Raw genomic sequence first — 56,649 nt, forward strand, 5'->3', positions numbered from 1 at the left:
GCTGCCCGGACGGGATCCCGTCCGGGCAGCGCGCGTGCCGCTTCTGCGGGGGTTGTGCAAAACGTTTTGGGTCCTTAGCGTCCGGTTCGGACGGAAGGACCCGCATCATGCGCCGACTGATCGTGACCTCCTGCTCGGTGCTCGTCGTGCCCGAGCGGGGACCCTGCCGAGTGGAGCCCGGCCAGGACATCCTGGTCGAGGACGGAGCGATCGCCTGGCTGGGCCCGGCGGGCACCGGGCCGGACGCCACCGGCGCGGAGAGCGTGGACGGTACGGGACTGGTCGCCGTACCCGGGCTGGTGAACGCCCACACGCACGGCCCGATGACGTTGATGCGCGGCGCCGCCGAGGACGTGAGCGTCGAGGACTGGTTCAACGTGCGGGTCTGGCCCATGGAGGTCAACCTCACCCCCGAAGACATCGGCCTCGGCGCCGCGCTGGCCTGCGCGGAGATGCTGCTCAGCGGAGTGACCACGTTCGCCGACCACTACTTCCACGCCGAGCGGATCGCCGACGCCGTCGTACGCACCGGCATCCGGGCCGACATCGCGCCGACCTACTTCAGCAGCCGAGGCCGGGCCGCGCTGGAGGAGAGCGCCGAGACCGCCGCGGCCCTGCACGGCACCGGCGACGGCCGGGTCACCGCGTCGCTCGGCCCGCACGCGCCCTACACCGTCGACGACAAGGACCTCGTCCGGCTCGCGGAGCTGGCCCGGGAGACGGGCCTGCGGATCCACATCCACGCCGCCGAGCACCTGGAGCAGACCGAGTCGAGCCTGGCCCGGCGCGGGATCACCCCGATCACGGTCCTGGAGCGGACCGGTGTACTGGACGCGGGCGCGCTGATCGCGCACGGCTGCGGCATCGTGCCGGACGACCTGCCGACGCTGGCGGCACACCGGGACCGTACCGGCGTGGCCTGCTGCCCGAAGGTCTACCTGAAGCACGCACTCTCCCCGCTCACCCCCGTAAAAGGCCTGCTGGGCGCGGGAGTTGCCGTCGGGGCCGGTACGGACGGGGCCGCCGGGCACAACACGCTGGACGTGTGGGAGGCGATGCGGCTGGTCGCGATGACGCAGAAGCAGGCGGAGCGGGACGCGACCTGGATGACGGTGTCCGACACGGTCCGGCTGGCCACGCGCGGCGGGGCCCGGGCACTCGGACTCGGGGAGCGGATCGGCGCGTTGGAGCCGGGCCGGGCCGGCGACATCGTGCTGGTCGACCTGGGCGGAGCGCACTGCCGGCCGGTGCACGACCCGGTGGCGGCCCTGGTCTACAGCGCCCGGGCGAGCGATGTGCGCACGGTCGTGGTGGACGGTCGGGTCGTGGTGCGGGACGGTCGCCTGCTCACCCTGGACCTGCCAGGACTGCTGGCCGAGATCGACGCCCGCGTGCCCGCGCTCCTCGACACCTCGCACGGCCGGGCGGTGCAGCACTATGACCCGTGACCCGGACGAGGACGCGGGCCGCCGACGGGTGCGGCGCCCCGCCTCGATCAAGGACGTGGCCGCCGCCGCCCGGGTCAGCCCGACCACGGTCTCGCACGTGCTGAGCGGCAACCGGCCGGTCGCCGAGGAGACGGCCGAGCGGGTACGTACCGTCGTCGCCCGGCTCGGCTACGTACCGGCGTCAACTGCCCGCAATCTCCAGGCCGGTTCGACGAACGTCATAGGGCTGCTGGTGCCCGACATCACCAACCAGTTCTTCGCCGAACTCGCCAAGGGCGTCGACGACGCCGCCCACGACCTGGGCTACGGCGTCATCCTCTGCAACACCGAGTTCGACCCCGACCGCGAGGACCGCTATCTGGAGATGCTCCGCGGCCGGTTCATCGACGGCATGGTGTACGCCTCCGGCTCGCCGCCCTCGCGCGGCCGACTGGCGTCTCTGCTCGGGCGGTTCCCCATCGCGCTGGCCGACGAGGTCGTGCCCGGGCTGCTGGAGCAGACCATCCTGGTCACCGCCGACCACCGCGCGGGCGGCCGGCTGATCGGGCAGCACCTGCGGGAGCTGGGCCACCGCCGGGTGCTGGCGATCAGCGGTCCGGTGGACCTGGTCAGCAGCCTGGAGCGGATCGCCGGTTTCCGCGAGGCCTTCGGTGACACCGGCGTCACCGAGGTCGAGGGCGCCTTCGTCGAACGGTCCGGCTACGACCTGGTCGCCACCGCCCTGGAGAACGGCGGCCGACGCCGCTTCACCGCCGTGTTCGCCGCCAACGACCTGATGGCGCTCGGCGCGATCGCCGCCCTGGAGGACGCGGGACTGCGCGTCCCCGAGGACGTCTCGGTGGCGGGCTTCGACGACATCATGCTCGCCTCCCGCGTCCACCCCCGCCTCACCACCGTCCACCAGCCCGCCTACGACGTCGGCCGCACGGCCGGCGCCCAACTCCTCAGCTATGTCCACCGGGACGAGGTGCCCCCCGCCTCCCGGCACATCCTGCCGGTCCGGCTGAAGGTCCGCGCCAGCACGGCTCCGGTGCGCGCGGCCCGCTGACCAACACCCCCCCCGCACATCGCACACATCAACAGGAAGGCCGTACCGCGATGCCCCATGTCCTCGTCGTGGGTGAGTCATGGTTCACCCACTCCGTCCACCAGAAGGGGTTCGACTCCTTCTTCACCTCCGAGTACGTCGAGGGCGCCCAGGTCTTCCTCGACGGGCTCCGCGACCGCGGCCACACGGTGACGTACGTCCCGGCGCACGAGATACCGAGCAGAGTGCCCACCACGGCCGAGGGCCTTGAGCCGTACGACGCCGTCGTGATCAGCGATGTCGGGGCCAACAGCTTCCAGCTCACGCCGGAGACCTTCGCCCGCTCGGTGCCCGCGCCGGACCGGACCGAACTGCTGCGCGCCTACGTCGAGTCGGGCGGCGGCCTGCTGATGGTGGGCGGCTACCTCTCCTTCACCGGCATCGACGGCAAAGCCCGTTGGGGTCGTACGCCGCTGGCCGCCGCGCTGCCGGTCGGCCTGCACGACCGGGACGACCGGGTGGAGCTGCCGGCGGGGGCCGCCCCGACGGTGGTCGCCGGACACCCGGTGGTCGACGGCCTGGACGGGACCTGGCCCGATCTGCTCGGGCTGAACGAGGTGACGGTGCGGGACGGGGCTGACCTGCTCGTCGAGTGCGCGGGGCATCCGCTGCTGGTCGTGGGCGGGTACGGCGCCGGGAGATCGGCGGCCTTCACCTCCGACCTGGCGCCGCACTGGGCCCCGCCCGCGTTCCTGGACTGGAAGGGCTATCCCGAACTGTGGGACCGGCTGGTCCGCTGGCTGGCCCGGACCCCGGCGGGGGAGGACGTCTGATGGCCACCGCCCATATCGCGGCCGCCCCGGGCGACTTCGCGCCGGACGTGCTCATGCCCGGCGACCCGCGCAGGGCCCGTCGCATCGCCGAAACGCTCCTCCAGGACGCCCGGTTGGTCACCGACGTGCGCGGCATCGAGGGATACACCGGAACGTACAAAGGCGCGCCGCTGTCCGTGCTGGCCTCCGGCATGGGGATGCCGTCCGTCACGATCTACGCCACCGAACTCTTCCGCCACTACGGCGTCCGCCGCATCGTGCGGGTGGGCACCGCGGGCGCCCTTCCCGCCTCGGTGGGTCTGCGTGACGTCGTCGTGGCCACCGCCGCGCACACCGACTCGGCGATGAGCAGCCGTCGTATCGACGGAGTGCAGCTGAGCCATGCCGCCTCCTTCGGGCTGGCCGCTGCCGCCGTGCGGGCCGCCGGGACCGGACCGCACGTCCACGTCGGGTCCGTGTTCACCACCGACCACTTCTATCTCGAACGGCCCGCGCTGTTCGAGCAGTTGGAGGCGCACGGCACCCTCGCCGTGGAGATGGAGGCCGCCGGGCTCTACGCCACGGCCGCCGCCGAGGGCGGGCAGGCGCTCGCCGTGCTGACGGTCAGCGATCACGTGCGGCACACGGAGGCGCTCACCTCGGCCGAGCGCGAGACGGACTTCGACCGTGCCGTGACCATCGCGGCCGGTGCACTGATCACGGAAACAATCTCCTAACACGAGCGACCAAAAAGACCCGTAGCCAAAACGTTTTGCCTTGCATACCTTTCGACCAATGGCGAAGGACTGCCCCCGCTGGAACCCGCTTGAGAACCCGTTAGAGAACCCGCTAGAGAAAGAGAATCCAGGCGATGAACAAGATCAGAATTCTGGGGGCCGTCGCGGCGCTCGCCCTCACTCTCGCCGCATGCGGTGCCTCGACGGACGCGGACTCCACCGATTCCGGGAACTCCGGAAAGCTGCGCATCAAGTTCGTCGTCAACGGAAACCTCGGCGACCGTTCCTTCTTCGACTCGGCGTACGCGGGCCTGCAGGAGACCGAGAAGGACCTCGGGTACAGCCTGAAGGTCGTCGAGCTGGGCAGCGACCGCACCAAGTGGTCCTCCGGCTTCGAGGACGCGGCGGCCGGTGACGACTACGACGTGCTCGCGGCCGGCACCGTGGACACCGTCGGATTCATCTCCAAACTGGCCTCCGAATACCCGGACAAGAAGTTCTGGATCTTCGACGGATCCGTCGACTACACGGGCAAGAGCGGCTGTTCCAACAAGTGCGCCAACGTCTACTCCGTCACCTTCAAGCAGAACGAGGCCGCCTATCTGGCCGGATTCCTCGCCGACAAACTCGTCGCCGCCAAGACGCTTCCCGGAAGTTCCGGAAACGGAAAGGTCGGAGTGATCGGCGGAGTGCAGATACCGGTGATCGAGGACTTCGTCATCGGCTTCAAGGCCGGGTTCGAGGCGGCGGGCGGTAATCCGTCCTCCGGTGTCCTCGTGCAGTACGTCGGCGGCGACAACCCGTTCGGCGACCCGGCCAAGGGCAAGCAGATCGCCTCGGCGATGTACGGGCAGGGAGCCGAACTGGTCTGGCCCGTCGCGGGATCCTCAGGCCTCGGCGCCTTCGAGTCGGCCGTCGCCGCCAAGCGGTACACCTTCGGCGTCGACTCGGACCAGTACAAGACGCTCACCGACGCGGCCCAGCGGGAAACCGTCGTCACCTCCATCCTCAAGAACGCCGGCAACGCGCTTTATCTGGCGGCCAAGGCCAACAAGGCCGGCACGCTCGCCTACGGGAAGCCCGCCGCCGTGGGCCTGGCCGAGAACGGCGTCGGCTACGTCGACAACGCCAACTTCGACAAGCTCGTCCCCGCCGCCCTGCGCACCGAACTGGAAGCGCAGGCCGCCAAGGTCAAGTCCGGTGCCGTCAAGGTCCCTTCGGCCTTCTGACCTCCGAGGAACCCGGTGCAGACCATGGACGAAACCCTCGCTGGAGCCCCTCCCGCCCTGGAGGCCGTCGGCCTCGGCAAGACCTACCCCAACGGCACCCGCGCCGTCAGCGACGTGGACCTGTCCGTGCCCCGCGGCGAGATCAGAGCGATCGTCGGCCAGAACGGCGCAGGCAAGTCCACCCTGATGAAGCTGCTGTACGGCCTCGAACAGCCCTCGGCCGGGCAGTTGAGCGTGCACGGGCGGCGGGTCGGGTTCGCCGGACCGCAGGACGCCATCGCGCTCGGCGTGGGCATGGTCCACCAGAACCTCATGCTGGTCCCGTCGTTCACCGTCGCCGAGAACGTCGTGCTGGGCGTCGAGCCCGGCCGGGCGGGCCGCGTGGACCGTGCGGCGGCCGTCGAACGTACCGCCGCACTGGCCGAGGAGTCCGGGCTCGCCGTCGACCCGACGGCCAGGGTCGACGCGGTGTCCGTGGGAATGCGCCAGCGCACCGAGATCCTCAAGGCGCTGCACCGGGGCGCCCGCATCCTGATCCTCGACGAGCCCACCGCCGTGCTCACCCCGCAGGAGACCACCGACCTCTTCACCGCGATCCGCAGGCTCCGGGACTCGGGCATGACCGTGCTGTTCATCTCGCACAAGCTCAAGGAGGTACGGGAGATCAGCGACCGGGTCACCGTCATGCGGGCCGGCTCGGTGATCGGCACCGTCCGCACCGAGGAGGCGACGCCCGCGCAGCTGGCGTCCATGATGGTCGGCCGCGAGATGTCCCTCGACGTGCCGAAGCACCCGGCCCGTCCCGGCGCCAACACCCTCCGGGTGCGCGGACTTTCGGGCCCCGCCGTGCACGGCGTCTCCCTCGACATCGCCGCCGGGGAGATCGTCGGCCTCGCCGGCGTCGAGGGCAACGGCCAGACCGAACTCGTCGAGCTCCTCGCCGGACTGCTCCGCCCCACCGCCGGGACGGTCACCGTGGACGACACCGACGTCACCCACCTCGACGCGGCGGGCCACCGCCGGGCCGGTATCGCCCACGTCCCCGAGGACCGGCTGACCAACGGGGCCGCCCTGGACCGCTCCATCGCCGACAACCTCATCGTCGACCGCCACGACCGGCCCCCCGTCGCCCGCCACGGCATCCTGCGTACCCGGCGCATACGCGAACTCGCCGAGGACCTCATCAGCCGGTACGAGATCCGCGCCCCGCACCCCGACGCGGCGGCCGGAGCACTGTCCGGCGGCAACCTCCAGAAGGTCGTCGTCGCCCGCGAACTGTCCGCCGAACCCCGCCTGCTGCTCGCCGCGCAGCTGACCCGGGGCGTCGACATCGGCGCCATGCACTTCATGTACGAGCGGCTCCTGGAAGCCCGTGACGCGGGCGCCGCGGTGCTGCTCGTCTCCGCCGACCTCGGTGAACTCCTCGCCCTCTCCGACCGGTTGCTCGTCATCAAGGACGGCCGACTGGTCGCCCGCTTCGACGACCCGGCCGAACTCACCGAGGAGACAACCGGCTTGTACATGCTCGGGGTGGAACGGCACCCGGACGAGCGGATCACGGCAGGTGTCCGATGACCTCGACCCTGGAACCGGCCGCGGAACAGCAGGGGCGACCCGAGACGCAGGGCCGCCGCGACTTCCTGGCCACCCGACGCCGCACGGTGGTCGTCGAGTTGACGATGACGGTACTGACCGTCGCGGTGGCGATCCTCATCGCCTTCCTGGTGGTCCTCGCCACCGGCAAGGACGCCGGCGGCGCACTGGACGCCCTGCTCACCGGCCCGTTGGAGCGCACCCCGCGGATCGGCCGCTGGCTCGCCGACGCCACCACCCTCGCGCTGCTCGGCGTGTCCGTCGCGATCCCCTTCCGGGCCCGCCAGATCAGCCTCGGCGCCGAGGGCCAGGTCTACGCCGGTGCGCTGGCCAGCGCGCTGGTGGCGATCAACCTCCATCTCCCGCCCGTCGCCGCCGTGTTGGTGCCGCTCGGCGCCGCCGCCCTCGCCGGGGGCGCGCTCGGTGCCGTACCCGGAGTGATGAAGGCCCGGCTCGGCGCCAACGAGATCGTCGCCACGCTGATGCTGAACGCGGTCGTGGTGCGCGTCTTCGACTACCTCCTCACCGACCATCTCAAGGCTCCCGGCAGCAGCGCCGTACAGTCCGCCCAGGTCCGCCCCGACTCGGCGCTCCCGCTCCTCTCGACCTACTTCGGCGTCCCCCTGGACCAGGCGAACATCGGCCTGTTCGGCATGCTCGGGGTGGCGGCGGCCGTCTGGTTCCTGCTCGCCAGGACACCGCTCGGCTACCGCATCCGCGTGACCGGCTCCAACCCGGACTTCGCCCGGTACGGCGGTCTCGACGTGCCGCGCACCATCGAGTGGAGCTTCGTCATCGGCGGCGCGCTGGCCGGCCTGGCCGGGGCGCACCTCGTGCTCGGGATCTACGGCGGACTCCAGCCCGACATGGCCGGCGGCCTGGCGTTCGAGGGCATCGTGGTCGCCCTGTTGGGCCGCAACAACCCGGTCGGTGTGGTCGCCGCCGCGCTCCTGTACTCGTATCTGCGGGTCGGCGGCGACGTGATGGAGCAGCAGACCGACGTCGGCTCCGACGCCGTGACCATCATCCAGGCGGTCATCGTGCTGCTGGTGACCGCGCGGGCGCTGCCCGAACTCGTCAAGCGGTACCTCGCCCGAAGGGAGGCCCGCTGATGGGCTCCGTCCTCGACGTCGTGCTCAGCACGGCATTCCTCGCGGCGATCCTCGGGGTGTCCACGCCGTACGTACTCGCCGCGCTGGGTGGGCTGTTGGCCGAGCGGGCCGGGGTGCCCAACATCGCCCTGGAGGGCTCGATGCTGAGCGCCGCCTGCACGGGCGCGCTGGTCGCCGGGTACAGCGGCTCGGTCTGGGCCGGAGCCGTCTGCGGGATCGCGGCCGGTTCGCTGCTCGCGCTGCTGCTCGGCGTGCTGCACCTCTACCTCGGCGCGGACGCCATCATCGCGGGCATCGGCCTCAACCTCCTTGCGGCGGGCGCGACTTCGTACACCGTGTTCGCGCTCCTCGGCGACAAGGGCGGCACCAGCAGGCTGCACAGCGGAGCCCTGCCCTCCGTCCGCCTGCCCCTGGTCGAGGACATCCCGGGCGTCGGCGCGGTGCTCAGCGGACAGAACGTGCTGACCTGGGCCGCCCTCGCCGCCACCCCGGTGGTCGCCTGGCTGCTGTACCGAACCCGGTTCGGCTTCCACCTCCGCGCGGTCGGGGAGCACCCCGAAGCGGCACGATCGGTCGGCATCCACGTCCACCGGGTCCAGTTCCGCGCCCTCGCGCTGAGCGGCGCGCTGGCCGGGGCGGGCGGCGTGTTCCTGAGCATGGGCGCTGTTTCCTTCTTCGTCACCGGCATGACCGCCGGCCGGGGTTACATCGCCCTGGCCGCCGTCTTCCTCGGCGCGCTGCGCCCCTGGGGCGTCCTCCTCGCCGCCCTTGGTTTCGGCACCGCCGAGGCCCTCGCCGTCCAGCTCGGCAACCTCGACGTCCCGTCCCAACTCGTCTCCGCGATCCCGTACGTCTTCACCTTGCTGGCCCTGGCGTTCTTCGCCTGGCGCCGCCGCCGCGCCTCTCGTACCGCCGCTGTTCCGGCGTCCCTTCCTGGCCTGCACCCCCTGGAGTCCCCATGAGCATCCGCGCCACCCGCGCCCGGATCATCGCCGCCGCCGCGGTCCTCGCCTCCCTCCCCGCCCTGCTCGGCACCCCGGCCGCCGCCCACGACAGCCGCGTACGGCTGGACTTCCTCGGTGAGCGGGAGCTGCCCGACGCCCTGGCCTTCCAGGGCACCACCGTCGGCGGCCTGTCGGGCATCAGCTACGACGCGAAGACCGGCACGTACTACGTGATCAGCGACGACCGGTCGGCGACCAACCCCGCCCGCTTCTACACCGCCGACATCGACTTCGCCCACGGTGCGCTCAAGAGCGTCCAACTCACCGGCACCCACCCGTGGTTGCGCCCGGACGGCACCACCTTCCCGCCCACCTCGACCACCACCGCCACCGTCGCGCCCGACCCGGAGGGCATCGCCGTGGACCCGCGCAGGGGCGGCCTGGTGTGGACGAGCGAGGGCGAGCGGATCGTCCCGTCGGGAGGGCAGGCACTGCTCGGCGACCCCTGGATCCGCCGCGCCACCACGACCGGCACCTACACCGCGCAGCTCCCGCTGCCCCCTCAACTGCACATGAACTCCCAGGAGTTCGGCCCCCGCCAGAACCAGACCCTGGAGGGACTCGCCGTCACCCCGGACGGCCGGCGGATCGTCACCGCCATGGAGGACCCCCTCTACCAGGACGGCACCGACCCCACCCCCGAGCACGGCGCCCTCACCCGCATCACCGTCCACGACGCGGACACCGGGCTGCCGCTGGCCCAGTACGCCTACCCCCTGGAACCGCTGTTCGCCACCCCGCCGGCGGGCAGCACCGACACCAACGGCGTCAGCGACATCGTGGCCCTCGGCCGTGACCGCTTCCTGGTCCTGGAGCGCGCCTCGATCTACGCCGACAACAACTGGAAGTCCCGCGTCTACCTGGTCGACCTCCACGGCGCGACGAACGTCCTGGACCGCGACTCCCTCACCCCCGTGCCGGGGCACAAGGTCAAGCCGGTCCGCAAGACCCTCGTCACCGACCTGTCCGACGTCCCCGCCCTGTCCCGCGTCGACAACGTCGAGGGCATCACCCTCGGCCCCCGCCTCCCCGACGGCCGCCGCACGGTCGTCCTGGTCTCCGACGACAACTTCGCCGCCCGCCAGGTGACCCAGGTGATCGCCTTCGCCGCGCACGGAATCTGACGTTCGGCAGGCACATCGTCCGGTCGGCCCGGTCCCCGGTGCGGGGAATCAAACGTGGCCGCCGGACGCTCTCGCCTGCGTGAAGAAGATTGGTTTCCTCTCGTTCGGTCACTGGTCGCCGAGTCCGCACTCCAAGACCCGGTCGGCCGCCGACTTCCTGCACCAGTCCATCGACCTGGCGGTCGCCGCCGAGGAGCTGGGCGTGGACGGCGCGTACTTCCGCGTGCACCACTTCGCGCAGCAGGCGGGCAGCCCGTTCCCGCTGCTCTCGGCCATCGGCGCACGGACCTCGAAGATCGAGATCGGCACCGGCGTGATCGACATGCGCTACGAGAACCCGCTGTACATGGCGGAGAACGCGGGCGCGGCCGACCTCATCTCCGGCGGACGGCTGCAGCTCGGCATCAGCCGTGGCTCACCGGAGCAGGTGATCGACGGCTGGCGCTACTTCGGCTACGCCCCCGAGGAGGGGGAGACCGGCGCGGACATGGCCCGCCGGCACGCCGAGACGTTCCTCAAGGTGATCGAGGGCGAGGGCTTCGCGAAGCCGAACCCGCGGCCGATGTTCCCCAACCCGCCGGGACTCCTGCGCGTCGAACCGCACTCCGAGGGGCTGCGCGACCGGATCTGGTGGGGCTCCAGCTCGAACGCGACCGCCGTCTGGGCTGCGACGCTGGGGATGAACCTGCAGAGCTCCACCCTGAAGGACGACGAGACGGGCGAGCCGCTGCACGTCCAGCAGCGCAAGCAGATCGAGGCGTACCGCGAGGCGTACAAGGAGGCGGGCCACACGCGCGAGCCGCGGGTGTCCGTCAGCCGCAGCATCTTCGCCCTGACCGACGACGTGGACCGGGCCTACTTCGGCCGCGACCGCAACTCGCGCGACCAGGTCGGCATGATCGACGACACGACCAGGGCGATCTTCGGCCGTTCGTACGCCGCCGAGCCGGACGTCCTGGTGAAGCAACTCCAGGAGGACGAGGCCATCCAGGCCGCCGACACCCTCCTCCTCACCGTCCCGAACCAGCTCGGGGTCGACTACAACGCCCACGTGCTGGAGAGCATCCTGACCCAGGTGGCACCGGAGCTGGGCTGGCGCTGAAGGTGCGGCCGCCCTGTGCGCGGGGCGGCTCGGCACCGTACCGGTACCTCCGTACCGTCAGCACTCGATGATGTTCACCGCGAGCCCACCCCGAGCCGTCTCCTTGTACTTGACGCTCATGTCGGCCCCCGTCTCCTTCATCGTCTTGATGACCTTGTCCAGGGACACCTTGTGCGTGCCGTCCCCGCGCATCGCCATCCGGGCCGCCGTGACCGCCTTCACCGCGGCCATGCCGTTGCGTTCGATGCAGGGGATCTGGACGAGGCCTCCGACGGGGTCGCAGGTGAGGCCGAGGTTGTGTTCCATGCCGATCTCGGCCGCGTTCTCGACCTGTTCGGGGGAGCAGCCGAGGACCTCGGCCAGGGCGCCCGCCGCCATCGAGCAGGCGGAGCCGACCTCGCCCTGGCAGCCGACCTCGGCGCCGGAGATGGAGGCGTTCTCCTTGAAGAGCATGCCGATCGCGCCGGCCGCGAGGAGGAAGCGGACCACGCCGTCCTCGTCGGCTCCGGGCACGAAGTTGATGTAGTAGTGCAGGACGGCCGGGATGATGCCGGCGGCGCCGTTCGTCGGGGCGGTCACGACCCGGCCGCCCGCCGCGTTCTCCTCGTTCACGGCCATCGCGTAGAGCGTGATCCACTCCATCGCGTGCGCCAACGGGTCGCCCTCGGCCCGGAGTTGGCGAGCCGAGACGGCGGCGCGGCGGCGCACCTTCAGGCCGCCCGGCAGGATGCCCTCGCGGGCCATGCCGCGCGAGACGCACGCCTGCATCACCCGCCAGATGTCGAGCAGCCCCTCGCGGATCTCCTCCTCGGTCCGCCAGGCGCGCTCGTTCTCCAGCATCAGGGCGGAGATCGACAGACCCGTCTCCTTCGTCAGGCGCAGCAGCTCGTCGCCCGTGCGGAAGGGGTACTTGAGGACCGTGTCGTCCAGCTTGATCCGGTCCGCGCCGACCGCGTCCTCGTCGACGACGAAGCCGCCGCCCACCGAGTAGTACGTCTTCGACAGCAGCTCGGCGCCCTCGGCGTCGAACGCCCACAGGGTCATGCCGTTGGCGTGGTAGGGGAGGGTCTTGCGACGGTGCAGGATCAGTTCGTCGGCGAAGGAGAACGGGATCTCGTGCTCGTCGAGGAGCCGGAGCCGGCCCGCCGCCTTGATCGCCTCGACCCGCTCGTCCGCCCCCTCCACGTCCACCGTCCGCGGCGAGGCGCCCTCCAGTCCGAGCAGCACCGCCTTGGGCGTGCCGTGCCCGTGCCCGGTGGCGCCGAGCGAGCCGTACAGCTCGGCGCGGATCGACGCGACGGACTCCAGCAGCCCTTCGTTGCGCAGCCGGCGCGCGAACATGCGGGCCGCGCGCATCGGGCCCACCGTGTGGGAGCTGGACGGGCCGATGCCGATCGAGAACAGGTCGAAGACCGAGATGGCCACGGGAACTCCTCAGAACGCGGGGTGGTGCGAGGGGTGGGCACCGCGCGCACCTTCCGTTTCCAGTGTGCGCGGTGCCCGAGGGGCCGACCTACAGCCCGGGGTACAGCGGGTGTTTCGTGGCGAGCGCGGTCACGCGCGCCTTCAGGGCGTCCGCGTCGTACGCGGGCTTGAGCGCCTGCGCGATCACGTCCGCGACCTCGGCGAAGTCCTCGGCCGTGAAGCCGCGGGTGGCCAGGGCGGGCGTACCGATCCGCAGGCCCGAGGTCACCATGGGCGGACGCGGGTCGTTCGGGACGGCGTTGCGGTTGACCGTGATGCCGACTTCGTGAAGTCGGTCCTCGGCCTGCTGCCCGTCCAGCTCGGACTCCCGCAGGTCGACCAGGACCAGGTGCACGTCGGTGCCGCCGGACAGGACGTTCACGCCGGCCTCGCGCGCGTCGGCCGCGGTGAGGCGCTCGGCGAGCAGCCGGGCACCCTCCACCGTACGCCGCTGGCGCTCCGTGAACTCCTCGCCCGCCGCGACCTTGAAGGAGACCGCCTTGGCCGCGATCACGTGCTCCAGGGGACCGCCCTGGAAGCCCGGGAACACGGAGGAGTTCAGCTTCTTCGCGAACTCCTTCTTCGCCAGGATGATCCCGCCGCGCGGACCGCCGAGGGTCTTGTGCGTGGTGGAGGTGACGACGTCCGCGTACGGGACCGGGTTCGGGTGCAGCCCCGCGGCCACCAGGCCCGCGAAGTGCGCCATGTCGACCCACAGATACGCCTCGACCTCGTCGGCGATCCGGCGGAACTCCGCGAAGTCCAGCTCCCGCGGGTACGCCGACCAGCCCGCGATGATCACCTTGGGCCGGTGCTCCTTGGCGAGCTTCTCCAGCTCGGCCATGTCGACCAGACCGGTCGCGGAGTCCACGTGGTAGGCGACCACGTCGAACTGCTTGCCGGAGAAGTTCAGCCGCATCCCGTGGGTGAGGTGGCCGCCGTGCGCCAGGTCGAGCCCGAGGATGGTGTCGCCGGGCTTGGCCAGCGCGAACAGGGCGGCCTGGTTGGCGGAGGCGCCCGAGTGCGGCTGCACATTGGCGTACTCGGCGCCGAAGAGCTCCTTGACCCGGTCGATCGCGATCTGCTCGACCACGTCGACGTGCTCGCAGCCGCCGTAGTAGCGGCGGCCCGGGTAGCCCTCGGCGTACTTGTTGGTGAGGACCGAGCCCTGGGCCTCCATGACCGCGACGGGCGCGAAGTTCTCGGAGGCGATCATCTCCAGCGTGGACTGCTGGCGGCGCAGCTCGGCGTCGACCGCGGCGGCGACGTCCGGGTCCAGCTCGTGCAGGGGCGTGTTCAGTGCGGACATGCGTCTGTGACCCCTCAGCCGGCCGTCTCGGCGGCGTACTCGTCGGCCGACAGCAGGTCGGCGGGCTCCTCGGTGTAGCGCACCTTGAAGAGCCAACCGCCCTCGAAGGGGGCCGAGTTCACCAGCGACGGGTCGTTCACCACGTCCTCGTTGATCTCGGTGACCTCGCCGCTGACCGGCGAGTACAGGTCGCTGACCGACTTGGTCGACTCCAGCTCGCCGCAGGTCTCGCCCGCGGTCACCTCGGAGCCGACATCGGGGAGCTGGGCGTAGACGACGTCACCGAGCGCGTTGGCCGCGAACTCCGTGATGCCGACCGTCGCGACGCCGTCCACGGCGGCCGACAGCCACTCGTGCTCCTTGCTGTAGCGCAGCTGCTGGGGATTGCTCATGGCCTGAATTCTCCTGTACGCGGGGGAGTGGTGAGGAAGGGGGAACTGCGGAGGACATCGGCGACCAGGGGCGATCCGCCCCGGGTCACGGACGAGACGCTACGACGACTGTCACTTCTCGCGCTTGTAGAACGGCAGCGCCACGACCTCGTACGGCTCGTGGCTGCCCCGGATGTCCACGCCGACACCGGCCGTGCCCGGCGCCGCGTGGGCCGCGTCGACGTAGGCCATCGCGATCGGCTTCCCCAGCGTGGGGGAGGGGGCGCCGGAGGTGACCTCGCCGATCACCTCGCCGGCGGCGACGACCGGGTACCCGGCGCGCGGCACCCGTCGCCCCTCGGCGACCAGGCCGACCAGGACGCGCGGCGGCTGCGAGGCGGCGCGCTCGGCGGCCGCCGCCAGGGCCGTACGCCCGACGAAGTCGCCGTCCTTCTCGAACTTGACCACCCGGCCGAGCCCGGCGTCGAAGGGGGTGAGCCCGGTGCTCAGCTCGTGGCCGTACAGCGGCATGCCCGCTTCCAGGCGCAGGGTGTCGCGGCAGGACAGCCCGCAGGGGACCAGGCCGACGCCCGCGCCGGCCTTGGTCAGCGCCTGCCACAGCTCGACGGCGTGCTCGGGCTTCACGAACAGCTCGAAGCCGTCCTCGCCGGTGTAGCCGGTGCGGGCGATGAGGGCGGGGGCACCGGCGACCGTGCCGGGCAGACCGGCGTAGTACTTCAGGCCGTCGAGGTCGGCGTCGGTGAGGGACTTGAGGATGCCGGGGGACTCGGGACCCTGGACGGCGATCAGGGCGTAGGCGTCCCGGTCGTCGCGCACCTCGGCGTCGAATCCGGCCGAACGTTCCGTCAGCGCGTCAAGCACGACCTGGGCGTTGGAGGCGTTGGCGACGACCATGAACTCGGTCTCCGCGAGGCGGTAGACGATCAGGTCGTCCAGGATGCCGCCGTCGGCCCGGCAGATCATGGTGTAGCGGGCGCGGCCGACGCCGACGGAGGCGATGTTGCCGACGAGGGCGAAGTTCAGGAGCTGGGCGGCCTCAGGGCCGGTGACGGTGATCTCGCCCATGTGGGAGAGGTCGAAGAGCCCGGCCTTCGTGCGGACGGCGAGGTGCTCGTCGCGCTCGGAGCCGTAGCGCAGCGGCATGTCCCAGCCGGCGAAGTCGGTCATGGTCGCGCCCAGCGAGCGATGCAGGGCATCGAGCGCGGTGTGACGGGGTTCGGTGCTGCTCATCGGACGTGAGTCTCCCAAGGCATGACGGCGAGGTCGTTCCTCCCCATCTGTCATCGGAACCTGAGAGGTTCGTCATGACCACGGGGGCCACGACTTGCACCTTGGGTGGGGCCACCGGACGAACCGGGGACCCGCTTTTCAGATGTGCCTCGCCCGCGCGGTAACGGGGCCTGAGAGATTCAAGGGAGGGACTTGCTCCTTCGGCGCCCCAGACCTCGTACGACGTATGACTGACGACGTACGACTGGGGACTCTCCCGCGCGGATTCAAACGGCCGGTATGCAGTTGGCGCGCACATCATCGCACAGGCTCTGTAACAGCCTTGTGGCCGGAACCGAACGGAACCGGGAGACACCGTGGATTACCTTCTCTTTACATTCGGTGGGGAGAAGCTTTCCTGACCCGGCAGGGAGGACGATCACGGTGACAAGGACCACGGCGTACGCGGCGACCTCGGCCGTCGCACTGCCCCAGCAGGCCACGGCACCCGCCCGCGAGCGCTGCGCCGAGCGGCCGGCCCCGGTCGTCCGCGACCTGCGCGAGCGCTCGGGCCGCAGCCCGCACGCCCTGCTCTTCGGCCCCCGCGACCTGGTCGTGATCACCGGCCTGCCCGGCAGCGGCAAGTCCACGCTGATGCGGCGCGCGGTCAAGGGCATCCGCATCGACTCCCAGGACGCCCGCGACCGCTGGGACACCCGGGCCCCCCGCTTCCTGCCGTACGCCGTCTACCGCCCCCTGGTCCGCCTCGCCCACTACGCCGGACTCGGCCGCGCCCTGCGGGGCGGCGCGGGCGTCGTCGTGCACGACTGCGGCACCCAGGCCTGGGTGCGCGGCTGGCTGGCCCGCGAGGCCCGGCGCCGGGGCGGCATCCTGCACCTGGTCCTGCTCGACGTGCCCCCGCGCACCGCCCTGGCGGGCCAGCGCGACCGCGGCCGGGGCGTCTCCCGCTACGCCTTCCTGCGCCACCGCACGGCCGCCGGCCGCCTGATCCGCTCCGTGGAACGCGGCGACCTGCCCGAGGGCGTCGGCTCGGCGGTCCTCCTGGACCGGGACGCGGCGGACGTACTCCGCCGGATCGGCTTCACGGGCTGACCGTGGGGCGGCCGGGGGCGGTGTGCCCGAGCGGGCCGGTGGGTCGGGACGTGGCGGTGGTGTCCGCCGAGCCCACCGCCAGGGCCCCCGTACCCGTTAGCCTTTGCTGCCACAGCGGTACTTCACAGCAGGCGGTCGGACAGATGGACTTCCCAGCGGATCTCCCCGCGGACTTTCCCATGCAGGCGCACCCCCATCCGCACGGCGGATGGCCCGGCAACGAGCTGGAGGAGGTGCTGTCGGCGTCCCTCGGCGTGCCCATGGCGGGCGGCCGGATCATCGAGGTGCTCAGCCGCAGCTTCCTCTGGATCCCGCTGCCCAGCGGCGGCGGCCCGCACAGCGGCCCGCTGGACCTGCCCACGCTGGAGATCGAGGGCCAGGCGTACGTTCCGGTGTTCAGCTCCGAGGAGCAGTTCCGGCATGTCGTCGGCTCGCACATGTCGTTCACCATCGCGCCCGCCGTCGAGTTCGCCCGCGGGCTGCCCCCGCAGGTCGGCATCGCCGTGAACCCGGACGGCATGGTCGGCATCCCGCTCCCGCCGGCCGCCGTCGCCGAGCTGTGCCGCATCGGCCGCACCCCCCTCGACGGCCCCACCTCCGGCGGCCGCGTCCGCCTCTTCGAACCGGACTGGCAGGACGACCCGGTCGACTTCCTCGCCGCCGCCTCCGCCGAGTTCGAGACAACTCCCGTGATCCGCACGGCCCGCCGCTGCCTCGCCGCGATCGAGACGGCGGACCCGGTGATGTTCGTAGGCGTGGAACTCTCCGAATGGGAGGGCGACCTACGAGCCGTCCCCCTGGAGGCCCTGGGCCGAGCCCTGACCAAGTCCCCGCCCCAGTGGGCGGTCAACCTGGTCCTCCTGGACGTCACGGACGACCCGGTGGCGACGTGGATGAGGCAACAGGTCCGCCCGTTCTACCAACGGAACTTCTGAACGCCGCAGGGTCAACCAACCTGGGGGCGCGGGGAACTGCGCGATCAACCACGACGGACCCGCACTCGCCGACGGACAACAAGCCCCGAGCTCATGGGCGCTTAAGCTGTCACAGAAACGCGGGGCACATCTCGAAGGGGCGGTAAGACACGTGAGCGCGAGCCTCAGCGGCAGCGTGGAGCACATGCTGCGCCAGGTCACGCCAGGGCGCTACGACGCCTACGAGGCCCTGCTCCGCGCCCTCGCGACCCCCGGCGCGGGCCAGGTCTGGATGCTCCTGTGGCACGGCCAGTCCGGCTCCCCGGACGCCCAGTACGGAAACATGGAGGTCGAGGGCCACGGCTACGCCCCGTGCGTCACCTCCGCCCAGGAGCTCTCCGCCAGCGGCTGGAACCGTTCGTACGAGGTCGTCGACGGCGTCGACGTGGCCCGCACGCTCTACCCCGACCACTTCGGCCTCTGGCTCAACCCGCACGCCCCCGGCGGCGGCGTCGGCATCCCGTGGCTGGATCTGCGCCGTATCGCCACCGGCCTGGAGCGCCAGCCCGCGGGCCCGCTGCGGCTGTCGGAGCCAGGCATCGAGATCCCGCAGTTCTACGCCCTGCTCGCGCACAACGCCCACCGCACCCCGGCCGTCCGCGCGCTGCGCCGCGCCTGGGTGCAGCCGGCGCTCGGGGCGCCGTATCTGGCCATCGGTCTCGACGTCTACGACACCTCGCCGCCCGCCGTGGACGCGGTACGGGCGATGATGCAGCAGTCGATCGGCGCGGTCCCGGACGGTCTGCCGGTGTCCACCGTGGCGATGTCGGACGAGGACGACCCGGTCGCGATGTGGATGCGGGCCGGCGCCCGGCCCTTCTACGACCGTGAGGCGCACGCGGCCCCGGCCCAGGCCCCCGCGGCCGGGTACGGCTATCCACCGGCGCCTGGCGGATACTGAGAGGACCGCGCGCTGGTCCAGACCGGAGAAGTGGTGGGTCTGCGCGCGTAGATAGCGGCGGAAGATCCGTCCGATTCCTGAATGTCCGGATTCGTCCGCGTCCGACCCCCGTTACCCGCTGTCCGGATAACGGAACCCCCCTGACCTCATCACGTTTACGCATCCTTTCACCGCCAAGTCTGGCAACAGATCGCCAAAGCGTTGAAGACTCCCGCACCAGGGGGCTTTCTGCCCCGAGTACGACGGACTGATCACGCCGCTACAGCGGCAAGTGCGGGCCGGCTACCGCCGGTTGAGAGGGGTCCCTGCCAGATGACGGCACCATTGCACGAGCCGACCGCGGAAGCGGCCCCGAGTGCGGCCGAGGAAGCGGCGGCCGCGACCGCCGGCGCCAAGACCGTTCAGGGACGTTCCCTGGGCCGGATCGCCTGGGAGCGCCTGAAGCGGGACAAGCTCGCTCTGACCGGCGGCATCGTGGTGGTCCTGCTCATCGTGGTCGCCCTGCTCGCGCCCGTGATCACCAACCTGCTGGGGCAGGACCCGGACGCGTACCACGAGAACCTGATCGACCCGCTGTTCGGCACCCCCACGGGGTCCCTGGGCGGCATCAGCGGCGACCACCTGCTGGGCGTCGAGCCGGTCAACGGCCGCGACATCCTCGCCCGCATCCTCTACGGCGCCCGTGTCTCGCTCCTGGTGGGCTTCCTGTCCGCCGTCGTCGCGGTCGTCCTGGGCACCGTCCTGGGCATCCTGGCGGGCTTCTTCGGCGGCTGGGTGGACTCGCTCATCAGCCGCGTGATGGACGGCCTGCTGGCCTTCCCGCAGCTGCTCTTCACGATCGCCCTGGTCTCCGTGATGCCGAACGACATGCTGGGCCTGTCCGGGTCCAACGTGCGCGTGTTCGTGATGATCCTGGTCATCGGCTTCTTCGGCTGGCCCTACATCGGACGCGTGGTGCGCGGCCAGACGCTCTCGATGCGTGAGCGCGAGTACGTCGAGGCCGCCCGATCGCTGGGCGCCGGGCGGTTCTACATCCTGTTCAAGGAACTGCTGCCCAACCTCGTGGCGCCGATCATCGTCTACACGACGATGATGATCCCCACCAACATCCTCACCGAGGCCGCCCTGAGCTTCCTGGGCGTGGGCGTCAAGCCCCCGACCTCGTCCTGGGGACAGATGCTGTCGAGCGCCATCGACTACTACGAGTCGGACCCCATGTACATGGTGGTCCCGGGTGTGGCGATCTTCATCACCGTCCTTGCCTTCAACCTGTTCGGCGACGGCGTGCGTGACGCGCTGGACCCGAAGGCGTCCCGCTGAAAGAGCCGTACCCAAAGCGTCCCGTGGCACCAACACGGGGTCTCTCATCTAATCCGGAGGATCCGAGATCGTGACTACCCAACGCACCTCAGGGCGGCGTAAGAAGGCATTTGCCGCCGCTGCTGCGGTCGCCGCACTGCTGGCCACGGCGGCGTGCGGCGGCGGCAGCGACGACAACGACGGTGGCGGTTCGAAGACCGGCGCCGCCGGCTACGACGCGGCCAACAACAAGGTCGCCCAGGCCTCCCTGGCCAAGAAGGGCGGCACGCTGCGGTTCGGTGGTGCCCAGGACGCCGACTCGTGGGACACCACGCGTGGCTACTACGGCTTCATGTGGAACTTCGCGCGCTACTACAGCCGCCAGCTGGTCACGGGCAAGACGGAGCCGGGCAAGGCCGGCGCCGAGCTCACCCCGGACCTCGCCACCGGTCTCGCCAAGGTCTCGGACGACGGCAAGACGTACACGTACACCCTGCGTGACGGCATCACGTGGGAGGACGGCAAGCCGATCACGTCCAAGGACGTGAAGTACGGCATCGAGCGTGTCTGGGCGCAGGACGTGCTGTCCGGCGGTCCGACGTACCTCAAGGACTTCCTCGACCCCAAGGGCGAGTACAAGGGTCCCTACAAGGACACGTCCAAGGACAAGCTCGGTCTGAAGGCCATCACCACGCCGGACGACAAGACCATCGAGTTCCACCTGCCGAAGGCCAACTCGGACTTCGAGGAGGTGCTGGGTCTGGTCTCGGCCTCCCCGGTCCGCCAGGACAAGGACACCAAGTCCAAGTACGGCCTGAAGCCGTTCTCCTCCGGCCCGTACAAGTTCGAGTCGTACAGCCCCGGCAAGAACCTCACGCTGGTCCGCAACACCGAGTGGAAGCAGTCCTCGGACCCGATCCGCAAGGCGTACCCGGACAAGATCACCGTCGAGTTCTTCTCGGACGCCAACCAGCTCGACCAGCGTCTGCTCAACGGTGACCTGGACCTGGACATCAACCAGACCGGCATGTCCCCGCAGGGCCGCACCACCGCCCTGAAGGAGCACAAGGCCAACCTGGACAACCCGGTCTCGGGTTACATCCGGTACGCGGTCTTCCCGCAGAGCGTGGCGCCGTTCGACAACGCCGAGTGCCGCAAGGCCGTCATCCTCGGCGCGGACCACGTCTCGCTGCAGACCGCGCGCGGTGGCCCGATCGCCGGTGGTGACATCGGCACCAACATGCTCCCGCCGTCCGTCCCGGGCTCCGAGGGCCAGAAGTACGACCCGTACAAGCTCGCCGGTGCCAACAAGAACGGCAACGTCGACGAGGCCAAGGCGGCCCTGAAGGCGTGCGGCAAGCCGAACGGCTTCTCCACCACCATCGCGGTGCGCAACAACAAGCCGGTCGAGGTCGCCACGGCGCAGTCGCTGCAGGCCTCGCTGAAGAAGATCGGCATCAACGCGCAGATCGACCAGTACGACGGCTCGCAGACCGCCGGCATCATCGGCAGCCCGTCGAACGTGGTGAAGAAGAAGTACGGCATCATCATCATGGGCTGGGGTCCGGACTTCCCGACCGTCCAGGGCTTCGGTCTCCCGCTGTGGGACAGCAAGTACATCCTCGAGAGCGGCAACAACAACTACGCGCTCATCAAGGACAAGACGATCGACGGTCTCTTCGACGACTACGTCACCACGCTGGACGACGCGGGCAAGACCCAGATCTCGACCGAGATCAACCACAAGGTCATGGAGGGCGCGTACTACCTGCCCTTCACCTTCGAGAAGTTCATCAACTGGCGCGGCGACAACCTCGCGAACGTGTACACGTCGGACAACTACAGCGGCATGTACGACTTCGTGAACCTCGGTCTGAAGTCCGCGAAGTAGTCCCGGCACACCCGCCGTACGGCACGAAAGGCAGGTGAAGGCCGGCGCGGCGTGGTCGCGGGCCATCGGATGACCTCCGGTGGCCCGCGGCCCCGCGGCGGGCCGTAAGCTGTGCTCGCTTACCTGATCAGGCGGCTCTTCGCCGCCGCAGTGATGCTCGTGGTCATCGTGATGGTGGTCTTCGGCATCTTCTTCCTCGTCCCCAAGTGGGCGGGCGTCGACATCGCCTCGAGCTTCGTGGGCAAGCAGGCCGACCCGGCCGCGGTCGAGGCCGTGCGCGAGAAGCTGGGTCTCAGCGACCCGATCTACTCCCAGGTCTGGGAGTTCTTCAAGGGCATCTTCGTCGGTCGCACCTACTCGGGCGGCGGCGATGTCACGCACTGTGCCGCGCCCTGCTTCGGCTACTCCTTCCGCAGCGAGCAGGCCGTCTGGCCGGTGCTCACCGACCGCTTCCCGGTGACCCTGGGTCTCGCGCTCGGTGCCGCCGTGCTGTGGCTGGTCTTCGGTGTCGCCGCGGGTGTGCTCTCCGCGCTCAAGCGGGGCACCATCTGGGACCGCGGCGCGATGGTCGTCGCCCTCTCCGGTGTCTCCCTCCCCATCTACTTCACCGGCATGCTCAGCCTGGCGATCTTCGCGTTCGGGCTGCACTGGCTGGATGCCCAGTACGTGCCACTGGACCAGAGCTTCGGCGGCTGGTTCGGCGGCATGATCCTGCCCTGGATCACCCTCGCGTTCCTCTACGCGGCGATGTACGCCCGGATCACCCGCGCCACCATGCTGGAGATCCTCGGCGAGGACTACATCCGCACGGCGCGCGCGAAGGGCCTCAAGGAGCAGGTCGTCATCGGCAAGCACGCCATGCGCTCCACGATGACGCCGATCCTGACCATGCTCGGTATGGACCTCGGCGCCCTCATCGGCGGCGCGATCCTGACGGAGTCGACGTTCAACCTGCCCGGCCTCGGCCGCGCGGTACTCGACGCGATCAAGAACCAGGACCTGCCCATCATCCTGGGCGTCACCCTGATCACTTCTCTCGCCGTGCTGCTCGCCAACCTCGTGGTGGACATCCTGTACGCCGTGATCGACCCCCGAGTGAGGCTGACATGACCGAACTGAGCAAGAGCGGAGCCGCCCTGGGTGAGCCCACCGCCGCCTCCGCCGCGCCGACCTCCTTCCTGGAGGTGCGCGACCTCAAGGTGCACTTCCCGACCGACGACGGTCTGGTCAAGTCCGTCGACGGACTGAGCTTCACGCTGGAGAAGGGCAAGACCCTCGGCATCGTGGGCGAGTCCGGCTCCGGCAAGTCGGTGACCTCGCTCGGCATCATGGGCCTGCACACCGCCGGCCAGTACGGCAAGCGCAAGGCGCAGATCTCCGGCGAGATCTGGCTGGACGGCACCGAGCTGCTCTCCGCCGACCCCGACCACGTGCGCAAGCTGCGCGGTCGCGAGATGGCGATGATCTTCCAGGACCCGCTGTCCGCGCTGCACCCGTACTACACGATCGGCCAGCAGATCGTGGAGGCGTACCGGATCCACCACGACGTCTCCAAGAAGGTCGCGAAGAAGCGCGCGGTCGAGATGCTCGACCGGGTCGGCATCCCGCAGCCCGACAAGCGGATCGACAGCTACCCGCACGAGTTCTCCGGCGGTATGCGCCAGCGCGCGATGATCGCGATGTCGCTGGTGAACAACCCCGAGCTGCTCATCGCGGACGAGCCGACGACCGCTCTGGACGTGACCGTCCAGGCGCAGATCCTCGACCTGATCCGGGACCTGCAGACCGAGTTCGGCTCCGCGGTCATCATCATCACCCACGACCTGGGCGTCGTCGCCGAGCTGGCCGACGACATCCTGGTGATGTACGGCGGCCGCTGCATCGAGCGCGGTCCGGCCGAGAAGGTGTTCTACGAGCCCCGCCACCCCTACACCTGGGGCCTGCTGGGTTCGATGCCGCGCCTGGACCGTGAGCAGCAGGAGCGCCTGATCCCGGTCAAGGGTTCCCCGCCCTCGCTGATCAACATCCCGTCCGGCTGCGCCTTCAACCCGCGCTGCCCGTACGCCGATGTCCCGAAGGACAACGTCACCCGCACGGTCCGCCCCGAGCTGACCGAGGTCGGCAGCCAGCACTGGGCCGCCTGCCACATGACGCAGGAGCAGCGGGAGCGGATCTGGACCGAAGAGATTGCGCCGAAGCTGTGAGCGAGGACAAAGCGGTGACCATCCCTGCGCAGAGCGAAGGTGCCACCCTCACCAAGGACGCCGCCCCCGGCGAGACCCTGCTGAAGGTGACCGGGCTCCAGAAACACTTCCCGATCAAAAAAGGCCTGCTCCAGCGGCAGGTCGGTGCGGTGCACGCGGTCGACGGCCTCGACTTCGAGGTCAAGTCCGGTGAGACGCTGGGCGTCGTGGGCGAGTCGGGCTGCGGCAAGTCGACGATGGGCCGGCTCATCACCCGGCTGCTGGAGCCGACCGGCGGCAAGGTCGAGTTCGAGGGCAAGGACATCACGCACCTCGGGGTGGGCGGCATGCGTCCGCTGCGCCGCGATGTGCAGATGATCTTCCAGGACCCGTACTCCTCGCTGAACCCGCGCCACACCATCGGCACGATCATCAGCGCCCCCTTCAAGCTCCAGGGCGTCACACCCCCCGGTGGCATCCGGGCGGAGGTCCAGCGGCTGCTGTCGGTCGTGGGCCTCAACCCCGAGCACTACAACCGCTATCCGCACGAGTTCTCCGGCGGTCAGCGCCAGCGCATCGGCATCGCCCGCGCGCTCGCCCTGAACCCGAAGCTGGTCGTGGCGGACGAGCCTGTCTCCGCGCTGGACGTGTCGATCCAGGCCCAGGTCGTCAACCTGCTGGACGACCTCCAGCAGGAGCTCGGCCTGACGTACGTGATCATCGCGCACGACCTCTCGGTGGTCCGGCACGTCTCGGACCGGATCGCGGTGATGTACCTCGGCAAGATCGTGGAGCTGGCCGACCGCGAGTCGCTGTACCGGGCGCCGATGCACCCGTACACCAAGGCGCTCATGTCGGCGGTGCCGATCCCGGACCCGCGGCGCAAGAACGCCAAGAGCGACCGCATCCTGCTCAAGGGTGACGTGCCCTCGCCGATCTCGCCGCCGAGCGGCTGCCGGTTCCACACCCGGTGCTGGAAGGCGACGGAGATCTGCAAGACGACCGAGCCGGTGCTCGTCGAGCTGAAGCCCGGTCAGCAGGTCGCCTGCCACCACCCGGAGAACTTCGAGGACCAGGCCCCGCAGGACACGGTGCTGCTGACCGTGGCCAAGGAGGCGGCCGAGCTGGTCGCCGACGAGGTGCTCGCGGAGTCGGCGGAGACGTCGGCGGCGGTGGCGGCCGAGGTCGAGGAGATCGCCGAGGCCGCGGAGGCGGCGGAGGCGGCTGAGGTCGCGGAGTCCGCCGAGCCGGTCGCGTCCACGGAACCCTCCGGGACCGCTGGGACCTCCGAAGCCCCTGCGGCCTCCGAGGGTGAGAGCCAGGAGTCAACCGACAAGTAGCGCATGACGAGTTGGCAAAGTCATGTACATGCCCGAACGGGAGAGTTCAGAGTCGTCCGTGTCCGACTTATCGGCACACGCTCGCAAGGGACGACACATGAATCTCTCCCGTTCGGCACGTTTAGGGGCCCTCGCTACCGCGGCGGCCTCTTTCCTTGTCATCGCCGCCGCCCCCGCGCCGGGCCCCGGCGCGCCCGGCATAGGCGACCCCTACTTCCCGGACCTGGGCAACGGCGGCTTCGACGCCCGTCACTACGACCTCAGCGTGGCGTACAACCCGGACACCGACCGCCTGGACGGCCGTACGACCCTCACCGCCCGGGCCACCGAGAACCTCTCCTCCTTCGACCTGGACCTGCAGAAGCTTGAGGTCACGAGAGTCGAAGTGAACGGCAGACGAGCCCAGTTCACCCGCGACGGCGACGAACTGCGCGTCACCCCGCGCCAGTCCCTGCGCAAGGGCCGCGACTTCGAGGTCACCGTCACCTACGGCGGGGTCCCCGAACCCCTCAGCGGCCCCATCGTGTTCGGCTCCGACTACGGGTGGATGAAGACCACCGACGGCGTCTTCGTCGCCTGCGAGCCCAACGCCGCCTCGACCTGGTTCCCGTCCAGCGACCACCCCTCGGACAAGGCCACCTACGACATCCGCATCAAGGCCCCCAAGGGCCTGACCGGTGTCTCCAACGGCCGGCTGATATCGACGTACGACAAGGGCGCCTCGACGTACTCCCACTGGCGCGAGTCGAAGCCGATGGCGACCTACCTCGCGACGGCGACGATCGGCAAGTTCGACGTGAAGACCGGCCGGACCCCGGGCGGTATCCCGATCTACGTCGCCATCGACCCGGTGCTCGCCAACGGCAACAGCGTCGACGTGTACGCCGTCACGGCCGCCGCCACCGACTACTGGTCGCAGGTCTTCGGGCCCTACCCCTTCGAGGAGACCGGCGCGATCGTCGACGACATGCCCGAGGCGGGGTTCTCGCTGGAGGTGCAGTCCAAGCCGGTCTACTCCGCGGTGCGCAGCGAGACGACGATCGTGCACGAGCTGGCCCACCAGTGGTTCGGCGACTCGGTGAGCGTGGCGCAGTGGAAGGACATCTGGCTCAACGAGGGCTTCGCCACCTACGCCCAGTGGCTGTGGGCCGAGCACCAGGGCACCCGCACGGCGCACGACTCGTTCCTGGCCGGCTACAACTCCCGCCCCGCGGGCAACGCCTTCTGGCAGACCGTCGTCGGCGACCCGCAGCGCGACACCATGTTCGCGTCCGCGGTCTACCAGCGCGGCGCGATGACCCTCCAGATGCTCCGCGAACGCATCGGTGACACCGCCTTCTTCAAGCTGCTGCCGGCCTGGACGAAGCTGCACCGCTACGGCAACGCGAACACGGCCGACTTCATCAAGCTCGCCGAGAAGGTCAGCGGACAGCAGCTCGACGACCTGTTCCAGACCTGGCTGTTCACCCCAGGGAAACCCTCCCTGTAACCCTTGCATCGAAAGGGAAGCACCCCGCGACAGGTAAGAATGTGGGGTGCTTCAGCAACTCTTCAGCCCCTCCGTCCAGCACACGCTCGACCTCGTCGGCATCTTCGTGTTCGCCATCTCCGGCGCGCTCCTCGCGGTCCGCAAGAACTTCGACGTCTTCGGCATCGCCGTGCTCGCCGAAGTCACCGCGCTGGGCGGAGGGATCTTCCGGGACGTGATCATCGGGGCGGTGCCCCCGGCCGCGTTCACGGACCTCGGGTACTTCACCACCCCGCTCTTCGCCGCGCTCCTCGTCTTCTTCCTCCACCCCCACGTGGAGCGCATCCAGCTCGGCGTGAACATCTTCGACGCGGCGGGCCTCGGCCTGTTCTGCGTCACGGGCACGACCAAGGCGTACGACTACGGGCTCAACCTCACCGCGTCGGCGGCGCTGGGTCTGGCCACCGCGGTCGGCGGCGGTGTGCTGCGTGACGTGCTCGCCAACGAGACGCCCTCGCTGCTGCGCTGGGACCGCGACCTGTACGCGGTCCCGGCGATCGTCGGCGCCGCCATCGTCGTCGTGTGCATCCGCTACGACGCCCTCAACCCGTACACCAGCGGGCTCGCGGTCGTTACCGCCTTCGTCCTGCGCCTGCTCGCGATGAAGTACCACTGGCGAGCGCCGCGTGCGTGGAACCGGCGTTCGACGGTGAGCGAGGAGTAGCGGTTCCCCGGCCGGTCCCGAGGCCGTTGCCCAGGCCCAGTTCCTCGGTCAGCCAGCGGAACGCCGGCACCACCTGGGGCCGCCACAGCGCCATGGTGTGCCCGCCCGCGCTCTTCGGGATGTAGACGACGTGCACGGTCGTCGGGGCCTTCGCGACCTGTTCGAGGGCCACGCCGGCCTCGTATCCGTCGTGCGGCTGCCCCGAGATGTAGAGCGCGATCCGGGGCGGGGTACGGGCCCCGCGCAGCAGCAGGTACGGGTTGTTGGCGATCCGCAGCCGCGGGTTCTGCGCGGCCAGCGAATTGCGTTCGCCGATCGGGTCGTTGTAGCCGGACATGCTGATCGCCGCCCGGTAGCGGTCGGGGTGGGCGATCGCGAGCTTGGCCGCGCAGTGGGCGCCCGCGGAGTACCCGGCCACCGCCCAGCTCGCCGGAGCGGGGGCGGCGCGGAAGTTGTCCGTCACCATCCTCGGCACGTCGACGCTGAGCCAGGTGTCGGCGTTCACCGTGCCCGGGATGTTGGCGCAGCCGGTGTCCACGCCGGCCAGCAGGTTGGTCCGCGGGGCGACCAGGATGAAGGGCGCCACCCGGCCGTTCCGCATCAGCGGCGCGAGCTGCTTCTCGGCGTGCAGCGACCCGAACCAGGCCTTCGCGGAACCGGGGTAGCCCGGCAGCAACTCGACGACGGGGAACCGGCGGTGGCGGTAGGCGGGCTCGCCGTACTGCGGCGGCAGCCAGACGTAGACCTCGGCGTTCACGCCCGACACCCGGCCCTTGAGCTGGGTCTCCCGCACGCCGTCGGAGAGGTTCGTGAACCGCTGCGTCACCCGGGGCAGTCGGCTCAGCGCGATCCCGCCCGTGCCGTCGGCACCGAGGTTCGCGGCCTGCTGCACATGGTCGCCCGTGCCGAGCAGGTCGGCCCAGTTGTCGTACAGGTTGTTCTCGTTGTTGACCAGCGTGAACACCAGGGCGACCGCCGTGCCCTGGGCGAACAGCACCATCAGGACGCGCGCGGCGGCGCGCAGGGCTTGCGGCCCGCGCAGCCGCGACCACAGCGCGAGCGGAAGGACGACGGCGACGACGGACAGCACGATCAGCGTGTAGAGGAACGCGGTCCCGGTAAGGCTCATGCCCCTATAGAGGCCGAGCTCGCGACTCCGGTTTACGGACGAGTACGGACACTTACCAGGAAATTGCCTCCCTCTCACCGTGATGGCCCAGAGGGGAGGGGGTGCGGTGGGGAGGCGGTGGGGAGCCGGCAGGGAGGCGATCGAGGGAAAAAGCTACCGCTTAGTATCTACTCGTTGTACGGTTCAGACATGTCTGAAGCAGCTTCCGCGCAGGCCGTCCGGGCCACGGTCGGCGACAGCGAGTTCGACCGGGCCACCGCCCCGACCCGGCGCGCGCCCGGTGTCTACGACGTCGACCTCTCCGCCGGCTGGACGGTGTTCGGCGCCCTCAACGGCGGCTATCTGCTGGCCGTCCTCGGCCGCGCGCTCGGGGACGCCCTGCCGCACGGCGACCCGTTCACGATCTCGGCGCACTACCTGACCGCCTCCCGGCCGGGCCCCGCGGTCGTCCGCACCGACCTCGTCCGCACCGGCCGCACCCTCTCCACCGGCCAGGCCTCCCTCTTCCAGTACGACGACGAGGGCCAGGAGGTCGAGCGCATCCGCGTCCTCGCCTCCTACGGCGACCTGGACGCGCTGCCCGACGACGTCCGTACGGCCGCCGAGCCGCCCGCGTTCCCGCCGATGGAGCACTGCTTCGGCCCCGAGGACGGCCCGGCCCCACCGGCCTCCGACACCTCCACCATCGCCGGGCGCCTGATGCTCAAGCTCGACCCTTCCACCCTGGGCTGGGCGCTCGGTGCGCCCTCCGGCAAGGGCGAGATGCGGTCCTGGTTCGGGCTCGCGGACGGCCGCGACCCCGACCCGTTCGCCCTCCTGCTCGCGGTGGACGCGCTGCCGCCCACGGCCTTCGAGATCGGCCTGTCCGGCTGGGTCCCGACCGTCGAGCTGACCGTCCACGTCCGCTGCCGCCCGGCCCCCGGCCCGCTCCGCGTCTCCATCGCCACCCGCAACCTCGCGGGCGGCTTCCTGGAGGAGGACGCCGAAGTATGGGACAGCGCCGACCGGTTGGTCGCCCAGTCCCGCCAACTCGCACGGGTCAAGCTCGGCTGAGGGGTGTCCCCGGTCGCTTCTGTCACGGGCTTGTACCAGCGAGTAGCGCGCGCCGATTTGTGAAGTGGCAGGTCAGCGGCGCGAGTTGAGATCCCCTTTACCTGATTGACAGGCCGAGGACAGTGCGGCCCCAAGGAAGGCCTAAGCGGCGTTGATTGAGTTCCCGCCTCAGGACTCCCTCATCCTCCTTGGAGCTGTTTCTCATGAACCGTGTGCGTCTCGTCCCCGCAGTGGCTCTGCTGGCGCTCTCGCCCTTCGCCCTGGCGGCCTGCGGTTCGAGTGACTCGTCGTCGTCCTCGAACAGCGGCAACTCCGGTCAGCAGCAGTCCTGTTCGCGGCCCTCGGGCGCGCCGACCGGCAATGCGTCCGGCCGCCCGAGCGGGGTGCCCTCCGGCGCTCCCACGGGCACCGCGGTGCCGTCCGGCAATCCGTCGGGCAACCCCTCCGGCATGCCGAGCGGAGCGCCCGGCGGCGGCCAGGGCGGCGGCCCGGGCGGGGGCGGCCAGGGCGGCTGTGGCGGCGGGGCCGGTGGGGCGGGCGGCGGTGCCATGCCCAGCGGTGCGCCGAGCGGTGCGCCGAGCGCGCAGGCCACGAAGAGCTGACTCGAGCGGACGTACGAAGCGGTCGTACGACAGAAGCGGCACTCCCGGTGAACGGGCGTGCCGCTTCTGCGTGTTGGCCCGAAGGCGGGCCGGGGAGGGGCGGGGCGGGGCTCAGTCCAGCCAGTGCATGCGGCCGACGTTGATCAGTCGCAGCCGGCGGGTCACGACCTGGGTGGCGTGCGCCATCTCCTGCTCCTTCTTCGAGGCGTCCGGGGACTCCAGCGCCTCCAGGAACAGACAGGCCGTGATCAGCATCTGGTCGACGTACAGGTTGGCCAGCATCAGCAGGTCGTCGTCGCTCCAGCCGTCCGCCTCCGGGTCCTTGGCGATCTCGACCTTCACCTCCTCGGCGAACCGGGCCAGTTGGTCCCGGATGGCCTCGCGCACCGGCTGCACCCCGCCGTGCCGCTCACGGGCGACGAACCGGACGTGGGCGGGGTGCGCGGCCACGTACGCGGCGATCAACTCGACGGCGCGCACGATGCGTTCGTCGCTGTCGCCGGCGGTGGAGACCGTCGCGCGGACCATCGGGTGCAGGCTGCCGAGCGCCTCCTCGACCAGGGCCACACCGAGGTCGGCGGTGGAGCGGAAGTGCCGGTAGAAGGCGGTCGGGGCGACGCCGACGGCCCGGGTGACCTCGCGCAGGCCCAGGCTGCTCAGGCTCTGCTCCGCCAGCAGGCCTAGCGCCGCGTCCAGCAGCGCCTGCCGGGTCTTCTGCTTCTGGGCCTGCCGGATGCCGAGGGTGTGACTCATGTCATCCAGTTAACAACCGTTCTCCGGAATTGAAAAGTCGCCGGGAGCGCTAGACTCTGTAGTCAGTGAACAAGTGTTACTACAACCGTTCACCGAAACGTAACGAGAGACGCCACCAGGTGTCTCGGAGGGGGATCCGTCCCATGCTGTTCCTCGTCGCCGCACTCATGCTGCTCGGTGTCGTGCTGGGCACCGTGGCCCACGCACCGCTCGCCCTGTCCGCCGCCGTGGCCGTCGGCATCGCCGTCTGGCTCGGCATCTTCGCGCTCCGCGAGCGCCACGGCCGGCGTCACAGCTCGGCCAACTGACCGTCCCCACCGACTTCCAGGAGCTGAGCACGATGCAACTCACCGCACCGGCCGACGGCCGCACCCCCGTGCGCACCGGCCCCCGTGACGCGGACGGCATGGCCGTCGCGTCCTTCATCCTCGGCCTTCTCGGCCTCCTCGTACTGAACCTGTTCCTGGGCCCGATCGCGATCGTCCTGGCCCTCGTGTCCCTGTGGCGCGGCACGGTCCGCAAGGGCCGCGCCTACCTGGGTCTGGCTCTCGGCGTGGCGGACCTGGCGGTCCTCGCCATCACGATGGCGGCCTCGAACACCATCTCCTGGAGCCTGTGAGCGGGGTCCGGGCAAGCGCGCCCCGCACGGCCGCAGTTGCCCACCGGCCGAGTCGGCCACGGTGCCCCTCGGTTCCACGGCGGAGCCCCCCGTAGAATCGTCTCCACCATGGCATACCTCGACCACGCCGCGACCACCCCGATGCTTCCCGAGGCAGTCGAGGCGATGACGGCCCACCTGAGCATCACGGGCAACGCCTCCTCCCTCCACGCTTCCGGCCGCAAGGCCCGCCGCACGGTCGAGGAGGCCCGGGAGACCCTCGCCGAAGCGCTCGGCGCCCGCCCCAGCGAGGTGGTGTTCACCTCCGGCGGCACCGAGGCCGACAACCTCGCGGTGAAGGGCCTGTACTGGGCCCGCCGCGACGCCGACCCGGCCCGCACCCGGGTGCTGGCCAGCCCCGTCGAGCACCACGCAGTCCTGGACGCCGTCCACTGGCTGGGCGAGCACGAGGGCGCCACCGTCGAGTACCTGCCGGTCGACTCCTACGGCCGCGTCCACCCCGAGGACCTGCGCGAGGCGATCGCCCGCGACCCCGGTGATGTGGCCCTGGCCACGGTGATGTGGGCCAACAACGAGATCGGGACCGTCCTGCCGATCCGCGAACTGGCCGAGGTGGCAAAGGAGTTCGGGGTCCCACTGCACTCCGACGCGGTCCAGGCCTTCGGCCAGGTCCCGCTCGACTTCGCCGACTCGGGCCTCGCCGCGATGACGGTCTCCGGGCACAAGATCGGCGGCCCGTACGGCATCGGCGCACTGCTGCTCGGCCGCGAGTACACCCCCGTCCCCGTCCTGCACGGCGGCGGCCAGGAGCGCCATGTCCGCTCCGGCACCCTCGACGTCCCCGCGATCGCCTCCTTCGCGGTCGCCGGCCGCCTCGCCGCCGAACAGCGCGAGTGGTTCACCCGCGAGATCGGCGCCCTGCGCGACAGCCTGGTCGAGGCGGTGCGTACGGCGGTCCCGGACGCGATCCTCGGCGGTGACCCGCAGGACCGGCTGCCGGCCAACGCCCACTTCACGTTCCCCGGTTGCGAGGGCGACTCCCTGCTTCTGCTCCTTGACGCCCAGGGCATCGAGTGCTCCACCGGCTCGGCCTGCACCGCGGGCGTCGCCCAGCCCAGCCACGTCCTGCTGGCCACCGGCACCGAACCGGACCTGGCCCGCGGCACCCTGCGCTTCTCCCTCGGCCACACCTCCACGGAGGCCGACGTGGAGGCGGTGGCCAAGGCGATCGGCCCGGCGGTGGAGCGTGCCCGCGCCGCCGGACTGACCTGAGAGAACCGCTCGCTCTAGCTCTCCGTCACCATGAGGGAGGCCATCATGCCCTCGTCCTCGTGCTGCAGCAGATGGCAGTGGAGCATGTACATATAGGTGTCGTCGGAGAAGTCCGTGAACTCCATGGCGATCTCGATGGACCCGCCACCGACCACCTCGTACGTGTCGTACCAGCCGAGCTGGACACCGGTGGGATCCTCGCCGTTGACGGAGATCAGCTGATACGGCACGTCGTGCAGGTGGAACGAGTGTTCCAGCTGGGTGGCGTTCTGGATCGTCCAGATCTCCTTCGCGCCGACCGTCGTACTGATCATCGCCATCGCGGCCATGGTCGTACCCGCTGACCCGTTGATCAGCATGGTGGCGCCGTTCTGGCCCAGGGTGATCGTGCGGGCGGTGAAGTCGCTGGTGTCGTACCGGTCGATGGTGTTGAGGGTGCTGGGCAGGTCGGCCGGGGTGTCGGTGCCGCTCGCCGTCACCGCGAGGACGTCGTACGTGCCGCTGCCGCCGCGGATCCAGCCGGTGGTGACCACGGCCTGCAGGGTGGCGTCCGCGGAGAGATCCATGACGAACTCGGCGCGGGCGCCGGCCACCAGACGGATCGTGGTGACCTCGGTGGCCTCGGTCAGATAGCCCTGGTCGGTGCTGATCTGGGTGAGGGTGCCGCCGTCGCTGCGCTGGATGGTGATGATGTCGGACGGCGAGGCGTTCAGGGCGCGGAACCGGGTCCGCGTCTTGGTGGCGGTGAAGGTGAGGGTGGTGTCGTCCACGTTGGTCCCGTTGAGCAGGAGGGGGAACGTGGTGGTGCTCAGCCGGTAGCCGGCCGCTTCGTACTTGATGTCCCCGTCGGTGTCCACGGCGAGGGACTGGAAGATGAGCGGGACGTCGTCGACGCCGTAGTCGCTGGGCAGCGCGGCGGACGCGTCCGTGGAGTCCTCGACGATGATCATCCCGGCCAGGCCGTGCACGGCCTGCTTGGCGGTGGTCCCCAGGGCGTGCGGGTGGTACCAGAGCGTGGTCGCCGGGTCCTTGACCGTGAAGGTGGGCGACCAGGTCTCGCCGTCCGCGAAGGCGACCTGCGGGCCGCCGTCCATCTTCGGCGGCACATGGGCGCCGTGGAAGTGGACCGTCGTGTCCTCGCCGATGTTGTTGGTGATGTTGAGGACGACCGCGTTGCCGTTGGTCCACTTCAGGGTGGGGCCCAGGAAGTCCTGGTTGTAGCCCATCGTGGTGCTGGTGACCCCCGAGATCACCTCGTGCGTGCCGGTCTTGGCCTCCAGGGTGAAGGTGGTGGTGCTGTCGGCGGTGGTGCCCTCCAGGAGGTCCGGGACGGTCAGGGTCGCGGTGTTGGTGGCCGCACCCGCCTTGTTCCCCTTCGCGTCTGTCAGCAGCGAGAAGGTCGTGCCGGTCGCCGCGACCGCCGCGAGGCCGGCGGCGCCCGCCATGCCGCCGAGGAACTTGCGGCGGTGCAGACCCTTGCCGCCTCTGCCCTTGCTCGTCTTGGAGTGCTCGCTCTTGGCCTGGCCCGCCTTGCGGTGGACGCCCTTGTCGCTTCGGCCCGTGGTGGGCTCTGTGGAGTCGGTCATGGCGGGGATGTTTGACCTAAGGGCTGTGTAAGGACTGGGGCGAACTTAGGGGGCAACCAGGCAGCCTGTGCCGGAGCCGTGAGCGCGGGTTTTCCGGCAACTCCCTTGAAGGGAAACCAAGTTGATACGGCGCAGCTCGCGCCGCGGGGGCGGGACGCAACGGACACATGAAGCGCGGAGGCCACGCACAACATCACGATTCCATCACTGCGGGAACCGGAGGTCAGGCCCGTTCGGCCCGTCGTACGAGGCCCATGTAGCGGTCCCAGTCCCAGTGGGTCCCCGGGTCCGTGTGGTCCGTCCCCGGCACCTCCACGTGCCCGATGACGTGCTCCCGGTCGACGGGTATCCCGTACCGATCGCAGATGGTCGCCGTCAGTCGCGCCGAGGCCGCGTACATCGCGTCCGTGAAGTCCTGCGGGCGGTCCACGAAGCCCTCGTGCTCGATGCCCACACTGCGTTCGTTGAACTCCCTGTTGCCCGCGTGGTAGGCCACGTCCAGCTCGCGGATCATCTGTGTGACGTCCCCGTCCTTGCGGACGATGTAGTGGGCCGCGGCCTGGTGGGACGGGTCCTGGAAGACCTTGACCGCGCTCGCGTAACTGCCCTGGGTGACATGGATGATCACCCGGTCTATCGCGTAGTCGTCCGGCCGGTCCGCCCACCGGAAGTTGCCCGACGAGGCCGCCACCCACAGCGCGCCCTTGAAGTCCACCGCGCCCTCGACCCGCGGCTTCCGCACCCCGGGCAGCCGCCACCACAGATGGGCCAGCTCGTCACGGGCCAGCACGGCCGTGCCGACCGCCGCCGCGGCCCCGCCGATCAGCAGCGCCCGCCGCCCGATCCGCCGGTCCTTGTCGCTCTCGCTCGCCCCCATGTGATCCACAACGGATACTCGCGGGCTCCGGTTCCCGCTGCCCCTTACCCTTGAAGGGCTATGACTGACATCCCGCAGCGCCCCCTCCGTGTACTGGCCGCCATGTCCGGCGGCGTGGACTCCGCCGTCGCCGCCGCGCGCGCCGCCGAAGCCGGCCACGACGTGACCGGCGTCCACCTCGCGCTCTCCGCGAACCCGCAATCGTTCCGCACGGGCGCGCGGGGCTGTTGCACCATCGAGGACTCGCGCGACGCCCGCCGTGCCGCCGACGTCATCGGCATCCCGTTCTACGTCTGGGACCTCGCCGACCGCTTCCGCGAGGACGTCGTCGAGGACTTCGTCGCCGAGTACGAGGCGGGGCGCACCCCGAACCCCTGCCTGCGCTGCAACGAGAAGATCAAGTTCGCCGCCCTCCTAGACAAGGCGCTCGCCCTCGGCTTCGACGCCGTCTGCACCGGCCACTACGCCAAGGTGCTCGTCCACGCGGACGGCACGCGCGAACTGCACCGCGCCTCCGACATGGCCAAGGACCAGTCCTACGTCCTCGGGGTGCTGGACGACCGGCAGTTGGCGCACGCGCTCTTCCCGCTCGGCGACACCCTCACGACCAAGGACGAGATCCGCGCCGAGGCCGAGCGCCGCGGCCTCGCGGTCGCCAAGAAGCCCGACTCGCACGACATCTGCTTCATCGCCGACGGCGACACCCAGGGCTTCCTCGCGAACCGTCTGGGCAAGGCCGAGGGCGACATCGTCGACGAGTCCGGCGCGGTCGTCGGCTCGCACGAGGGCGCGTTCGGCTTCACCATCGGCCAGCGCAAGGGCCTGCGCATCGGCACCCCGGCCCCCGACGGCAAGCCGCGCTACGTCCTGGACATCTCGCCGGTGGACAACACGGTGACGGTCGGCCCCGCCGCCGCCCTCGACGTCAGCGCCCTCACCGCGATCAGGCCCCGCTGGTGCGGCACGGCACCGGCGGGACCCGGCACCTACACGGCCCAGCTCCGCGCCCACGGCGGCGAGACCGAGGTACGCGCCGAACTCGTCGACGGCACCCTGGAGGTCACCTTCACGGAGCCGGTCCGCGGGGTCGCCCCCGGCCAGGCGATCGTGCTGTACGACGGCACGCGCGTGGTGGGCTCGGCGACCATCGCGACGACCGTCCGGACGGCGGAGACCGCGGGCGTCAGCCGATGACCTCGACGTCGTAGAAGCAGAGGTGGTCCTTGATCTCGGCGACGTCGGACTTGGGGTCGGGGTAGGCCCACACCAGGTCCGGCGCGTCCGGCAGGGACCAGTAGGACGCGGTGCCCTTGAAGGGGCACACGGTGTGCGACTCGGAGGGCGTGAGGAGATCGAGCCGGACGTCCTCGGCGGGGATGTAGTAGCGCACCGGGGAGCCGGTCTCGTGCAGGACGAGGGGCCGGTCGCTCTCGGCCAGAATCAGATCGCCGTGCACCACGCGCACGCGCTGGTCGGTCTTCTCGATGGTGATCGTGTGTCCAGTAGCCATACAGGGATGACAGCGGCGGGCGCCGGGTTGTTCCCGCCTACCCTTGCCTCATGCGAATCTGCGTCTTCCTCTCCGCCGCCGACCTCGACGACCGCTACACACGCCCCGCGCGCGAGTTCGCGGAACTGCTGGGCAAGGGCGGTCACACGCTGGTGTGGGGCGGTTCGGACACCGGTCTGATGAAGGTGGTCGCCGACGGCGTGAAGGAGGCCGGCGGCCGGCTCGTCGGCGTCTCCGTCGACTTCCTGGCGGCGATGGTGCACCCGGGCGCCGACGAGATGGTGATCGCCAAGGATCTCGCCGAGCGCAAGAGGCTGCTCCTGGAGAAGGCCGACGCCGTGGTGATCATGGTCGGCGGCACCGGAACGCTCGACGAGGCCACCGAGATCCTGGAGCTGAAGAAGCACGGCCACACCGACAAGCCGGTCGTGCTGCTCAACACCGCGGGCTTCTACGACGGCCTCAAGGAACAGTTCCGCCGCATGGAGGACGAGGGCTTCCTGCCGGTGCCCCTGACCGACCTGGTGTTCTTCGCCGAGGAGCCGGTGGGCGCGCTCGCCTACCTGGAGGAGTCGGCCGGCACACGGTGATGCGAGCATGGCGGGCATGGCTACCCATGTGATCACCGGAGCGGGCTCCGGCATCGGCGCGGCCGTCGCCCGCCGCCTCCACGCGCGCGGGGACGACCTCGTGCTGCACGCGCGCGACGCCGGCCGGGCGAAGGAACTGGCCGCGGAGTTCCCCGGCGCACGGACGCTCGTCGGCGATCTGGCCGACCCCGACAAGCTGTCCTGGGCCTTCTCGCACCAGACACTGCCGGACCGCGTGGACTCGCTGCTGCACATCGCCGGCGTGGTCGACCTGGGCCCGGTCGGCGACCTCACCCCCAAGTCCTGGCGCCACCAGCTCAACGTCAACCTCATCGCGCCCGCCGAACTGACCCGCCACTTCCTGCCCCAACTCCGCGCCGCCCGCGGCCAGGTGGTCTTCATCAACTCCGGCGCGGGGCTGCGGGCGAGCGCCGACTGGTCCGCGTACGCCGCCTCCAAGCACGGACTGAAGGCCCTCGCGGACTCCCTGCGGCACGAGGAGCACGGCAACGGCGTCCGGGTCACCTCCGTCTACCCCGGCCGCACGGCTAGCCCGATGCAGGCCAAGGTGCACCAGCAGGAGGGCAAGGAGTACGACGCCGCGCAGTGGATCGACCCGGAGTCGGTCGCGACGACCATCCTGACGGCCCTCGACCTGCCCAGGGACGCGGAGATCAACGACCTGACGGTACGGCCGGGGAACTGACCTGACGGTGCGGCCGGGTACTGACCCCGACGGGAGGGCCCGGCTGCGGACCCCGACCCGTGCCGACCGATTCCGCGGGCCCGCCCGGAGTCCGTAGTCTTCGCAGGTGAGTCAAAACAGCCAGTTCATGTTCGGTGCGGCCACCGGCGTCGGTTCGATGCCGGGCGAGGACGCGCGCGAGGCCGCCAAGACCGTCACCGGGTCCCTGGACGACTTCCCGTTCCTCGCCGAGCTGCCCGCCCGCGGCCCCGGCGCCGACATGATCGGGCGGACCGCGGGCCTGCTCGTCGAGTTGTACGCACGCGTGGAGCCCAGCGGCTGGCGGCTCGGTGACCGGCCCGGCCGGGACACCAAGCGCGCCCAGTCCTGGCTCGGCGAAGACCTCGACGCCCTGGAGGAGTTCACGCAGGGGTACGAGGGTCCGCTGAAGGTGCAGGGCGTCGGCCCGTGGACGCTGGCCGCCGCGCTGGAGCTGCGCAACGGCGAGGCCGTGCTCTCCGATCCCGGCGCCTGCCGCGACCTCGCCGCCTCGCTCGCCGAGGGCCTGCGGGCCCACCTGGAGGAGGTCGGGCGCCGCATCCCCGGCGCCCAAGTGACCCTCCAGCTCGACGAGCCCTCGATCACCGCCGTCCTGCGCGGCCAGGTGCGGTCCGCCAGCGGCTACCGCACCCACCGGGCCGTGGACCGCCAGCTCGTCGAGGCCACCCTCCGCGATGTCGTCGGCGTGCACGCCGACGGACCCGTCGTCATCCACTCCTGCGCCCCCGACGTCCCGTTCGCCCTGCTGCGCCGGGCGGGCGCGGCGGCCGTCTCCTTCGACCTCTCGCTCCTCACCGAGCGTGACGACGACGTGATCGGCGAGGCGGTGGAAGCGGGCGCCCGGCTCTTCGCCGGTGTCGTGCCGGGCACGGACGCACGATTGTCAGACCCGGCCGGTAGCGTCATGGGTGTCAGGACGTTGTGGCGCAGGCTGGGGCTGTCGCCGGGGCTTCTCGCGGAGGCCGTCACGGTGACCCCGGCGTGCGGACTCGCGGGCGCTTCCCCGGAGTACGCGCGCAAGGCGCTCGCCCACTGCGTCCAGGCGGCGAGATCCCTCGCGGACAACCCTGAGTAACGGGAGGACAACACGGTGGCCGGCGACAAGCAAGCGGAGACGACGGTGCCCGCACAGGCACGGGAGAAGCACGCGCAACTCGCTGAGCAGATCGAGGAGCACCGCTTCCGGTACTACGTGAACGACGCCCCGGTCGTCAGCGACGCGGAGTTCGACAGACTCCTGCGCTCCCTGGAGGCGTTGGAGGAGGAGTACCCGGAGCTGCGCACGCCGGACTCGCCGACGCAGAAGGTCGCGGGGGCCTACGAGACCGAGTTCACGTCGGTCGTGCACCGCTCCCGGATGCTCTCCCTCGACAACGCCTTCAGCGAGGAGGAGTTGGCCGCCTGGGCCGAGCGCGTCGCCAAGGACGTCGGCACGACCGACTACCACCTGCTGTGCGAGCTGAAGGTCGACGGCCTCGCCGTCAACCTCACCTACGAGCACGGCCGCCTCACCCGCGCGGCGACCCGCGGCGACGGACGCACGGGCGAGGACATCACGCCCAACGTCCGCACGATCGCCGAGATCCCGGACCGGCTGCACGGTGACCGGGTCCCGGACGTGGTGGAGATCCGCGGCGAGGTCTACTTCCCGATGGAGAAGTTCGAGGAGCTCAACGCCCGCCTGGTCGAGGCAGGCGACAAGCCCTTCGCCAACCCCCGTAACGCGGCGGCGGGTTCACTGCGCCAGAAGGACCCTCGGGTCACCGCCACCCGCCCCCTGCACATGGTCGTCCACGGCATCGGCGTCCTGGAGGGCTTCGAAGGGCTCACCCGCCTCTCCCAGGCCTACGACCTGCTGAAGACCTGGGGCCTGCCCACCTCCCCGCACAACAAGGTGGTCGAAGGCCTCGACGGCGTACGGGAGTTCATCGCGTACTACGGCGAGAACCGGCACTCCGTCGAGCACGAGATCGACGGCGTGGTCGTCAAGCTCGACGAGATCCCGCTCCAGGGCCGCCTCGGCTCGACCTCGCGCGCGCCGCGCTGGGCGATCGCGTACAAGTACGCGCCCGAGGAGGTCAACACCAAGCTCATCAACATCCGTGTCGGCGTGGGCCGTACGGGCCGGGTCACGCCCTACGCCCAGGTCGAGCCGGTGACGGTGGCCGGCTCGGAGGTCGAGTTCGCCACCCTGCACAACCAGGACGTGGTCAAGGCCAAGGGCGTCCTCATCGGCGACACGGTGGTGCTGCGCAAGGCCGGTGAGGTCATCCCGGAGATCCTCGGCCCGGTCGTCGACCTGCGCGACGGCAGCGAGCGGGAGTTCGTGATGCCGGCGGAGTGCCCCGAGTGCGGCACGGCGCTGCGGCCGATGAAGGAGGGCGACATCGACCTCCGGTGCCCGAACGCCCGTGCCTGCCCGGCTCAGTTGAGAGAGCGGGTCTTCTACCTCGCCGGCCGCAAGGCGCTCGACATCGACCACTTCGGGTACGTCGCCGCGGCCGCCCTCACCAACCCGCTGGAGCCGGCGGACCCGCCGCTGACCGACGAGGGCGACCTGTTCGACCTCACCGTCGAGCAGTTGCTGCCCATCAAGGCGTACGTCCTCGACCAGGACAGCGGGCTGCCCAAGCGCGACCCCAAGACCGGCGAGGAGAAGATCGCCACGGTCTTCGCCAACCAGCAGGGCGAGCTGAAGAAGAACGCGGCCGCCATGCTGGAGACCATCGCCGCGGCCAAGGAGCGTCCGCTCGCCCGCGTCCTGACCGGTCTGTCGATCCGGCACGTGGGACCGGTCGCCGCGGAGGCGCTGGCGCGCAACTTCCGCTCCATCGACCGCATCGAGCAGGCCACCGAGAAGGAGCTGTCGGACACCGACGGCGTCGGCCCGATCATCGCCGCCTCCCTCAAGGAGTGGTTCGCCGAGGACTGGCACCAGGAGATCCTCCGCAAGTGGAAGGCCGCGGGCGTCCGCATGGAGGAGGAGGGCTCCGACGAGGACGAGGGGCCGCGTCCGCTGGAAGGACTGACCGTCGTGGTCACCGGCACCCTCGATCACTTCACCCGCGACGGGGCCAAGGAGGCACTCCAGGAGCGCGGAGCGAAAGTGACCGGTTCTGTTTCGAAGAAGACGGCTTTCGTGGTTGTGGGTGACAATCCTGGTTCGAAGTACGACAAGGCGATGCAGCTCAAGGTGCCCGTTCTGAACGAGGACGGCTTCACCGTCCTGCTGGAACAGGGACCCGAAGCGGCGGCCGAAGTCGCGCTTCCCACAGAGGAGTAGCGGTTGAAGGCCACCCGATCGGCGCATACCAGATGCATACGGGTGGCCGGGTCGCATTCGGGCAACCGTGGTCGACCGCTGCCCGTGGAAGCCTTCTGCGGCCTACTGTTGAGATGTGCGCCTGCCGTGCCCAGCTGCGGTCGGGGCAACCCCGTGCTCCTGGTGAGCAAGGGGAAGGGTTTTCCGACGCGGATCCGCTGATGGATGTCGGACAGCGGACCGCGTGGCGTGGGCACCGCCGGCTGTGAGAGGGACGGGAATGGAACCGACCGAGAGCGCCGCCCCGGACTCACGGCTGCGCCGACGCCTGACCAGCGGCGTCTGGCGGGGGAGCCGCCTGGGCGGACGGTCCTCGGCGCGTCCCGGCGTGGAAGGGCGGGCCGGCGGACAGTTCACCGTGCCCGACGGACGCGGCCCCGGCCAATCCTCCGCGCTGCAGGACGCCGAAGCAGAACGCCAACTGTCCTGGCCCGCGCTGCCCGCGGCGGTCGTCGCCTCCGCCGCCTTCGTTCTCGGCGCCGGTTTCTACCGGGCCTTCACCGACGACCACGCGCTGTTCCCGTCCGGCACGGTCGGCTGGGCCCTGGCGGTCCTGACCGGCATCATCGTCGGCCACCTGGTCATGCTCGGCCGCGCCCGCTGGTGGGGCGGCACCGGCTCGGGCGCCGCCCTCACCCTCGCCGTCCTGCTGCTGTACGGCTGGGTGCCGGCCGGCATGGTCAGCCTCACCGTCGTCGTGCTGGTCGGCATAGCCCGGCGCAACCGCTGGCGCCAGGGCGTGCTGCACGGCGCGGTCGACATCCTCGGCATCGGCGCCGGCGCGCTCGTGCTGGGCGCCTTCGGCCGGGTGCCGTCGGTCGAGCGGCCCTGGAACCCCGAGAGCTGGACGGTCTACACCGCCCCCCAAGTGGTCCTGGTCGCCGCCGCCTACCTCCTCGTCACCCGCGCCCTGCTCTGGTACCTGCACGCCCCGCACCACGGCGGACTGCCCACCGTCGCCCGCACCGCCCTGGTCAGACACGGCCTGGTCGCGGTCGCCCTGCTCGGCATCGCCCCGCTGATCTGCGTGGTCGCCGCCGCCCAGCCGGTGCTGCTGCCGCTGTTCGCCATCCCGCTGATCGCCCTCGACTCCACCCTGTGGATAGCCCGCGCCCGGGCCGAGGAGCAGCTGCGCGACCCACTGACCGGACTGCCCAACCGCCAGTGGCTCCTGGAGCGCATCTGGACCGCGCTGGACGACGCCGAGCGCATCGGCGCCCGCGCCGCCCTGATGCTCATCGACCTGGACCGCTTCCGGTCCGTGAACGACACCCTGGGCCATCTCGCCGGTGACCGGCTGCTGTTGCAGATAGCGGACCGGCTGCGGGTGGCGCTGCCCCGCGGCGCCGAGGCCGCCCGGCTCGGCGGCGACGAGTTCGCCGTCCTCCTGCCGGTCGCCGACTCCACGACCTCCGCGACCCGCGTCGCCCGCAACCTCGTCGCCGCCCTCTCCTCCCCGCTAGACCTCGACGGACTCACCCTCGTCCTGGAGGCCAGCGCGGGCGTCGCCGTCTTCCCCGACCACGCGCTGGACGCCGAAGGGCTGCTGCGGCGGGCGGACGTGGCGATGTACCAGGCGAAGCGGGACCGTACGGGCGTCGAGGTCTACGAGTCCAAGCGGGACTCCAACACCCCGGACCGGCTCGGGCTGCTCGGCGATCTGCGCCGCGCCCTGGACGCGCACGAGGTGCAGCTGCACTACCAGCCCAAGGTCCGCTTCGACGGTCAGGTGGCCGGCCTGGAGGCCCTCGTCCGCTGGGTGCATCCCGAGCGCGGGAAGGTGCCGCCGGACGAGTTCATAGCCATCGCCGAGTCCTCGGGGCTCATGCCCCACCTCACGGAGTACGTCCTGGACACGGCGCTCGCGCAGGTGGCCAAGTGGCGGGCGCAGGGCCTGTTCGTGCCGGTCGCCGTCAACGTCTCGCCGCGCGACGTCCACACGCCCGGGTTCGCGGGCTCGGTCGCCGCACGCCTCGCCCGGCACGGGGTCCCGGCGGGCTCGCTCCAGCTGGAGATAACCGAACACGTCCTGCTCGAAGACCCGCAGCGGGCCGCCGACACCCTCGCCGGACTGACCGGGCACGGCGTCAAGATGTCCCTGGACGACTTCGGCACCGGCTACTCCTCGCTGGTGCATCTGCGCCGGCTCCCGGTCAGCGAACTGAAGATCGACCGTTCCTTCGTGGCCCGCCTGGCCTACGACACCGAGGACGCGGAGATCGTGCGCTGCACGGTCGACCTCGCCCACTCCCTCGGCCTGCTGGTCGTCGCCGAGGGCGTCGAGGACGACGAGACCTGGGAACGCCTGCGCGACCTGGGCTGCGACGCCGTACAGGGCTGGCTGGTAGCGGCGGCGATGCCGTCGGAGGAGACCACGGCGTGGCTGCTGGCGCGGGGTTCGAGGGGCTGGCAACGCCCGCGCGCGGCACTGCCGGCGGCGGCATCGGACGAGTGACGGCGTATGAGGGCGGCTCTTCCGGCAGCTGAGTGAGGGACCTGTGCGGCGATGCCCTCAGGGGCGCGGGGAACTGCGCGACCAGCCACAACGCACCCGCAGACGCCATACAACCCATCCAGGCACCCCCTGACGCGTCCACCAACCCCGGCACCTGGGAAACCGTTTAACGGCCAGAGGCACTCGCCCCATAGGATTGGCGGCAAAGCAAACCGTACTCACCCCAGAGGAACGCCGCATGCCTGGCATCACGCGCGAGGAGGTCGCCCACCTCGCCCGGCTGGCGCGTCTGGAGCTGAAGCCCGAAGAGCTCGACCACTTCGCGGGACAGCTGGACGACATCATCGGCGCGGTCGCCCGCGTCAGCGAGGTCGCCGACCAAGACGTACCGCCGACCTCCCACCCGCTGCCGCTGACGAACGTCATGCGCGCGGACGAGGTCCGTCCCTCGCTCACCCCCGAGCAGGCGCTGTCCGGCGCCCCGGCCCAGGAGCAGCAGCGTTTCAAGGTGCCGCAGATCCTGGGGGAGGACTAATCACCATGACGGACCACAGCAGCATCATCCGGCTGACCGCCGCCGAGACCGCCGCGAACATCGCGTCCGGCGTGCTCACCGCCGTCGAGGTCACCGAGGCCCACCTCGCCCGCATCGAGGAGGTCGACGCGAAGGTGCACGCCTTCCTGCACGTCGACCGCGAGGGCGCCCTCGCGCAGGCCCGTGCCGTCGACGAGAAGCGGGCCAGGGGCGAGCAGCTCGGCCCGCTGGCCGGCGTACCGCTCGCGCTCAAGGACATCTTCACCACCGAGGGCATCCCGACGACCGTCGGCTCCAAGATCCTCGAAGGCTGGATCCCGCCGTACGACGCGACCGTCACCAAGCGGCTGAAGGCCGCCGACGTCGTCATCCTCGGCAAGACCAACATGGACGAGTTCGCCATGGGGTCGAGTACCGAGAACAGCGCGTACGGGCCTACCGGCAACCCCTGGGACCTGACCAAGATCCCCGGCGGCTCCGGCGGTGGCTCGTCCGCCGCGCTCGCTTCCTTCCAGGCGCCCCTCGCCATCGGCACCGACACCGGCGGCTCGATCCGCCAGCCGGCCGCCGTCACCGGCACGGTCGGCGTGAAGCCGACGTACGGCGCGGTCTCCCGCTTCGGCATGGTGGCGTTCTCGTCCTCCCTCGACCAGGGCGGGCCCTGCGCCCGTACGGTCCTGGACGCGGCGCTGCTGCACGAGGTCATCGCCGGACACGACCCGCTCGACTCGACGTCGATCGACGCCCCGGTCCCGCCGGTCGTCGAGGCCGCCCGCAACGGCAGCGTCGAGGGCATGCGCGTCGGCGTCGTCAAGCAGTTCCGCGGCGAGGGCTACCAGGCCGGTGTCATCCAGCGTTTCGACGAGTCCGTCGAACTGCTGAAGGGACTGGGCGCCGAGATCGTCGAGCTGGACTGCCCGTCCTTCGACCTCGCCCTGTCGGCGTACTACCTCATCGCGCCCTCCGAGTGCTCCTCCAACCTCGCCCGCTTCGACGGCCTGCGCTACGGCCTCCGTACCGGCGACGACGGCACCCACTCGGCCGAGGAGGTCACCTCCCTCACCCGTGAGGCGGGCTTCGGACCCGAGGTGAAGCGGCGCATCATGCTCGGCACGTACGCGCTGTCGAGCGGCTACTACGACGCCTACTACGGCTCGGCCCAGAAGGTCCGCACGCTCATCACGCGGGACTTCGAGAAGGCCTTCGAGCAGGTGGACGTCATCGTTTCGCCGACGACTCCGACCACCGCCTTCGCGATCGGCGAGCGTGCCGACGACCCGATGGCGATGTACCTGGCCGACCTCTGCACCATCCCGACCAACCTCGCGGGCAACGCGGCGATGTCGCTGCCCTGCGGTCTCGCCCCGGAGGACAACCTCCCGGTCGGGCTGCAGATCATCGCCCCGGCACTGAAGGACGACCGGCTTTACAAGGTCGGCGCCGCCGTCGAGGCCGCCTTCGTGGAAAAGTGGGGTCACCCGCTGATCGAGGAGGCACCGTCGCTGTGAGCAACGCACTGTCGAAGGCCAAGGGCTTCAAGAAGTCCAAGTCCGGTACGTACGTGTCCATCGCCACCACCGCGTTCGGCGCGCTCGGTGTCGCCAAGCAGATCAAGAAGGCCCGCGCCGAGCAGGACACCCTGCGGCTGATCGACGCCACCGTCTCCGCGGTCGCCATCGTCACCGGCCTCGCCATCCTGTACCGCGAGCTGAAGCGGCTGGGCGACGACGACGTCCTGCTGGGCTGAGAGGGAAGTTTCACCGTGACCACCACGACCGACGAGCTGGTGTCGTACGAGGACGCCCTGGCGACGTACGACCCCGTCATGGGCCTTGAGGTCCATGTCGAACTCGGCACCAAGACCAAGATGTTCTGCGGGTGTTCGACCGAGCTGGGCGCCGAGCCCAACTCGCAGACCTGCCCCACCTGCCTCGGCCTGCCCGGCGCGCTCCCGGTCGTCAACGCGATCGGCATCGAGTCGGCGATCAAGATCGGTCTCGCGCTGAACTGCGAGATCGCCGAGTGGTGCCGCTTCGCCCGGAAGAACTACTTCTATCCGGACATGCCGAAGAACTTCCAGACCTCCCAGTACGACGAGCCGATCGCCTTCAACGGCTACCTCGACGTACAGCTGGAGGACGGCGAGACCTTCCGCGTGGAGATCGAGCGCGCCCACATGGAGGAGGACACCGGCAAGTCGCTGCACGTCGGCGGCGCGACGGGCCGTATCCACGGCGCCTCGCACTCGCTGCTCGACTACAACCGCGCCGGCATCCCCCTCATCGAGATCGTCACCAAGCCGATCGAGGGTGCGGGCGAGCGCGCTCCCGAGGTCGCGAGGGCGTACGTCGCCGAGCTGCGCGAGCTCATCAAGGCGCTCGGTGTCTCCGAGGCGCGCATGGAGCAGGGGCAGATGCGCTGCGACGTGAACCTGTCGCTGCGTCCGCACGGCCGCGAGAAGTTCGGCACGCGGAGCGAGACGAAGAACGTCAACTCGCTGCGTTCCGTGGAGCGTGCGGCCCGCTTCGAGATCCAGCGGCACGCGGCCGTCCTGAACAGCGGCGGCACGATCATCCAGGAGACCCGGCACTTCCACGAGGACACGGGGTCCACGACCTCGGGCCGCGTGAAGGAGGAGGCCGAGGACTACCGGTACTTCCCCGAGCCGGACCTGGTGCCGGTGGCCCCCTCCCGCGAGTGGGTCGAGGAGATCCGCGCCGGGCTGCCCGAACTGCCGCTGGCCCGCCGCAACCGGCTGCTCGCGGAGTGGGGCATCTCGGCCTTCGACATGCAGTCGATCATCAACGCCGGTGCGCTGGACCCGATCGTTGCCACGATCGACGCGGGCGCCGACGCGGCCTCCGCGCGCAAGTGGTGGATGGGTGAACTGGCGCGCAGCGCCAACGAGTCGGGCACGTCGATCGACGAGCTGGCCATCACGCCGGAGCAGGTCGCCCGGGTCACCGCGCTGGTGAACTCCGGTGACCTGAACGACAAGTTGGCCCGCCAGGTCATCGAGGGCGTCCTCGCGGGCGAGGGCACCCCGGACGAGGTCGTCGACAAGCGCGGCCTGAAGGTCGTCTCGGACGACGGCGCGCTCACCACCGCCGTCCAGGAGGCCATCGCCGGCAACCCGGGCATCGCCGACAAGATCCGCAGCGGCAAGGTGGCCGCGGCCGGCGCCCTGGTCGGCGCGGTCATGAAGGCGACCCGAGGCCAGGCCGACGCGGCCCGTGTGAAGGAACTGATCCTGGAGCAGTTGGGCGTCAGCGAAGGCTGAGAAACGCTGTTCGTACGGCCCCGGAGGCACTGTCCTCCGGGGCCGTCGCCGTCAGCGCCTGTCCGGTGGATCAGCCCGGCGTCGCTGGGTCTGGCGCGCTCCCCGGGCGATCCGCATCGCGTCGCCCGCCGAGGCGGCGGCCGATGTCGACGCCTCCTCCGCCTTGCGGCAGCACGCACCAGACCTCGCTCGGCCCGGCCAAGACGCACCGCACCTCGCAGCCGGGCTGATCCGCCCTAGTCGCGGCGCCCCACGACCCGGGCGAACCCGAGCAGTTGACCCCGGTCGGCCTTGACGAGTTCCACCGACTCGCGGGCCATCTCGGCCATGTGCGGGTAAGGGCTCTCCTCGGCGCAGACCTCGCTCCAGCGGAGCCAGTCGCGCCAGCCGTCGTCCAGCCAGTCGGCCGCCTCCACCTCCACGGCCCCGCTGCGGGTCCAGTGGCGCCGCCACCAGGCCGGGGTGTGGAACGACCAGAAGCCCGGGTCCCAGTGCGCCTTGAGGTGCTCCGGCGGCTCGGCCCCCTCGATCTCCTCGCGCAGCGACGGCACGACGATCCCGATCCGTCCGCCGGGCTTCAACAGCCGGGCCAGGGTGGGCAGATAGAGGTCGTTCGTCCCGAAGTACTGGTACGCGTCCACGGAGACGATCGCGTCGAAGCTGCCCTCGCTGAACGGCAGGTCGTGCGCCTCGGCGCGGATCGGCAGCACCCGGTCCGCGAAGCCCGCCTCGGCGATCCGGCGGGCGTTGTCGTCCGGGTCCACCCACAGATCGGCGGCGGTGACCTGGACGTCGTATTCACGAGCGAGGAAGACCGAAGTCATCGCCCGGCCGCAGCCCAGGTCGAGGACGCGTGCGCAGGGGCGCAGCGCGTCCAGGCCGAGCGCTGGGGCCAGCCACTCCAGCAGCCACAGGGCGTGGGGGCCCATCTGGTTCTCGACCGTCCAGCGGGCGTCGTAGTGGTTGCTGCGCGGATAGTCCGGGTGGGCCACCCGGTCGGAGAGGGGGGTGTTCGAGGTCCTGAAAGCGGTTTCGGACATCGCTGAACGGGCTCCTTGGGATCTTCGTAGTGAAAGGCGTGCTCAGGAGCTCGATCGGACCTTCAAACAACGCACCCGCTTCAGTCGTCGGCGTGGGGCCGGGGACGTCTGACCAGCGGAAGCTAGCAGGTGCCGGGGTCGGCGCGCAGCCGCTTTCTCAGGAGGACGCGCTACGCTCGCCCGCCATGAACGCACGCGCCGATTCCGAGATACCTGACGTCGACGACGTCGTGGATCCGGCCGGGGACGCGCGCCGGGCCCGCTGGACGGCGACCGGGACCGGGGTGCTGCTCGCCCTGGCCGGGCTCGCCGCCGCGATCCTCCGCGTCACCGGATCCGCGCCGTCGGTCGTGCCGGCCGCCTACGCCTTCGGGGCCGCGGTCTGTGCGCTCGCCTCGGTCCTGGGTGCCCGGGGCCGCACCAGACGGGCGCTGTGGCTGCTGGTCGTCGGCGCGATGGTGATGGCGCTGGGGGACCAGTTCGACTGAGGTGACAGAGTCGTCGTTACTGTCCTGTGATCTGGCTCCCACTCCTGTGAATAAACGCACGAACGGCAAGAACGATCATTTCTGGCTGCAAGAGTGGTCTTCGCATTGCTCATGCGTTCTTTGCGGGCTGTTCATGAAGTGAACGATGTCTCCCGGTCAAAGATCCAGAAATCGTCCCCCGGGAGCATGTTCGTGGCAGCCCTTGCACGCTGGTGTGTTCGGCACCGCCTCGTCGCCGTCCTGCTGTGGCTCCTGGCCTTCGGCGGGGTCACCGCGGCCGCCGCCGTCGCGGGCTCGGCGTACTCGAACGACTACGAGGCCCCCGGCACCGAGTCGGGCCGCGCCACCGAGTTGCTGCGCGAGGGGTTCCCGGACCTCGGCGGCGACAGCGACACCGTCGTCTGGCACACCTCGTCCGGCACGGTCCGTGCCGCCGACGTCGAACAGACCATGACCGAGACCCTGGACGCGATCGCGGACCTGCCCGGAGTGGCGTCCGTGGCCGGTCCTTACGGTGACCAGGGCGCCGCCCGGATCAGCGCGGACGGGCACACCGCGTACGCCACGATCACCTTCGCCGACCGCGCCGAGGACATCGACAGCGCCCGGGCCGGGAAGGTCGTCCACACCGCCAGGGCCGCCGAGACCGACGGGCTCCAGGTGGAGCTGGGCGGCAGCGCCGTCGCGCTCACCGAGTCGGCCGGCGGGCACGTGGCCGAGGTGGTCGGCGTGGTCGTCGCCGCCCTCGTCCTCTTCCTCGCCTTCGGCTCCCTCGCCGCCTCGCTGCTGCCCATCGCGACCGCGCTGGTCGGGGTCGGCACCGCGTACGCCGCGATCGTGCTGCTCGGGCACGGCATGACCGTCGCCGACTTCGCGCCCATGCTCGGCATGCTCATCGGGCTCGGCGTCGGCATCGACTACGCCCTCTTCATCGTCACCCGGCACCGGCGCGGGCTGAAACGCGGGCTCAGCGTCTCCGAGGCGGCCGTCAACGCCGTCACCACCACCGGACGGGCCGTGGTCTTCGCGGGCGCCACCGTTTGCATAGCCCTGCTCGGCATGCTGATCCTTCAGCTCAGCTTCCTCAACGGGGTCGCGATCGCTGCCTCGTTGACCGTCGTCCTGACGGTCGCCGCCTCCGTCACCCTGCTGCCCGCGCTGCTGTCCTTCATCGGGATGCGCGCCCTCAGCCGGCGCGAGCGACGCCGGCTGACCGAGCACGGCCCCCAGCCCGAACTGCCGACCGGGCTCGCCGCCCGCTGGTCCGCCTTCGTGGAGCGCCACCCCAAGCTGCTCGGCGTGATCGCGCTCGCCGTCATGACCGTCCTCGCGCTGCCCACCCTCGACCTCCACCTGGGCACCTCCGACCAGGGCAACGACCCCAAGTCGTCGACCACACGCCAGGCCTACGACCTCCTCGCCGAGGGCTTCGGTCCCGGCGTCAACGGCCCGCTGACACTGGTGACTCGTGTCGACGGCGCCGAGGACAAGCTCGCCCTCGACAACCTCGACGCCACCATCCGCACCACCGACGGCGTCGCCTCGGTGACCCCGGTGACCTACAACTCGGGCGGCGACACCGGGTACTTCACGATCGTCCCGGACTCCGCGCCCCAGTCGCAGAGGACCAGCGACCTCGTCGACCGGCTGCGCACCGAGGTGCTGCCGCGCGCCGAGACCGGCACCTCCCTCGACATCCACGTCGGCGGAGTGACCGCGAGCTACGACGACTTCGCGGAGGTCATCGTCGGCAAGCTCCCCCTGTTCGTCGGTGTCGTCATCGGCCTGGGCTGCCTCCTGCTGCTGCTCGCCTTCCGCTCCCTCGGCATTCCCGCGAAGGCCGCCGCGATGAACGTGGCCGCGGTCGCCGCCGCCTTCGGTGTCGTCGTCGCGATCTTCCAATGGGGCTGGGGGAGCGAGCTGTTGGGCCTGGGCCGGGCCGGACCGATCGAGCCCTTCCTCCCCGTGATCATGGTGTCGGTCCTCTTCGGGCTCTCCATGGACTACCAGGTCTTCCTCGTCAGCCGGATGTACGAGGAGTGGCTGGAGACCGGCGACAACCGGCGGGCCGTGCGCGTCGGGCTCGCCGAGACCAGCCGGGTGATCAACTCCGCCGCCGTCATCATGATCTCCGTCTTCCTCGCCTTCGTGCTCAGCGGCGACCGAGTGATCGCCATGTTCGGCATCGCGCTCGCCGCCGCCGTCGCCCTCGACGCCTTCGTGCTCCGCACGCTCCTCGTGCCCGCCCTCATGCACCTGCTGGGCGGCGCCAACTGGTGGCTGCCGAGCTGGCTGGACGCCCGGCTGCCGCGCATCAGCATCGAGCCGCCCGAGTGCCGCGCCGCCCATGAAAGGCTGGCCGCGGCAACGGACGCCGAGGTGGCGGACGTACTGGCGGAGGGGGACGGGCTCGATGTACGCGACATCACTGGGTGACGACGGAGCGGAACTGCGGCCGCTTGAGCCGTGGCACGCCGAGGAGTTCCTCGCGCACCTGGAGCGCGGGCGGGAGTTCATCGGGCAGTTCATCGCCTTCGGCTCGAAGGCGACGGACGTCGACTCCACCCGGGCCATGCTCCAGCGGTACGCCGACATGCGCGCCGCCGACACCGGCTCCCTGCACGGCCTGTGGCTGGAGGGGAAACTCGTCGGCGGAGTGCTCTTCCTGAACTTCGACGCGGAGAACGGCAACTGCGAGGTCGGCTGCTGGCTGGAGCCCGCGGGCACCGGGCGCGGACTGGTGACCCGCGCGATGCGCGTACTCATCGACTTCGCCGTCGAACAGCGGGGGATCCACCGGGTCGAATGGGTCGCCGCGGCAGGTAACACCCCCAGCCTGAACGTGGCCCGGCGCCTCGGAATGACCCGCGATGGCGTGCATCGCCAGGCGCACCCCTATGGTGGGGTGCGGCACGACCTGGAGGTGTGGTCGATCCTCGCCCCCGAGTGGCGTGAAGCACGCGCGCGTGCCGCCGACCGATAGGGGTCCCGTTGATCGTCAAGAAGCGTTGACGATCATTAAGAGACTTCTCAGACTGCGTCCGTACGGTGCGAGGCATGGGAATCAAGACAGCTGACGAGGCCGCCAACGAGGCCACCGAAGAAAAGCGCGACAAGGAGGCGGTCGACGTCACCAAGGCCGAGAACAACGAGGCCGCCGGAGCCGGAGAGGCGACGGACATCGTCGGCTCCACGGAGATCATCGAATCCGGCGACGAGGCGGCCGACGCCGACCTCACGGACGACGACGAGCTGGACGAGATCGTCCTCGCCGAGGAGGAGTCGACCTCCGGTGTCGTCGTCCAGGGTGCGGGCGCGATCGTGTCCGCCGTGCTCGGCCTGGTCTCCCTGACCGGTGGCTGGATCGGCACCGTGGCCGCCGCGCGTGAGACCCTCGTGGGCCAGCTGGGCACCTCCTCGACGGCGAGTGTCGCCACCCAGATCAAGGAGGTGTACGGCGACGCGTGGAAGACCAGCGCCCTGTGGGCCGGCATCTTCGCGCTGCTCGCCCTGATCGTCGGCGCCGTGGTGCTGGTGCGCCCCGCGTTCGGCGCCCCGGGCAAGCCGCAGCCGGTGTGGATCAAGTCGGTCTCCTGGGCGGGCGTCGTCATCGGTGTCGTAGGACTGCTCCTGGCGGTTCTCAAGTACACCGACGTCCTGCTCGGACTGCCCTCCGCGAGCTGAATCACCGCAGGCCCCGAGGGGTCTTAGGACATCCGTAAGCACCTTACGGAGTTCCTGAGGCCCCTCCTGCGCGTCTAAGGCCCCCGGGGCCCCCGAAGATGCGGAACTCTCCCGATGTGGCGCACCCCCCTTGGAGACGAAGGTAGAGGCATCGCAGAAAGCGAAGCCAGAAACCGCCTCTCACAAGGGACACACCATGTACGAGTACGAGCTCCAGCAGGCCCGCTCCGCCGAACTGCTCCGCCAGGCCGAGCACGAGCGCCTGGTCCGCGAGGCCGTCCGCGCCCGTCGCGCCGCTCGCCGCGAGGCCCGTGCCGAGGACGAGCGCCATACCCCGCTCGTCCGGCGGCTACGATCCCGCGCCGCGTGAACGCGGGGCCCGGCGAGGGCGGCCGCACGGGGGACGGCCGCCCTCGGGATCCCCTGCCGGGGGATGCCCGCCGAGCCTCGGACAGCGGCCTCCCGGAGAACACCGTCGTTCTCCGGGAGGCCGCTGCCGCGCGTACCCCCGCCCCCGCACCGAAAACAGGTGCCCTGTTGTCGGACCCCCGTGCGATGCTCGGGCTCGTGGAGACCAAGTCCGTCAGTCCGGTGTTCGTCGGCCGCAGCGAGGAGCTGCTCGCGCTGAACGAGGCGCTCACCCGTGCCGCCGCGGGCGAGCCGCAGGCCGTGCTGCTCGGCGGGGAGGCCGGCGTCGGAAAGACGCGCCTGGTCGAGGAGTTCGCCACCGCGGCCTGCCGACGCGGCGCCGTCGTCGCGCTCGGCGGCTGTGTCGAGATCGGCGCCGACGGCCTGCCCTTCGCCCCCTTCTCCACCGCCCTGCGCGCCCTGCGCCGCGAACTGCCCGACGAACTCGCCGCCGCGGCCGCGGGCCAGGAGGAGGAGCTGAACCGGCTGCTGCCCGAACTGGGCGAGGCGGTCACCGCCAAGGGCGCCGGCCGGCACGACGAGGAGGGCATGGCCCGCCTCTTCGAACTCACCGCGCGCGTCCTGGAGCGCGTCGCCGCCGACCGCACCGTCGTCGTCGCCCTGGAGGACCTGCACTGGGCCGACGCCTCCACCCGCCACCTCCTGGCCTACCTCTTCCGCACCCTGCGCACCGGCCGCCTCGTCGTCCTGGCCACCTACCGCGCCGACGACATCCACCGCCGCCACCCGCTGCGCCCCCTGCTCGCCGAACTCGACCGGCTGCGCACCGTCCGCCGCCTGGACCTGAGCCGCTTCAACCGCGCCGAGGTCGCCCGCCAGGTCGCCGGCATCCGCGCCGCCGAACCCGACCCCGCCCTGGTCGACGAGATCTTCGAACGCTCGGATGGCAACGCCTTCTTCGTCGAGGAACTCGCCGTCGCCGCCCGCGAGGGCTGCTGCACCGGCCTCACCGACACCCTCCGCGACCTGCTCCTGGTCCGCGTCGAAGGGCTGCCCGAGAGCGCCCAGCGGGTCGCCCGGGTCGTCGCCGAGGGCGGCTCCACCGTCGAGTACCGGCTGCTCGCCGCCGTCGGGGGCCTCGCCGAGGACGACCTCATCGAGGCGCTGCGGGCCGCCGTGAACGCCAACATCCTGCTCGCCACCCCGGCCGGCGACGGCTACCGCTTCCGCCACTCCCTGGTCCGCGAGGCAGTCGGCGACGACCTGCTGCCCGGGGAGCGCTCCCGCCTCAACCGCCGCTACGCCGAGGCCCTGGAGGCCGACCGCACCCTCGTCCCCGCCGACGAGCGCGTGATGCGCCTGGCCAGCTACTGGTACCACTCGCACAACGCCGCCAAGGCCCTGCCCGCCGTCCTCGACGCCTCCGTCGAGGCCCGCCGCCGGCACGCCTACAGCGAGCAACTGCGGCTCCTGGAACGGGCGATGGAGCTGTGGGACACCGCCCCCGCCGACCTCCGCGCCGCACTGCGCCCCGTCGACTACACCGAGGTCTACCCGCCCTGCGGCTGCGACCCCGCCACCACGCCTTTGCGCTACCTCGACCTGATGGCCGAGGCCGCCGTCGCAGGGCGGCTCTGCGGGGAACGCGAACGCGCCCTGAAGATCACCAAGCGCGCGCTGCATCTGCTGGAGGACGAGAACGACCCGCTGCGCGCCGCCTGGTTCTGGGTCCAGCGCTCCCGCCTGGTGCAGGCCCAGGCCCGCGGTGACGGCTGGCAGGAGCTGGGCACCGCCCAGGACCTGGTCCGCGGCCTGCCCCCGTCCGAGGTGCACGCCGACGTCCTCGCCAACGCGGCCAACTGGTCCATGCTCCACGAGCCCGGCCCCGACGCCCTCGTCGCCGCCGAGCGCGCCGTCGAGTACGCGCGCATGGTCGGCGCCCGCGAGATCGAGCTCAACGCCCGCCTCACCCTCGGCGGCCTCATGGTCGACTCCGGCTCCGTCGCGGCCGGGCTCGCCGAGATGGAGGAGGTCAGGCAACAGGCTCTGGCGGAAGGCGTCGCCCATGTCGCGGGCCGCGCCTACGTAAACCTCCCCTCCGAACTCGTCGCCGTCGGCCGCACCAGGGAAGCCGTGACCCTCCTCCAGGAAGGTCTCTCGTACACCCGGAAGTTCGGCCAGCTGGACTCCGAGGCCTGGGTGTGGGCCAATCTCTCGGAAGCCCTGTACCTCCTGGGCCGCTGGGACGAGGCCACCGACGCCGCCGCGTCCGCTCTGCGCGTCGGGGTCAACGTCAAACCCCAGGGGGGCGGCGCCGTCTGCCTGGCGCACATCGCCCTCGGCCGGGGCGACCTGCCCGAAGCGGCCCGCCAACTGGCCGCCGCCCACGGCTACTTGGGCACCCACGACCCCATGCCCCAGCACACCCTCCTCCTCTCCCGCATCGAGATCGGCGTGGCCGCCGCCGAGGGCCGCCTCCACGACGCCCGCACCGAACTCGTCCGCGCCCTGGACTCCGGCATGCCGCCGGGCACCCAGCAGTACGGCTGGCCGCTGCTCCTGGCCGCCGCCACCGCCGAGGCCGACGCCCGCGCCCTGCCCGCCGCTGCCGAGGGCCGCGCCGCCGTGCTCGAACGGCTCCGCGCCGCCGCCAAGACGTCCACCACCGACTCCCCGCTCTGGCTCGCCCACGAGAAGTGGGTACGCGCCGAACTCGCCCGCGCCGAGGGCCACGACACCGTGGACACCTGGTCGGTGGTGGTCACCGAACTCGAACGGCTCGACCGCCCCTACGACCTCGCCCGCGCCCGGCACCGCCTGGCCGAGGCCCTGCTCCTGTCCGGCGGCGACGAGGACCGCGACGGCACGGAGGGACGCGATCGTGGGGAGGAACGCGACCGCGCCACGGAGCTGCTGCGCCTGGCCCACGCCGTCGCCGACCACCTCGGTGCACGCCCGCTCGCCGACGCCGTCGCCCTGCTGGCCCAGCGCGCCCGCCTCACCCTGAACCACCTCCCGGCCCCGCGCTCCGCCGACCCCGTCGAGGCCCTCGGCCTCACCAGCAGGGAGCGCGATGTGCTGCGCCTGGTGTCGGCCGGCCGCACCAACCGGCAGATCGCCGAGGAACTCTTCATCTCCCCGAAGACGGCGAGCGTCCACGTATCGAACATACTGGGCAAGCTGGGCGTCTCAGGCAGGGGAGAGGCGGCGGCGCTGGCCCATCGGCTGGAGCTGTTTCCCTCCGACCAGCTGGGCTCGACCCTGTGACCTACCGGCAGCGGGGGA

General features: G+C 70.7%; 51 protein-coding genes and 2 riboswitches. Of the genes, 41 read left to right on the forward strand and 10 right to left on the reverse strand.

What is annotated here, in order from left to right:
• Positions 1–107: 107 nt before the first annotated feature.
• From ACWDR3_RS17895 to ACWDR3_RS17940, 10 genes are all read left to right on the forward strand, one after another.
• Positions 108–1,448 (forward strand): amidohydrolase, encoded by a 1,341-nt coding sequence (locus ACWDR3_RS17895; protein ID WP_450353439.1) that lies wholly within the window; start codon positions 108–110, stop codon positions 1,446–1,448.
• Positions 1,438–2,496, forward strand: a complete 1,059-nt coding sequence (locus ACWDR3_RS17900; protein WP_450353440.1) for a LacI family DNA-binding transcriptional regulator — start codon at positions 1,438–1,440, stop codon at positions 2,494–2,496. The genes ACWDR3_RS17895 and ACWDR3_RS17900 overlap by 11 nt, the downstream gene beginning before the upstream one ends.
• Positions 2,497–2,546: 50 nt before the next feature.
• The gene (locus ACWDR3_RS17905; RefSeq protein WP_450353441.1) at positions 2,547–3,308 is read left to right on the forward strand and encodes a glutamine amidotransferase; all 762 of its coding nucleotides are present in this window, start codon (positions 2,547–2,549) and stop codon (positions 3,306–3,308) included.
• Entirely contained in the window at positions 3,308–4,024 is a 717-nt protein-coding gene (deoD, locus tag ACWDR3_RS17910) for a purine-nucleoside phosphorylase (protein WP_450353442.1), read from the forward strand. Before ACWDR3_RS17905 ends, deoD begins: the two co-directional genes overlap by 1 nt.
• Positions 4,025–4,158: 134 nt before the next feature.
• Positions 4,159–5,253 (forward strand): BMP family lipoprotein, encoded by a 1,095-nt coding sequence (locus ACWDR3_RS17915; protein WP_450353443.1) that lies wholly within the window; start codon positions 4,159–4,161, stop codon positions 5,251–5,253.
• 24 nt (positions 5,254–5,277) lie between these two features.
• Positions 5,278–6,828, forward strand: a complete 1,551-nt coding sequence (locus ACWDR3_RS17920) for an ABC transporter ATP-binding protein (RefSeq protein WP_450353444.1) — start codon at positions 5,278–5,280, stop codon at positions 6,826–6,828.
• Positions 6,825–7,958, forward strand: coding sequence for an ABC transporter permease (locus ACWDR3_RS17925; protein WP_450353445.1), 1,134 nt, complete (start codon positions 6,825–6,827; stop codon positions 7,956–7,958). The genes ACWDR3_RS17920 and ACWDR3_RS17925 overlap by 4 nt, the downstream gene beginning before the upstream one ends.
• Positions 7,958–8,920, forward strand: a complete 963-nt coding sequence (locus ACWDR3_RS17930) for an ABC transporter permease (protein WP_450353446.1) — start codon at positions 7,958–7,960, stop codon at positions 8,918–8,920. Before ACWDR3_RS17925 ends, ACWDR3_RS17930 begins: the two co-directional genes overlap by 1 nt.
• The gene (locus ACWDR3_RS17935) at positions 8,917–10,086 is read left to right on the forward strand and encodes an esterase-like activity of phytase family protein (protein WP_450353447.1); all 1,170 of its coding nucleotides are present in this window, start codon (positions 8,917–8,919) and stop codon (positions 10,084–10,086) included. The genes ACWDR3_RS17930 and ACWDR3_RS17935 overlap by 4 nt, the downstream gene beginning before the upstream one ends.
• Positions 10,087–10,165: 79 nt before the next feature.
• Positions 10,166–11,188 (forward strand): LLM class flavin-dependent oxidoreductase, encoded by a 1,023-nt coding sequence (locus ACWDR3_RS17940; RefSeq protein ID WP_450353448.1) that lies wholly within the window; start codon positions 10,166–10,168, stop codon positions 11,186–11,188.
• A gap of 57 nt (positions 11,189–11,245) precedes the next feature.
• Here ACWDR3_RS17940 and ACWDR3_RS17945 read toward each other — a convergent pair whose 3' ends face one another.
• The 4 genes from ACWDR3_RS17945 to gcvT all read right to left on the reverse strand — a co-directional run bounded on the left by ACWDR3_RS17945 (position 11,246) and on the right by gcvT (position 15,583).
• On the reverse strand, positions 11,246–12,613 hold the full coding sequence (locus ACWDR3_RS17945; protein WP_450353449.1) for an L-serine ammonia-lyase: 1,368 nt from the start codon (positions 12,611–12,613) through the stop codon (positions 11,246–11,248).
• An 88-nt stretch (positions 12,614–12,701) separates the two neighbouring features.
• Entirely contained in the window at positions 12,702–13,961 is a 1,260-nt protein-coding gene (gene glyA, locus ACWDR3_RS17950; protein ID WP_450353450.1) for a serine hydroxymethyltransferase, read from the reverse strand.
• Positions 13,962–13,975: 14 nt separating this feature from the next.
• Complete coding sequence (gcvH, locus tag ACWDR3_RS17955; protein WP_123997595.1) at positions 13,976–14,353, reverse strand: glycine cleavage system protein GcvH; 378 nt, start codon at positions 14,351–14,353, stop codon at positions 13,976–13,978.
• A 111-nt stretch (positions 14,354–14,464) separates the two neighbouring features.
• Entirely contained in the window at positions 14,465–15,583 is a 1,119-nt protein-coding gene (gene gcvT / locus ACWDR3_RS17960) for a glycine cleavage system aminomethyltransferase GcvT (protein WP_450353451.1), read from the reverse strand.
• Positions 15,584–15,620: 37 nt separating this feature from the next.
• Positions 15,621–15,731, reverse strand: a riboswitch (glycine riboswitch).
• Positions 15,732–15,852: riboswitch (glycine riboswitch) on the reverse strand. It abuts the riboswitch before it with no gap.
• A gap of 148 nt (positions 15,853–16,000) precedes the next feature.
• On the opposite strand from gcvT, the gene ACWDR3_RS17965 reads away from it, so the two are divergent.
• From ACWDR3_RS17965 to ACWDR3_RS18010, 10 genes are all read left to right on the forward strand, one after another.
• Positions 16,001–16,675, forward strand: coding sequence for an AAA family ATPase (locus tag ACWDR3_RS17965; protein ID WP_450353498.1), 675 nt, complete (start codon positions 16,001–16,003; stop codon positions 16,673–16,675).
• A 143-nt stretch (positions 16,676–16,818) separates the two neighbouring features.
• The gene (locus tag ACWDR3_RS17970) at positions 16,819–17,610 is read left to right on the forward strand and encodes an enhanced serine sensitivity protein SseB (RefSeq protein ID WP_450353452.1); all 792 of its coding nucleotides are present in this window, start codon (positions 16,819–16,821) and stop codon (positions 17,608–17,610) included.
• 184 nt (positions 17,611–17,794) lie between these two features.
• Complete coding sequence (locus ACWDR3_RS17975) at positions 17,795–18,550, forward strand: enhanced serine sensitivity protein SseB C-terminal domain-containing protein (RefSeq protein ID WP_450353499.1); 756 nt, start codon at positions 17,795–17,797, stop codon at positions 18,548–18,550.
• A gap of 312 nt (positions 18,551–18,862) precedes the next feature.
• Positions 18,863–19,870 carry an ABC transporter permease gene (locus tag ACWDR3_RS17980; RefSeq protein ID WP_450353453.1) on the forward strand — a complete coding sequence of 336 codons (1,008 nt, stop codon included), beginning with the start codon at positions 18,863–18,865 and terminating at the stop codon, positions 19,868–19,870.
• A gap of 70 nt (positions 19,871–19,940) precedes the next feature.
• Complete coding sequence (locus ACWDR3_RS17985; RefSeq protein ID WP_450353454.1) at positions 19,941–21,740, forward strand: ABC transporter substrate-binding protein; 1,800 nt, start codon at positions 19,941–19,943, stop codon at positions 21,738–21,740.
• A 111-nt stretch (positions 21,741–21,851) separates the two neighbouring features.
• The gene (locus ACWDR3_RS17990; protein WP_450353455.1) at positions 21,852–22,850 is read left to right on the forward strand and encodes an ABC transporter permease; all 999 of its coding nucleotides are present in this window, start codon (positions 21,852–21,854) and stop codon (positions 22,848–22,850) included.
• On the forward strand, positions 22,847–23,944 hold the full coding sequence (locus ACWDR3_RS17995) for an ABC transporter ATP-binding protein (protein ID WP_401722502.1): 1,098 nt from the start codon (positions 22,847–22,849) through the stop codon (positions 23,942–23,944). Before ACWDR3_RS17990 ends, ACWDR3_RS17995 begins: the two co-directional genes overlap by 4 nt.
• Before the next feature lie 14 nt (positions 23,945–23,958).
• Entirely contained in the window at positions 23,959–25,263 is a 1,305-nt protein-coding gene (locus tag ACWDR3_RS18000) for an ABC transporter ATP-binding protein (protein WP_450353456.1), read from the forward strand.
• Positions 25,264–25,360: 97 nt separating this feature from the next.
• Entirely contained in the window at positions 25,361–26,752 is a 1,392-nt protein-coding gene (locus tag ACWDR3_RS18005; protein WP_450353457.1) for a M1 family metallopeptidase, read from the forward strand.
• A 46-nt stretch (positions 26,753–26,798) separates the two neighbouring features.
• Positions 26,799–27,455, forward strand: coding sequence for a trimeric intracellular cation channel family protein (locus tag ACWDR3_RS18010; RefSeq protein WP_450353458.1), 657 nt, complete (start codon positions 26,799–26,801; stop codon positions 27,453–27,455).
• Here the strand turns inward: ACWDR3_RS18010 and ACWDR3_RS18015 are convergent.
• Positions 27,364–28,584, reverse strand: coding sequence for an alpha/beta hydrolase (locus ACWDR3_RS18015; protein WP_450353459.1), 1,221 nt, complete (start codon positions 28,582–28,584; stop codon positions 27,364–27,366). The two genes, ACWDR3_RS18010 and ACWDR3_RS18015, sit on opposite strands and share 92 nt — an antisense overlap.
• Positions 28,585–28,773: 189 nt before the next feature.
• Between ACWDR3_RS18015 and ACWDR3_RS18020 the strand changes: the two genes are divergently transcribed.
• Both ACWDR3_RS18020 and ACWDR3_RS18025 read left to right on the forward strand, forming a co-directional pair.
• Positions 28,774–29,637 carry a thioesterase family protein gene (locus ACWDR3_RS18020; RefSeq protein WP_450353460.1) on the forward strand — a complete coding sequence of 288 codons (864 nt, stop codon included), beginning with the start codon at positions 28,774–28,776 and terminating at the stop codon, positions 29,635–29,637.
• A gap of 203 nt (positions 29,638–29,840) precedes the next feature.
• Positions 29,841–30,239, forward strand: a complete 399-nt coding sequence (locus ACWDR3_RS18025; RefSeq protein WP_450353461.1) for a hypothetical protein — start codon at positions 29,841–29,843, stop codon at positions 30,237–30,239.
• Positions 30,240–30,350: 111 nt separating this feature from the next.
• Here the strand turns inward: ACWDR3_RS18025 and ACWDR3_RS18030 are convergent, their stop codons facing one another.
• Positions 30,351–30,992, reverse strand: a complete 642-nt coding sequence (locus ACWDR3_RS18030; RefSeq protein WP_450353462.1) for a TetR family transcriptional regulator — start codon at positions 30,990–30,992, stop codon at positions 30,351–30,353.
• Positions 30,993–31,135: 143 nt separating this feature from the next.
• On the opposite strand from ACWDR3_RS18030, the gene ACWDR3_RS18035 reads away from it, so the two are divergent.
• From ACWDR3_RS18035 to ACWDR3_RS18045, 3 genes are all read left to right on the forward strand, one after another.
• Positions 31,136–31,300 (forward strand): hypothetical protein, encoded by a 165-nt coding sequence (locus ACWDR3_RS18035; RefSeq protein WP_450353463.1) that lies wholly within the window; start codon positions 31,136–31,138, stop codon positions 31,298–31,300.
• A 32-nt stretch (positions 31,301–31,332) separates the two neighbouring features.
• Complete coding sequence (locus tag ACWDR3_RS18040; RefSeq protein WP_450353464.1) at positions 31,333–31,611, forward strand: DUF4190 domain-containing protein; 279 nt, start codon at positions 31,333–31,335, stop codon at positions 31,609–31,611.
• Between the two features lie 108 nt (positions 31,612–31,719).
• Positions 31,720–32,883, forward strand: coding sequence for a cysteine desulfurase family protein (locus tag ACWDR3_RS18045; RefSeq protein ID WP_450353465.1), 1,164 nt, complete (start codon positions 31,720–31,722; stop codon positions 32,881–32,883).
• Positions 32,884–32,897: 14 nt separating this feature from the next.
• Here ACWDR3_RS18045 and ACWDR3_RS18050 read toward each other — a convergent pair whose 3' ends face one another.
• Both ACWDR3_RS18050 and ACWDR3_RS18055 read right to left on the reverse strand, forming a co-directional pair.
• Complete coding sequence (locus tag ACWDR3_RS18050) at positions 32,898–34,469, reverse strand: multicopper oxidase family protein (RefSeq protein WP_450353466.1); 1,572 nt, start codon at positions 34,467–34,469, stop codon at positions 32,898–32,900.
• Between the two features lie 223 nt (positions 34,470–34,692).
• Entirely contained in the window at positions 34,693–35,346 is a 654-nt protein-coding gene (locus ACWDR3_RS18055; RefSeq protein WP_450353467.1) for an N-acetylmuramoyl-L-alanine amidase, read from the reverse strand.
• Between the two features lie 60 nt (positions 35,347–35,406).
• On the opposite strand from ACWDR3_RS18055, the gene mnmA reads away from it, so the two are divergent.
• Positions 35,407–36,540, forward strand: coding sequence for a tRNA 2-thiouridine(34) synthase MnmA (gene mnmA, locus ACWDR3_RS18060; protein ID WP_450353468.1), 1,134 nt, complete (start codon positions 35,407–35,409; stop codon positions 36,538–36,540).
• Here the strand turns inward: mnmA and ACWDR3_RS18065 are convergent.
• Positions 36,530–36,856: a DUF427 domain-containing protein gene (locus ACWDR3_RS18065; protein ID WP_450353469.1), complete on the reverse strand. Its 327-nt coding sequence runs from the start codon at positions 36,854–36,856 to the stop codon at positions 36,530–36,532. The genes mnmA and ACWDR3_RS18065 overlap by 11 nt on opposite strands.
• Before the next feature lie 50 nt (positions 36,857–36,906).
• Here ACWDR3_RS18065 and ACWDR3_RS18070 point away from each other — a divergent pair, with 50 nt between their 5' ends.
• The 9 genes from ACWDR3_RS18070 to gatB all read left to right on the forward strand — a co-directional run bounded on the left by ACWDR3_RS18070 (position 36,907) and on the right by gatB (position 47,783).
• On the forward strand, positions 36,907–37,446 hold the full coding sequence (locus ACWDR3_RS18070; protein WP_450353470.1) for an LOG family protein: 540 nt from the start codon (positions 36,907–36,909) through the stop codon (positions 37,444–37,446).
• Positions 37,447–37,453: 7 nt separating this feature from the next.
• Positions 37,454–38,152: an SDR family oxidoreductase gene (locus ACWDR3_RS18075; RefSeq protein WP_450353471.1), complete on the forward strand. Its 699-nt coding sequence runs from the start codon at positions 37,454–37,456 to the stop codon at positions 38,150–38,152.
• A 106-nt stretch (positions 38,153–38,258) separates the two neighbouring features.
• Entirely contained in the window at positions 38,259–39,266 is a 1,008-nt protein-coding gene (locus tag ACWDR3_RS18080) for a methionine synthase (RefSeq protein ID WP_450353472.1), read from the forward strand.
• Between the two features lie 15 nt (positions 39,267–39,281).
• Positions 39,282–41,474, forward strand: a complete 2,193-nt coding sequence (gene ligA / locus ACWDR3_RS18085) for an NAD-dependent DNA ligase LigA (RefSeq protein WP_450353473.1) — start codon at positions 39,282–39,284, stop codon at positions 41,472–41,474.
• A gap of 259 nt (positions 41,475–41,733) precedes the next feature.
• On the forward strand, positions 41,734–43,968 hold the full coding sequence (locus ACWDR3_RS18090; RefSeq protein WP_450353474.1) for a putative bifunctional diguanylate cyclase/phosphodiesterase: 2,235 nt from the start codon (positions 41,734–41,736) through the stop codon (positions 43,966–43,968).
• A 238-nt stretch (positions 43,969–44,206) separates the two neighbouring features.
• Complete coding sequence (gene gatC / locus ACWDR3_RS18095) at positions 44,207–44,503, forward strand: Asp-tRNA(Asn)/Glu-tRNA(Gln) amidotransferase subunit GatC (protein WP_018531282.1); 297 nt, start codon at positions 44,207–44,209, stop codon at positions 44,501–44,503.
• A 5-nt stretch (positions 44,504–44,508) separates the two neighbouring features.
• Positions 44,509–46,011 carry an Asp-tRNA(Asn)/Glu-tRNA(Gln) amidotransferase subunit GatA gene (gene gatA / locus ACWDR3_RS18100; protein ID WP_450353475.1) on the forward strand — a complete coding sequence of 501 codons (1,503 nt, stop codon included), beginning with the start codon at positions 44,509–44,511 and terminating at the stop codon, positions 46,009–46,011.
• Positions 46,008–46,250, forward strand: coding sequence for a hypothetical protein (locus tag ACWDR3_RS18105; RefSeq protein WP_030617115.1), 243 nt, complete (start codon positions 46,008–46,010; stop codon positions 46,248–46,250). Before gatA ends, ACWDR3_RS18105 begins: the two co-directional genes overlap by 4 nt.
• A 15-nt stretch (positions 46,251–46,265) precedes the next feature.
• Positions 46,266–47,783 carry an Asp-tRNA(Asn)/Glu-tRNA(Gln) amidotransferase subunit GatB gene (gene gatB, locus ACWDR3_RS18110; protein ID WP_450353476.1) on the forward strand — a complete coding sequence of 506 codons (1,518 nt, stop codon included), beginning with the start codon at positions 46,266–46,268 and terminating at the stop codon, positions 47,781–47,783.
• 236 nt (positions 47,784–48,019) lie between these two features.
• On the opposite strand, the gene ACWDR3_RS18115 is transcribed toward gatB, so the two are convergent.
• Complete coding sequence (locus ACWDR3_RS18115; RefSeq protein WP_450353478.1) at positions 48,020–48,823, reverse strand: SAM-dependent methyltransferase; 804 nt, start codon at positions 48,821–48,823, stop codon at positions 48,020–48,022.
• A gap of 185 nt (positions 48,824–49,008) precedes the next feature.
• On the opposite strand from ACWDR3_RS18115, the gene ACWDR3_RS18120 reads away from it, so the two are divergent.
• From ACWDR3_RS18120 to ACWDR3_RS18145, 6 genes are all read left to right on the forward strand, one after another.
• The gene (locus tag ACWDR3_RS18120; protein ID WP_450353479.1) at positions 49,009–49,311 is read left to right on the forward strand and encodes a hypothetical protein; all 303 of its coding nucleotides are present in this window, start codon (positions 49,009–49,011) and stop codon (positions 49,309–49,311) included.
• 192 nt (positions 49,312–49,503) lie between these two features.
• Positions 49,504–51,747, forward strand: coding sequence for an MMPL family transporter (locus ACWDR3_RS18125; protein ID WP_450353480.1), 2,244 nt, complete (start codon positions 49,504–49,506; stop codon positions 51,745–51,747).
• On the forward strand, positions 51,725–52,294 hold the full coding sequence (locus tag ACWDR3_RS18130; RefSeq protein ID WP_401722566.1) for a GNAT family N-acetyltransferase: 570 nt from the start codon (positions 51,725–51,727) through the stop codon (positions 52,292–52,294). Before ACWDR3_RS18125 ends, ACWDR3_RS18130 begins: the two co-directional genes overlap by 23 nt.
• A gap of 74 nt (positions 52,295–52,368) precedes the next feature.
• Entirely contained in the window at positions 52,369–52,995 is a 627-nt protein-coding gene (locus tag ACWDR3_RS18135; RefSeq protein ID WP_450353481.1) for a hypothetical protein, read from the forward strand.
• Between the two features lie 196 nt (positions 52,996–53,191).
• On the forward strand, positions 53,192–53,365 hold the full coding sequence (locus ACWDR3_RS18140) for a hypothetical protein (protein ID WP_450353482.1): 174 nt from the start codon (positions 53,192–53,194) through the stop codon (positions 53,363–53,365).
• 185 nt (positions 53,366–53,550) lie between these two features.
• Positions 53,551–56,631: a helix-turn-helix transcriptional regulator gene (locus ACWDR3_RS18145; protein ID WP_450353500.1), complete on the forward strand. Its 3,081-nt coding sequence runs from the start codon at positions 53,551–53,553 to the stop codon at positions 56,629–56,631.
• Positions 56,632–56,649 lie beyond the last annotated feature (18 nt).

The sequence above is a fragment of the Streptomyces sp. NPDC001002 genome (assembly GCF_053599215.1).

What these genes read in the sequence shown, in the direction of transcription:
- ACWDR3_RS18140 (WP_450353482.1), top strand. Translation starts at nt 53,192, where the DNA reads ATGTACGAGTACGAGCTCCAGCAGGCCCGCTCCGCCGAACTGCTCCGC.
- gatC (WP_018531282.1), top strand. Translation starts at nt 44,207, where the DNA reads ATGCCTGGCATCACGCGCGAGGAGGTCGCCCACCTCGCCCGGCTGGCG.
- gcvT (WP_450353451.1), bottom strand. Translation starts at nt 15,583, where the DNA reads ATGAGCAGCACCGAACCCCGTCACACCGCGCTCGATGCCCTGCATCGC.
- ACWDR3_RS17935 (WP_450353447.1), top strand. Translation starts at nt 8,917, where the DNA reads ATGAGCATCCGCGCCACCCGCGCCCGGATCATCGCCGCCGCCGCGGTC.
- ACWDR3_RS17970 (WP_450353452.1), top strand. Translation starts at nt 16,819, where the DNA reads ATGGACTTCCCAGCGGATCTCCCCGCGGACTTTCCCATGCAGGCGCAC.
- ACWDR3_RS18120 (WP_450353479.1), top strand. Translation starts at nt 49,009, where the DNA reads ATGAACGCACGCGCCGATTCCGAGATACCTGACGTCGACGACGTCGTG.
- gcvH (WP_123997595.1), bottom strand. Translation starts at nt 14,353, where the DNA reads ATGAGCAATCCCCAGCAGCTGCGCTACAGCAAGGAGCACGAGTGGCTG.
- ACWDR3_RS17920 (WP_450353444.1), top strand. Translation starts at nt 5,278, where the DNA reads ATGGACGAAACCCTCGCTGGAGCCCCTCCCGCCCTGGAGGCCGTCGGC.
- ACWDR3_RS18090 (WP_450353474.1), top strand. Translation starts at nt 41,734, where the DNA reads ATGGAACCGACCGAGAGCGCCGCCCCGGACTCACGGCTGCGCCGACGC.
- ACWDR3_RS18115 (WP_450353478.1), bottom strand. Translation starts at nt 48,823, where the DNA reads ATGTCCGAAACCGCTTTCAGGACCTCGAACACCCCCCTCTCCGACCGG.
- ACWDR3_RS17925 (WP_450353445.1), top strand. Translation starts at nt 6,825, where the DNA reads ATGACCTCGACCCTGGAACCGGCCGCGGAACAGCAGGGGCGACCCGAG.
- ACWDR3_RS18035 (WP_450353463.1), top strand. Translation starts at nt 31,136, where the DNA reads ATGCTGTTCCTCGTCGCCGCACTCATGCTGCTCGGTGTCGTGCTGGGC.
- ACWDR3_RS17915 (WP_450353443.1), top strand. Translation starts at nt 4,159, where the DNA reads ATGAACAAGATCAGAATTCTGGGGGCCGTCGCGGCGCTCGCCCTCACT.
- ACWDR3_RS18130 (WP_401722566.1), top strand. Translation starts at nt 51,725, where the DNA reads ATGTACGCGACATCACTGGGTGACGACGGAGCGGAACTGCGGCCGCTT.
- glyA (WP_450353450.1), bottom strand. Translation starts at nt 13,961, where the DNA reads ATGTCCGCACTGAACACGCCCCTGCACGAGCTGGACCCGGACGTCGCC.
- ACWDR3_RS18070 (WP_450353470.1), top strand. Translation starts at nt 36,907, where the DNA reads ATGCGAATCTGCGTCTTCCTCTCCGCCGCCGACCTCGACGACCGCTAC.
- ACWDR3_RS17980 (WP_450353453.1), top strand. Translation starts at nt 18,863, where the DNA reads ATGACGGCACCATTGCACGAGCCGACCGCGGAAGCGGCCCCGAGTGCG.
- ACWDR3_RS18050 (WP_450353466.1), bottom strand. Translation starts at nt 34,469, where the DNA reads ATGACCGACTCCACAGAGCCCACCACGGGCCGAAGCGACAAGGGCGTC.
- ACWDR3_RS18135 (WP_450353481.1), top strand. Translation starts at nt 52,369, where the DNA reads ATGGGAATCAAGACAGCTGACGAGGCCGCCAACGAGGCCACCGAAGAA.
- ACWDR3_RS18005 (WP_450353457.1), top strand. Translation starts at nt 25,361, where the DNA reads ATGAATCTCTCCCGTTCGGCACGTTTAGGGGCCCTCGCTACCGCGGCG.
- ACWDR3_RS17895 (WP_450353439.1), top strand. Translation starts at nt 108, where the DNA reads ATGCGCCGACTGATCGTGACCTCCTGCTCGGTGCTCGTCGTGCCCGAG.
- ACWDR3_RS18065 (WP_450353469.1), bottom strand. Translation starts at nt 36,856, where the DNA reads ATGGCTACTGGACACACGATCACCATCGAGAAGACCGACCAGCGCGTG.
- deoD (WP_450353442.1), top strand. Translation starts at nt 3,308, where the DNA reads ATGGCCACCGCCCATATCGCGGCCGCCCCGGGCGACTTCGCGCCGGAC.
- ACWDR3_RS18045 (WP_450353465.1), top strand. Translation starts at nt 31,720, where the DNA reads ATGGCATACCTCGACCACGCCGCGACCACCCCGATGCTTCCCGAGGCA.
- ACWDR3_RS17995 (WP_401722502.1), top strand. Translation starts at nt 22,847, where the DNA reads ATGACCGAACTGAGCAAGAGCGGAGCCGCCCTGGGTGAGCCCACCGCC.
- ACWDR3_RS18030 (WP_450353462.1), bottom strand. Translation starts at nt 30,992, where the DNA reads ATGAGTCACACCCTCGGCATCCGGCAGGCCCAGAAGCAGAAGACCCGG.
- mnmA (WP_450353468.1), top strand. Translation starts at nt 35,407, where the DNA reads ATGACTGACATCCCGCAGCGCCCCCTCCGTGTACTGGCCGCCATGTCC.
- gatA (WP_450353475.1), top strand. Translation starts at nt 44,509, where the DNA reads ATGACGGACCACAGCAGCATCATCCGGCTGACCGCCGCCGAGACCGCC.
- ACWDR3_RS17900 (WP_450353440.1), top strand. Translation starts at nt 1,438, where the DNA reads ATGACCCGTGACCCGGACGAGGACGCGGGCCGCCGACGGGTGCGGCGC.
- ACWDR3_RS17905 (WP_450353441.1), top strand. Translation starts at nt 2,547, where the DNA reads ATGCCCCATGTCCTCGTCGTGGGTGAGTCATGGTTCACCCACTCCGTC.
- ACWDR3_RS18025 (WP_450353461.1), top strand. Translation starts at nt 29,841, where the DNA reads ATGAACCGTGTGCGTCTCGTCCCCGCAGTGGCTCTGCTGGCGCTCTCG.
- ACWDR3_RS17930 (WP_450353446.1), top strand. Translation starts at nt 7,958, where the DNA reads ATGGGCTCCGTCCTCGACGTCGTGCTCAGCACGGCATTCCTCGCGGCG.
- ACWDR3_RS17975 (WP_450353499.1), top strand. Translation starts at nt 17,795, where the DNA reads ATGCTGCGCCAGGTCACGCCAGGGCGCTACGACGCCTACGAGGCCCTG.
- ACWDR3_RS18075 (WP_450353471.1), top strand. Translation starts at nt 37,454, where the DNA reads ATGGCGGGCATGGCTACCCATGTGATCACCGGAGCGGGCTCCGGCATC.
- ACWDR3_RS18015 (WP_450353459.1), bottom strand. Translation starts at nt 28,584, where the DNA reads ATGAGCCTTACCGGGACCGCGTTCCTCTACACGCTGATCGTGCTGTCC.
- ACWDR3_RS18055 (WP_450353467.1), bottom strand. Translation starts at nt 35,346, where the DNA reads ATGGGGGCGAGCGAGAGCGACAAGGACCGGCGGATCGGGCGGCGGGCG.
- ACWDR3_RS18020 (WP_450353460.1), top strand. Translation starts at nt 28,774, where the DNA reads ATGTCTGAAGCAGCTTCCGCGCAGGCCGTCCGGGCCACGGTCGGCGAC.
- ACWDR3_RS18040 (WP_450353464.1), top strand. Translation starts at nt 31,333, where the DNA reads ATGCAACTCACCGCACCGGCCGACGGCCGCACCCCCGTGCGCACCGGC.
- ACWDR3_RS18145 (WP_450353500.1), top strand. Translation starts at nt 53,551, where the DNA reads ATGCTCGGGCTCGTGGAGACCAAGTCCGTCAGTCCGGTGTTCGTCGGC.